56 protein-coding genes (2 of these 56 running past the window's edge) are annotated in these 57,430 nt (G+C 58.3%); 20 read left to right on the forward strand and 36 right to left on the reverse strand.

Annotated elements, in window-relative coordinates; translation table 11 throughout:
* Positions 1 to 1,764: the 3' portion of a CocE/NonD family hydrolase gene (locus GPM19_RS03650; RefSeq protein WP_160417511.1), read on the forward strand. Its footprint begins 279 nt before the window's first position; 1,764 of the gene's 2,043 nt are visible here — the last part of the coding sequence; its start codon lies beyond the left edge, outside the window; the stop codon is at positions 1,762 to 1,764.
* A gap of 232 nt (positions 1,765 to 1,996) precedes the next feature.
* Here GPM19_RS03650 and GPM19_RS03655 read toward each other — a convergent pair whose 3' ends face one another.
* Both GPM19_RS03655 and GPM19_RS03660 read right to left on the reverse strand, forming a co-directional pair.
* Positions 1,997 to 2,200, reverse strand: a complete 204-nt coding sequence (locus GPM19_RS03655; protein ID WP_160417512.1) for a hypothetical protein — start codon at positions 2,198 to 2,200, stop codon at positions 1,997 to 1,999.
* Positions 2,201 to 2,243: 43 nt separating this feature from the next.
* Positions 2,244 to 2,474 (reverse strand): con-10 family general stress protein, encoded by a 231-nt coding sequence (locus GPM19_RS03660; RefSeq protein ID WP_160417513.1) that lies wholly within the window; start codon positions 2,472 to 2,474, stop codon positions 2,244 to 2,246.
* Positions 2,475 to 3,238: 764 nt separating this feature from the next.
* Here GPM19_RS03660 and GPM19_RS03665 point away from each other — a divergent pair.
* From GPM19_RS03665 to GPM19_RS03700, 8 genes are read left to right on the forward strand one after another with little or no spacing between them, the layout of a single operon-like run.
* Complete coding sequence (locus GPM19_RS03665; RefSeq protein WP_160417514.1) at positions 3,239 to 4,279, forward strand: aminoglycoside phosphotransferase family protein; 1,041 nt, start codon at positions 3,239 to 3,241, stop codon at positions 4,277 to 4,279.
* Positions 4,280 to 4,284: 5 nt separating this feature from the next.
* Positions 4,285 to 5,493, forward strand: a complete 1,209-nt coding sequence (locus GPM19_RS03670; protein ID WP_160417653.1) for an ABC transporter substrate-binding protein — start codon at positions 4,285 to 4,287, stop codon at positions 5,491 to 5,493.
* A gap of 45 nt (positions 5,494 to 5,538) precedes the next feature.
* A complete protein-coding gene (locus GPM19_RS03675; protein ID WP_202114670.1) occupies positions 5,539 to 7,221 on the forward strand; it encodes an ABC transporter permease in 1,683 nt (560 codons plus the stop codon).
* Positions 7,218 to 7,841 (forward strand): ATP-binding cassette domain-containing protein, encoded by a 624-nt coding sequence (locus tag GPM19_RS03680; protein ID WP_160417515.1) that lies wholly within the window; start codon positions 7,218 to 7,220, stop codon positions 7,839 to 7,841. The genes GPM19_RS03675 and GPM19_RS03680 overlap by 4 nt, the downstream gene beginning before the upstream one ends.
* The gene (locus GPM19_RS03685) at positions 7,831 to 8,523 is read left to right on the forward strand and encodes a TIGR04283 family arsenosugar biosynthesis glycosyltransferase (protein ID WP_264766788.1); all 693 of its coding nucleotides are present in this window, start codon (positions 7,831 to 7,833) and stop codon (positions 8,521 to 8,523) included. Before GPM19_RS03680 ends, GPM19_RS03685 begins: the two co-directional genes overlap by 11 nt.
* Positions 8,513 to 9,127 (forward strand): TIGR04282 family arsenosugar biosynthesis glycosyltransferase, encoded by a 615-nt coding sequence (locus tag GPM19_RS03690; RefSeq protein WP_160417516.1) that lies wholly within the window; start codon positions 8,513 to 8,515, stop codon positions 9,125 to 9,127. Before GPM19_RS03685 ends, GPM19_RS03690 begins: the two co-directional genes overlap by 11 nt.
* Before the next feature lie 53 nt (positions 9,128 to 9,180).
* Complete coding sequence (locus tag GPM19_RS03695) at positions 9,181 to 11,334, forward strand: dihydrolipoyl dehydrogenase family protein (RefSeq protein WP_160417517.1); 2,154 nt, start codon at positions 9,181 to 9,183, stop codon at positions 11,332 to 11,334.
* Complete coding sequence (locus GPM19_RS03700) at positions 11,331 to 12,458, forward strand: FAD-dependent oxidoreductase (protein ID WP_319928089.1); 1,128 nt, start codon at positions 11,331 to 11,333, stop codon at positions 12,456 to 12,458. Before GPM19_RS03695 ends, GPM19_RS03700 begins: the two co-directional genes overlap by 4 nt.
* Here the strand turns inward: GPM19_RS03700 and GPM19_RS03705 are convergent.
* The 3 genes from GPM19_RS03705 to GPM19_RS03715 are packed head-to-tail and all read right to left on the reverse strand — an operon-like array spanning position 12,442 to position 13,847.
* A complete protein-coding gene (locus tag GPM19_RS03705; RefSeq protein ID WP_371829347.1) occupies positions 12,442 to 12,903 on the reverse strand; it encodes an META domain-containing protein in 462 nt (153 codons plus the stop codon). The two genes, GPM19_RS03700 and GPM19_RS03705, sit on opposite strands and share 17 nt — an antisense overlap.
* Before the next feature lie 29 nt (positions 12,904 to 12,932).
* On the reverse strand, positions 12,933 to 13,373 hold the full coding sequence (gloA, locus tag GPM19_RS03710; protein WP_160417518.1) for a lactoylglutathione lyase: 441 nt from the start codon (positions 13,371 to 13,373) through the stop codon (positions 12,933 to 12,935).
* 15 nt (positions 13,374 to 13,388) lie between these two features.
* A complete protein-coding gene (locus GPM19_RS03715; protein WP_160417519.1) occupies positions 13,389 to 13,847 on the reverse strand; it encodes a DUF411 domain-containing protein in 459 nt (152 codons plus the stop codon).
* A 76-nt stretch (positions 13,848 to 13,923) separates the two neighbouring features.
* On the opposite strand from GPM19_RS03715, the gene GPM19_RS03720 reads away from it, so the two are divergent.
* Positions 13,924 to 14,991 carry a metal-dependent hydrolase gene (locus tag GPM19_RS03720; RefSeq protein WP_160417520.1) on the forward strand — a complete coding sequence of 356 codons (1,068 nt, stop codon included), beginning with the start codon at positions 13,924 to 13,926 and terminating at the stop codon, positions 14,989 to 14,991.
* Between the two features lie 139 nt (positions 14,992 to 15,130).
* On the opposite strand, the gene GPM19_RS03725 is transcribed toward GPM19_RS03720, so the two are convergent.
* The 9 genes from GPM19_RS03725 to rho all read right to left on the reverse strand — a co-directional run bounded on the left by GPM19_RS03725 (position 15,131) and on the right by rho (position 22,534).
* Positions 15,131 to 15,709, reverse strand: a complete 579-nt coding sequence (locus tag GPM19_RS03725) for a superoxide dismutase (RefSeq protein ID WP_114485945.1) — start codon at positions 15,707 to 15,709, stop codon at positions 15,131 to 15,133.
* 154 nt (positions 15,710 to 15,863) lie between these two features.
* Positions 15,864 to 16,619 (reverse strand): MliC family protein, encoded by a 756-nt coding sequence (locus GPM19_RS03730; RefSeq protein WP_227842116.1) that lies wholly within the window; start codon positions 16,617 to 16,619, stop codon positions 15,864 to 15,866.
* Positions 16,620 to 16,684: 65 nt separating this feature from the next.
* Complete coding sequence (locus GPM19_RS03735) at positions 16,685 to 17,197, reverse strand: DUF3087 family protein (protein WP_160417521.1); 513 nt, start codon at positions 17,195 to 17,197, stop codon at positions 16,685 to 16,687.
* A gap of 80 nt (positions 17,198 to 17,277) precedes the next feature.
* Positions 17,278 to 18,351, reverse strand: coding sequence for a 3-deoxy-7-phosphoheptulonate synthase (locus GPM19_RS03740; protein WP_160417522.1), 1,074 nt, complete (start codon positions 18,349 to 18,351; stop codon positions 17,278 to 17,280).
* Positions 18,352 to 18,460: 109 nt separating this feature from the next.
* Positions 18,461 to 18,598: a hypothetical protein gene (locus tag GPM19_RS03745; protein ID WP_160417523.1), complete on the reverse strand. Its 138-nt coding sequence runs from the start codon at positions 18,596 to 18,598 to the stop codon at positions 18,461 to 18,463.
* Between the two features lie 93 nt (positions 18,599 to 18,691).
* A complete protein-coding gene (locus GPM19_RS15515; RefSeq protein ID WP_264766789.1) occupies positions 18,692 to 18,820 on the reverse strand; it encodes a hypothetical protein in 129 nt (42 codons plus the stop codon).
* A gap of 119 nt (positions 18,821 to 18,939) precedes the next feature.
* Positions 18,940 to 19,680 (reverse strand): NAD(P)H-flavin reductase, encoded by a 741-nt coding sequence (locus tag GPM19_RS03750; RefSeq protein WP_160417524.1) that lies wholly within the window; start codon positions 19,678 to 19,680, stop codon positions 18,940 to 18,942.
* Positions 19,681 to 19,752: 72 nt separating this feature from the next.
* On the reverse strand, positions 19,753 to 21,243 hold the full coding sequence (ubiD, locus tag GPM19_RS03755; protein WP_160417525.1) for a 4-hydroxy-3-polyprenylbenzoate decarboxylase: 1,491 nt from the start codon (positions 21,241 to 21,243) through the stop codon (positions 19,753 to 19,755).
* Between the two features lie 31 nt (positions 21,244 to 21,274).
* Complete coding sequence (rho, locus tag GPM19_RS03760; protein WP_160417526.1) at positions 21,275 to 22,534, reverse strand: transcription termination factor Rho; 1,260 nt, start codon at positions 22,532 to 22,534, stop codon at positions 21,275 to 21,277.
* Positions 22,535 to 22,608: 74 nt separating this feature from the next.
* On the opposite strand from rho, the gene GPM19_RS03765 reads away from it, so the two are divergent.
* Both GPM19_RS03765 and ppx read left to right on the forward strand, forming a co-directional pair.
* Positions 22,609 to 22,968 carry a hypothetical protein gene (locus GPM19_RS03765; protein ID WP_160417527.1) on the forward strand — a complete coding sequence of 120 codons (360 nt, stop codon included), beginning with the start codon at positions 22,609 to 22,611 and terminating at the stop codon, positions 22,966 to 22,968.
* A 3-nt stretch (positions 22,969 to 22,971) separates the two neighbouring features.
* Positions 22,972 to 24,516 carry an exopolyphosphatase gene (ppx, locus tag GPM19_RS03770; RefSeq protein WP_160417528.1) on the forward strand — a complete coding sequence of 515 codons (1,545 nt, stop codon included), beginning with the start codon at positions 22,972 to 22,974 and terminating at the stop codon, positions 24,514 to 24,516.
* Here ppx and tilS read toward each other — a convergent pair.
* From tilS to rpsB, 18 genes are all read right to left on the reverse strand, one after another.
* A complete protein-coding gene (gene tilS, locus GPM19_RS03775) occupies positions 24,503 to 25,798 on the reverse strand; it encodes a tRNA lysidine(34) synthetase TilS (protein ID WP_227842117.1) in 1,296 nt (431 codons plus the stop codon). The genes ppx and tilS overlap by 14 nt on opposite strands.
* Positions 25,799 to 25,818: 20 nt before the next feature.
* The gene (gene accA, locus GPM19_RS03780) at positions 25,819 to 26,772 is read right to left on the reverse strand and encodes an acetyl-CoA carboxylase carboxyl transferase subunit alpha (protein ID WP_160417529.1); all 954 of its coding nucleotides are present in this window, start codon (positions 26,770 to 26,772) and stop codon (positions 25,819 to 25,821) included.
* Positions 26,773 to 26,905: 133 nt separating this feature from the next.
* Positions 26,906 to 30,406, reverse strand: coding sequence for a DNA polymerase III subunit alpha (gene dnaE / locus GPM19_RS03785; protein ID WP_160417530.1), 3,501 nt, complete (start codon positions 30,404 to 30,406; stop codon positions 26,906 to 26,908).
* Positions 30,407 to 30,443: 37 nt separating this feature from the next.
* Positions 30,444 to 31,061 (reverse strand): ribonuclease HII, encoded by a 618-nt coding sequence (gene rnhB / locus GPM19_RS03790; RefSeq protein ID WP_160417531.1) that lies wholly within the window; start codon positions 31,059 to 31,061, stop codon positions 30,444 to 30,446.
* Entirely contained in the window at positions 31,045 to 32,226 is a 1,182-nt protein-coding gene (gene lpxB, locus GPM19_RS03795; protein WP_160417532.1) for a lipid-A-disaccharide synthase, read from the reverse strand. The genes rnhB and lpxB overlap by 17 nt, the downstream gene beginning before the upstream one ends.
* Before the next feature lie 13 nt (positions 32,227 to 32,239).
* Positions 32,240 to 33,007 carry an acyl-ACP--UDP-N-acetylglucosamine O-acyltransferase gene (gene lpxA / locus GPM19_RS03800; protein ID WP_160417533.1) on the reverse strand — a complete coding sequence of 256 codons (768 nt, stop codon included), beginning with the start codon at positions 33,005 to 33,007 and terminating at the stop codon, positions 32,240 to 32,242.
* Positions 33,004 to 33,447 carry a 3-hydroxyacyl-ACP dehydratase FabZ gene (fabZ, locus tag GPM19_RS03805; RefSeq protein WP_160417534.1) on the reverse strand — a complete coding sequence of 148 codons (444 nt, stop codon included), beginning with the start codon at positions 33,445 to 33,447 and terminating at the stop codon, positions 33,004 to 33,006. The genes lpxA and fabZ overlap by 4 nt, the downstream gene beginning before the upstream one ends.
* Positions 33,448 to 33,583: 136 nt before the next feature.
* Entirely contained in the window at positions 33,584 to 34,621 is a 1,038-nt protein-coding gene (gene lpxD, locus GPM19_RS03810) for a UDP-3-O-(3-hydroxymyristoyl)glucosamine N-acyltransferase (protein ID WP_160417535.1), read from the reverse strand.
* Between the two features lie 72 nt (positions 34,622 to 34,693).
* The gene (locus GPM19_RS03815) at positions 34,694 to 35,194 is read right to left on the reverse strand and encodes an OmpH/Skp family outer membrane protein (RefSeq protein WP_160417536.1); all 501 of its coding nucleotides are present in this window, start codon (positions 35,192 to 35,194) and stop codon (positions 34,694 to 34,696) included.
* A gap of 28 nt (positions 35,195 to 35,222) precedes the next feature.
* On the reverse strand, positions 35,223 to 37,568 hold the full coding sequence (bamA, locus tag GPM19_RS03820) for an outer membrane protein assembly factor BamA (protein WP_202114671.1): 2,346 nt from the start codon (positions 37,566 to 37,568) through the stop codon (positions 35,223 to 35,225).
* A 221-nt stretch (positions 37,569 to 37,789) separates the two neighbouring features.
* Positions 37,790 to 39,148: a sigma E protease regulator RseP gene (rseP, locus tag GPM19_RS03825; RefSeq protein ID WP_160417537.1), complete on the reverse strand. Its 1,359-nt coding sequence runs from the start codon at positions 39,146 to 39,148 to the stop codon at positions 37,790 to 37,792.
* A 37-nt stretch (positions 39,149 to 39,185) separates the two neighbouring features.
* A complete protein-coding gene (ispC, locus tag GPM19_RS03830; RefSeq protein ID WP_371829348.1) occupies positions 39,186 to 40,379 on the reverse strand; it encodes a 1-deoxy-D-xylulose-5-phosphate reductoisomerase in 1,194 nt (397 codons plus the stop codon).
* Entirely contained in the window at positions 40,379 to 41,182 is an 804-nt protein-coding gene (locus GPM19_RS03835; protein ID WP_160417539.1) for a phosphatidate cytidylyltransferase, read from the reverse strand. Before GPM19_RS03835 ends, ispC begins: the two co-directional genes overlap by 1 nt.
* Complete coding sequence (uppS, locus tag GPM19_RS03840; protein ID WP_160417540.1) at positions 41,175 to 41,963, reverse strand: polyprenyl diphosphate synthase; 789 nt, start codon at positions 41,961 to 41,963, stop codon at positions 41,175 to 41,177. The genes GPM19_RS03835 and uppS overlap by 8 nt, the downstream gene beginning before the upstream one ends.
* 104 nt (positions 41,964 to 42,067) lie before the next feature.
* The gene (gene frr, locus GPM19_RS03845) at positions 42,068 to 42,625 is read right to left on the reverse strand and encodes a ribosome recycling factor (protein WP_160417541.1); all 558 of its coding nucleotides are present in this window, start codon (positions 42,623 to 42,625) and stop codon (positions 42,068 to 42,070) included.
* 4 nt (positions 42,626 to 42,629) lie between these two features.
* Positions 42,630 to 43,400 (reverse strand): UMP kinase, encoded by a 771-nt coding sequence (gene pyrH, locus GPM19_RS03850; protein ID WP_160417542.1) that lies wholly within the window; start codon positions 43,398 to 43,400, stop codon positions 42,630 to 42,632.
* Positions 43,401 to 43,526: 126 nt separating this feature from the next.
* Positions 43,527 to 44,396 carry a translation elongation factor Ts gene (tsf, locus tag GPM19_RS03855; RefSeq protein WP_160417543.1) on the reverse strand — a complete coding sequence of 290 codons (870 nt, stop codon included), beginning with the start codon at positions 44,394 to 44,396 and terminating at the stop codon, positions 43,527 to 43,529.
* A 253-nt stretch (positions 44,397 to 44,649) separates the two neighbouring features.
* A complete protein-coding gene (gene rpsB, locus GPM19_RS03860) occupies positions 44,650 to 45,408 on the reverse strand; it encodes a 30S ribosomal protein S2 (RefSeq protein ID WP_160417544.1) in 759 nt (252 codons plus the stop codon).
* Between the two features lie 307 nt (positions 45,409 to 45,715).
* On the opposite strand from rpsB, the gene map reads away from it, so the two are divergent.
* From map to GPM19_RS03895, 7 genes are all read left to right on the forward strand, one after another.
* Positions 45,716 to 46,507 carry a type I methionyl aminopeptidase gene (map, locus tag GPM19_RS03865; protein ID WP_160417545.1) on the forward strand — a complete coding sequence of 264 codons (792 nt, stop codon included), beginning with the start codon at positions 45,716 to 45,718 and terminating at the stop codon, positions 46,505 to 46,507.
* Entirely contained in the window at positions 46,507 to 49,182 is a 2,676-nt protein-coding gene (locus GPM19_RS03870) for a [protein-PII] uridylyltransferase (RefSeq protein WP_160417546.1), read from the forward strand. The genes map and GPM19_RS03870 overlap by 1 nt, the downstream gene beginning before the upstream one ends.
* A 95-nt stretch (positions 49,183 to 49,277) precedes the next feature.
* Positions 49,278 to 50,477 carry a succinyldiaminopimelate transaminase gene (gene dapC, locus GPM19_RS03875; RefSeq protein ID WP_160417547.1) on the forward strand — a complete coding sequence of 400 codons (1,200 nt, stop codon included), beginning with the start codon at positions 49,278 to 49,280 and terminating at the stop codon, positions 50,475 to 50,477.
* On the forward strand, positions 50,478 to 50,822 hold the full coding sequence (locus GPM19_RS03880; RefSeq protein ID WP_160417548.1) for a Spx/MgsR family RNA polymerase-binding regulatory protein: 345 nt from the start codon (positions 50,478 to 50,480) through the stop codon (positions 50,820 to 50,822). It begins immediately after the preceding gene.
* 137 nt (positions 50,823 to 50,959) lie between these two features.
* A complete protein-coding gene (gene dapD, locus GPM19_RS03885) occupies positions 50,960 to 51,985 on the forward strand; it encodes a 2,3,4,5-tetrahydropyridine-2,6-dicarboxylate N-succinyltransferase (protein WP_160417549.1) in 1,026 nt (341 codons plus the stop codon).
* On the forward strand, positions 51,972 to 53,147 hold the full coding sequence (gene dapE / locus GPM19_RS03890; protein WP_160417550.1) for a succinyl-diaminopimelate desuccinylase: 1,176 nt from the start codon (positions 51,972 to 51,974) through the stop codon (positions 53,145 to 53,147). Before dapD ends, dapE begins: the two co-directional genes overlap by 14 nt.
* Entirely contained in the window at positions 53,144 to 53,533 is a 390-nt protein-coding gene (locus GPM19_RS03895) for a hypothetical protein (protein WP_160417551.1), read from the forward strand. Before dapE ends, GPM19_RS03895 begins: the two co-directional genes overlap by 4 nt.
* 74 nt (positions 53,534 to 53,607) lie before the next feature.
* On the opposite strand, the gene GPM19_RS15585 is transcribed toward GPM19_RS03895, so the two are convergent.
* A complete protein-coding gene (locus GPM19_RS15585; RefSeq protein WP_160417552.1) occupies positions 53,608 to 54,168 on the reverse strand; it encodes a cold-shock protein in 561 nt (186 codons plus the stop codon).
* 112 nt (positions 54,169 to 54,280) lie between these two features.
* Here GPM19_RS15585 and GPM19_RS03905 point away from each other — a divergent pair, with 112 nt between their 5' ends.
* Complete coding sequence (locus GPM19_RS03905; protein WP_160417553.1) at positions 54,281 to 54,544, forward strand: SlyX family protein; 264 nt, start codon at positions 54,281 to 54,283, stop codon at positions 54,542 to 54,544.
* Positions 54,545 to 54,593: 49 nt separating this feature from the next.
* Here the strand turns inward: GPM19_RS03905 and ald are convergent, their stop codons facing one another.
* The 3 genes from ald to mutM all read right to left on the reverse strand — a co-directional run.
* A complete protein-coding gene (gene ald, locus GPM19_RS03910; RefSeq protein WP_160417554.1) occupies positions 54,594 to 55,709 on the reverse strand; it encodes an alanine dehydrogenase in 1,116 nt (371 codons plus the stop codon).
* A gap of 192 nt (positions 55,710 to 55,901) precedes the next feature.
* Positions 55,902 to 57,092 (reverse strand): class I SAM-dependent rRNA methyltransferase, encoded by a 1,191-nt coding sequence (locus GPM19_RS03915; RefSeq protein WP_160417555.1) that lies wholly within the window; start codon positions 57,090 to 57,092, stop codon positions 55,902 to 55,904.
* Between the two features lie 31 nt (positions 57,093 to 57,123).
* Positions 57,124 to 57,430, reverse strand: partial view of a bifunctional DNA-formamidopyrimidine glycosylase/DNA-(apurinic or apyrimidinic site) lyase gene (gene mutM / locus GPM19_RS03920; protein ID WP_160417556.1) — the end only. The gene runs 521 nt beyond the window's last position; the window shows 307 of its 828 coding nt (coding positions 522-828); its start codon lies off the right edge, out of view — the gene reads right to left on this strand; the stop codon is at positions 57,124 to 57,126.

The following is a 57,430-nucleotide window of genomic DNA, read 5'->3' on the forward strand; positions in this document are numbered from 1 at the left end:
TATACCCAGCAGGAAAGAGAAGATGGGGTGGATGCGATCGCCTGGCTCGCCCAGCAGCCTTGGTGCGATGGAAATGTGGGAATGATGGGCATTTCCTGGGGCGGTTTCAATAGTTTGCAAGTAGCGGCGAAACAACCCCCTGAGTTAAAAGCGATCATCAGTCTATGCTCCAGTGACGATCTATATGCGGATAACATGCATTACATGGGAGGCTGTCTTCTCGGCGATAACTTATCCGAAGCGACGGTCATGTTCGCTTTCAACTCTCTCCCACCCGACCCGCATATCGTCGGAGACCGGTGGCGCGACATGTGGTTCGAGCGGATGGAATCCAGCGGTTTATGGCTTGAATCCTGGCTGAAAAATCAGCGGCGTAATGATTATTGGTCGAGCGCCTCCCTTTGTGAGCATTACGATGCCATTCAGTGCCCGGTATATGCCATTGGTGGTTGGGCCGACGGCTTCACCAATACCGTCTTGCGCTTGCTTGAACATCTGCAAGTGCCCCGCAAAGGACTTATTGGCCCCTGGGGACACAAATACCCTCACCAAGGAATACCCGGTCCGGCTATTGGTTTTCTCCAGGAAGCGTTGAGATGGTGGGACTATTGGCTGAAGGGAAAAGAGAACGGCATCATGGAGGAGCCACCGCTACGTGCCTGGTTGCAGGATAGTATTCCTCCCGATACGTCATATGAAGAACGTCCAGGCAGGTGGATTAGTGAGCCCGGCTGGCCCTCGACTAATATTCACGAGACGAACTACACCTTGGGGGACGCTACCCTGACACGCTGTGAAAGCCACGTCGCCCTTGGAAAAGAAGGTCCACAAGAAAAAATACTGACGGTGCAATCCCCATTGAGCGTAGGACTATTTGCCGGAAAATGGTGTTCTTATGCTGCTACCCCTGATTTACCGGGCGATCAGCGGGAAGAAGATGGGGGCGCGCTTGTCTTCAGTAGTGCACCTCTTGAAGAACCCCTCGAAATATTCGGTATGCCATCGCTGACGCTGGAACTTTCCGCGGACAAACCACAAGGTATGGTGGCGGTTCGTCTTTCCGATGTCGCGCCCAGCGGAACAGCCACCCGCGTCACCTATGGGCTGCTCAATTTATCGCACCGTGACAGCGACTCCGACCCTCAACCGATGACACCGCATCACCGCTATCGCGTCAACGTTTCCTTGAATGGAATAGCCCAACGTTTCCCGGTAGGGCATCAACTAAGAGTGTCAGTCTCCACCTCTTATTGGCCCTTGGCATGGCTTCCTCCCGAACAGGTCAAACTTAATATTTATCCTGAAAGCAGCACCTTAACGTTACCCATACGGCCTCCAAGAAAAGAGGACGAATCCTTGGTGGAATTCGCTGAACCGGAAGGCGGGCAGCCGCTTGCCACCACGACTCTGCAATCGAGCGAGCATAACTGGTTGTTACATCGTGACCTTGCTACCAAAACGTCCACCTTGGAAGTGGTCAATGACCAGGGTAATTTTCGTATCGATGATATAGGCACGGAAATTCATCGTAGCACCCGCGAATGGTACTCCACGGAGGACGACAACTTCAGCTCAGCGCGGGGTGAAACCTATACAGAGAGAGTCTTTTGGCGTGAAGATTGGAATGCGGAAGTCTATACCCGTACGATATTAAGCTGTACGAGCGAAAATTTTTATATTCATGCCCAACTTGATGCTTATGAAGACGATTATAGGGTTTTTTCTAAAAACTGGGAGAAAGTAATTCCCCGTGACAACATCTAGAAAACGACAACAGCAGAAGGTAGCACTAAGAAAGCTGTCAGAGAAAACATACTCTCTGACAGCTGCGTCTACCCTGATACTCTTCTGATCTCTCGCTTTCCTTAGCGAGCATCTTCCTTGAATTATCATTCCTTTACTCTGCAACCCCATCCTGGGATTTTATTCCTTTATTACCGAACTTCCTAGACGGCCTGCCATCCATGGCACTCATTTATTGGTAACTTAAAATGTATTAAAGCCTATCCTTTACCAATCTTTTCGCTTCTTGTGCGATATTGGCATAATCCTTTGCCACCTTGGTAAAGAACTCGTGATTTTCCTGATCAGACTCTATTTGTGCATCAGAGGCATACTGTTCGCTAAGTTCCGCCCCTTGCAAGGCATGATATAGCGTACTGATCAAATCGAAATCTTTGTCTTTTACAGGACTGGCCATGCATTACCTCCTCTGTAAGATACGAGACGTCAAGCAGACAGCATCAGTGCTGTCCGCCGCTCTTCTGGCCGCCTTTTTTACCTGCTTCAGAAGCCTTTATGGGGTCATTGGCGAAGTTGCCACCGCTATGCTGACCGCCTTTCTTACCCGCTTCGGAAGCCTTTTTAGGGTCATTGGCGAAATTGCCGCCGCTATGCTGACCACCTTTCTGGCCTGCTTCAGAAGCTTTCTCGGGATCATTGGCGAAATTGCCAGGATTGTTTTGCTGTGCCATTTCGAACCTCCTTAGAGTTTAGAGTTATGCCATTAATAGCTATGTCACTAACTCCTCTTGCTCTTCCTTTCATAGCTTCGGCAACCCAGCTTCTACTAACGTCTATTTTTGAACTAGCAGTATAAACATAGGTAGCCAGCTAGACAGCTTCAAACTTATTATTGTTAACCAAAGTAAGCAAATGTTCAAACTAATAGTAAAATATTATATTTTTATTGATCAAGGTTAATCGGACATTTCCAGCACTTTCCTAGGCTACTGAATAACAAATAAAAATCTCATCATTTTTCCGTCTTATAAAACATAAAAAACAACCTACGTTAAAAATTCTAATAAATAGCAGAAAAACATACGCTTAAAAATAAAATAAAATTTATTTACTAAAGTAACATTCACGAATGCATTGACCACACATTTAAGCATCAGAACCACTTAATACTTAAAGATAATAACGAAAGGTATAATCCGTGAGCATGAGCCAACGTCACCTTCCATGCGATCAAGAGAAGGCCAAAAGCAGAAGGAATGGTGTCCCTGGCGAGTCTCGCCTCACTGTCAAGAAGGCGCTACCCGGCACCCAAAAATTATTTTTGACGAAATTTTCCTGTCCCGGCAGTGTAAGGTCTTGCCATGCAGCGACACCCAAGTATGCCAAGCCTTTTCCGGCACAAGGGTCTGCAAGAAAGATTTTCTAAACCAAATTTTTCAAGCAGCCTTTCTTGAAGACTCAAGACAGCCGCTTTTCACGGACAACAGACGTTTCTATGCCGACACTTTCAGAGACACGCCTCAATGCGCTGGCGGCCGAGCTGCACCAGGCGGGCATTGCGTTCCATAATCTTGACCCCATGCCCGACACCGGCCTGGCCCATGACCACATATGGATTTCCCGCGAAGGTGCCGACTGGGTGGCACGCCTGCCCAAGCAGAGCCAGATGAACCTGCCCCCCCAGGCCAATCTCGACTATCAAGCGGCCTGTTATCAGCGTACCAGCCAGGGTGAGCATACCCCGCATTTTCATGGAATGCTTGCACCCAGTGAGTCGCTGCCGCGTGGGGCGCTGTTGGTGGAAGCCATCGATGGACGCTTGGCGCGTTTGCCGCAAGACCTTGCATTGATTGCCAAGGCATTGGCGAGCCTGCACAGTCTTCCACTTCCTCCCCAAGCGCAGCGTATGCCGTTGCTCGCGCCCGCCGACCCTTGGGGCGCCATGCGCAATGAAGTGGAAGTTCAAGCAAGATGGCTGGAATCGGCCTGTCTTCCCCGCGAGGTTATCCGGGCAATCCAGGCCGAACTTGCCGCCCTGCCGAAAGGCCTCGAGGAGGCCAGCCCCTCGCTGATAAGCTTCGATACCCATCCCGGGAATTTTCTGGTGACTCCGGATAACCGAGCCATCCTGGTAGACTTGGAAAAATGTCGCTATGGCCTGCCGGGTATCGATCTGGCCCATACCAGCCTTTATACCTCGACCACCTGGGATATCACCAACCGCGCCATACTGGATAGCGAGCAGGTGCTGGCTTTTTATCGAGGCTGGCAAGCGGCCATGCCTGAAAGCGTCAGCGCCGAGACGCTTCTGGCTTGTCGTCGCGCCACCTGGCTGTGGTCATTGACCTGGTGTGCCAAATGGCGAGCTAGCCATCTGGAAACCCGCGACGCTCGCCAACGCGGCGAGGATTGGTCATCCGAATTGAGCGACGACAACTTGATTACCCATGTACGTGATCGGGTCGATCATTACTTGTCACAAGACGCCATCGTTCACGTGCAAAATGAATTTGAACAATTGAAAGGAACCTTGTGATGTCCATGCCTACCTTGCCGTTTGCAGCCCTTGCCTTGCTGTTCGCCCTGCCCGTGCATAGCGCAAGTGCCGCCGACCCCAGCGACTGGAACGCCGTGCTTGAACAAGCGCAAGGCCAGACCGTCTACTGGAATGCCTGGGGTGGCGACACCCATACCAATCGCTATATCGAGTGGGTCACCGAGCAAATGCAGCGTGAACATGATGTCGATGTACGTCACGTGAAACTCAATGACACCAGCCGCGCCGTCTCGCGCGTACTGGCGGAAAAGCAGGCGGGCAATGACGCTGACGGCAGCGTGGATCTCATCTGGATCAATGGCGAAAATTTCGCCGCCATGCGTGAGAACGACTTGCTGTACGGGCCTTTTGCGGAATCGCTACCCAACTTCGCGCTGACCAACGCCGATGCAAACCCCGAGGTAATCACCGACTTCACCTTGCCCACGCAGGGCTATGAGTCGCCCTGGGGAAAGGCCCAGATCACGTTTTATTACGACAGCGAGCGTATCGAGACACCGCCTACCGACATGGCCGAACTCCTCGACTGGGCTGAAGCCAACCCTGGTGAATTCACTTACCCACGCATTCCCGACTTCACCGGCAGCACCTTTCTCAAACAGGCATTGATCGAACTCAGTGATAATCCCGAAGCCCTCTATGCGCCAATGGAAGAGAGCGATTTCGAGGCCGTCACCGCACCGCTCTGGGCTTATCTGGATGCGTTGCACCCACACCTCTGGCGCAGTGGCCGTGCCTTTCCCGATGCCGGGCCCACCCTGCGTACCTTGATGAGCAATGGTGAGCTGTCACTGGCGTTTACCTTTTATCCTTCCGAACCCGCTGCCGCCGTTGCCGGTTATGAGCTGCCCGAAAGCACGCGCAGTTATGTGCTTGAAGGAGGCACGCTGGGCAATGTGCATTTCGTCGCCATTCCCTACAACTCGCCACACAAGGCAGGTGCCATGCTGCTGGCTAACTTCCTGCTTTCGCCTGAAGCTCAAGCCCATAAACAGGACATCGATGTATGGGGAGACCGCACCGTCCTCGACATGAGCACCCTGGACGCGAGTGAGCGCGAACGCTTCGCCATCGATGAGAGCAACCCTGCCATGCTGGCGCCGGAGGCATTGGCCAACACCTTGCCCGAGCCACACCCAAGCTGGATGACCGCCCTGCAGGAAGCCTGGCAAGAGCGCTATGTGGGCAATTGAGAGTTGCCCCATAAACACATTCCATAACGCCGGTCGGATGCCTTCATGCTGGTAAGGCTCGCCCCCGCCATTACCATGGCGTTGCTGGTCGGCCCGGTAATGGCGGGGCTCGCCATGATGCTGCTTCCCGCCTTCGGTTATCTACCGGTGCTCGGCGGCGAGACCCTGAGCCTGGCGCCATGGCGTGAACTCTTCGCCCAGCCGGGGCTGGGGCGCTCGGTGTGGGTGAGTTTCTCCACCGGGCTTGTCACCACAACTGTGTCATTGAGTATCGTGGTGCTGTTTCTAGCCGCCGCCAGCGGCTCACGGCTGGACCGTGCGATTCGGCGCCTGGTATCGCCGTTACTATCTATTCCCCACGCCGCCACGGCGTTTGGGCTGGCATTTTTGATCGCGCCTTCAGGGCTGATTTCACGCTTTATCTCGCCGGCGCTGACCGGCTGGGAGCGTCCGCCGGATTTATTGATCGTCAACGATGCCTGGGGATTGACGCTCATGGCAGGGCTCGTCCTGAAAGAGATACCCTTTCTGCTGCTGATGAGCCTGGCCGCCCTGCCTCAACTGAACCCGGCGCAGCGCGTCATGATGGCCCGCTCGCTGGGCTATCGACCCACGATTGCCTGGTTCAAGGCGGTGTTGCCGGCGCTTTATCCGCTGATTCGCCTACCGGTCTATGCGGTGATCGCCTATGCGTCCTCGGTTGTCGATATGGCGATGATTCTGGGGCCGACCCTGCCCTCCACGCTCAGCGTATCGGTCTTGCAATGGTTTCATGACCCGGACTTGACCCGCCGCTTCATGGCCTCGGCAGGGGCGGTGCTGCAATTGGGCGTCACCATCGCCGCCCTGGCGACCTGGTGGGGGCTGGAAACCCTGGCTCGCCGCTCGATGCAGCACTGGATCGAGCGTGGCAACCGCAGGGGCGGCGAGCTCCCCCTGCGCATTGCAGGCCGTGGGTTGATTCTGCTGACCACGCTGACCGCCTTTGCCGCGATCGGCGGCCTGGCTCTGTTCTCCTTTGCCGGCTTCTGGCGCTTTCCCGAGGCATTGCCGCAAGATTTTGTGGTTGTGCATTGGTTGCGTGCCTTGCCGTCCTTGCAATCCCCCCTGTTCACGACGGCGGCCATTGCCTGCGCTTCCACCTTGCTCGCCCTGGTGCTGGTACTCGCCACGCTGGAAAATGAATACCGGCGACAGATCCCGCCTTCACGCGCCCTGTGGCTACTTTATCTGCCGTTGATCGTGCCTCAGGTCGCCTTTCTGTTCGGGTTGGTGGTGGCGGCGGAAAGCCTGGGGATACGCCCGCAGCTAGGGCTGGTGGTGGCCGGACATTTACTCTTCGTTCTGCCCTACCTTTACCTATCGCTTGCCGAAGCCTACCGGCGTCTCGATCCGCGCTGGTTTCAGCTTTCGCGCACCCTGGGCGTTTCCCGACTGCGCACCTTCTTTCAAGTGCGCCTACCGTTGCTGCTGGCCCCGATTCTCACCGCCGTGGCCGTGGGGCTCGCCATAAGCATCGGCCAGTATCTGCCTACACAACTACTCGGCGGCGGGCGTGTCACGACGATTACCACCGAGGCGGTGTCGCTCGCCTCAGGCGGCAACCGTCGCTTGATCGGCGTCTGGGCATTGGTGCAGGCTGTGCTCCCGTTAATCGGCTTCATGCTGGCAATCGGCTTGCCTCGATTGCTGTGGGCCAACCGAAGCGGCATGCGAGGTGCGCCTTGAACGATTCGTTGATCTTGAAACAGGTACGCATCCAGCTGGAAAACCGCTGTCTGGTCGCCGTGGATCAAATCATTTCTCCTGGCGAGGTATTCACCGTGATGGGCCCTTCCGGCTCGGGAAAGTCCACGCTTCTGGCTTATGTGGCAGGCTTCCTGTCGCCCACCTTTCAAGCCGAAGGGGAAGTATGGCTGGGAAATCGCAACATCACCCATTTACCGGCGGAGTCTCGCGGGGTGGGGCTGCTGTTTCAGGACCCACTGTTATTCCCGCACTTGAGCGTGGCCGGTAACCTGGGATTCGGCCTGCCGCAACGTACACCGAACAAGGCCGAGTGCATTGAGCAGGCGCTTGAACAGATCAACCTGAGCGGCTTCGGCAATCGCGACCCGGCCACCCTTTCCGGGGGCCAGAAGTCGCGTGTCGCCTTGATGCGCCTGCTGCTTTCCAAACCCTGCGCGGTACTGCTGGATGAACCTTTTTCCAAGCTGGATACCACCCTGCGTAGGGAAATGCGCGACTTGGTATTCAGCCAGCTGCGCGAAGCGAGCCTGCCCAGCCTGTTGGTCACCCATGATCAGGAAGACGCCCAGGCAGCGGGAGGGTCACTGATTGAACTCTGAACATCACCTGAGCATCGTGATGCCCGTCTTGAACGAGGCAGGCACGCTCGCTGCGACACTCGAAGCGCTTATTCCGCTACGACACGGCGGCGTGGAAGTCATCGTGGTGGATGGTGGCAGTCAAGATGCCACCCTCACCCTCGCCCGTCCGCTTGCCGATCAGGTGCTGGAAGGCCCGGTTGGCCGCGCGCGGCAGATGAACCTCGGGGCTTATGCAGCCAGCGGTGAGTGGTTGCTGTTTCTGCACGCCGATACACGCCTGCCTGAAGACGCCCTGCCCGCGATTTCCCGGGCATTGGGCGGCAATCGAGTGTGGGGGCGATTCGATATTCATTTGAGCGGTGCCAGTTCCATGCTGCCCATGATCAGCGCCATGATGAACCGGCGTTCGCGGCTCACCGGGATTGCCACCGGCGACCAGGCGATGTTCATGACCCGAAATGCCTTTGAGCGGGTCGGCGGGTTTCTCGACCAGCCGCTGATGGAGGATATCGAGATATCACGCAAGCTCAAGCGGCTTTCAAGACCCGCCTGCCTGGGGCAGAAAGTCACCAGTGCCGGAAGGCGCTGGGATAAGCATGGCGCCTGGAAGACCATTTTACTGATGTGGCGGCTACGTTACCGCTACTGGCGGGGTGAGACCGCCGAGCGTCTGGCAGAGGAGTACCGTCATGCACGCTGACATTCAGTTGGGTATTCTGGCCAAGGCGCCACTGCCCGGCCAGGCAAAGACGCGTTTGATTCCAGGCGTGGGGGCGCAACGAGCCGCCCGGATTCATGCCGACCTGGTGCGACATAGCGTGGCCACCGCCTGTCAGGCGTTTGCAGGCTCTCAAATCACCCTCTGGACGGCGCTGGATCACGCTCATCCCTTGTTCATCGAGCTTCAAGCGCACTATGCCGTAAGCCTGGCGCCCCAGCCGGAAGGCGATTTGGGTGCGCGGATGTTGCATGCGCTAAGCCGCGCGCCAGGGCCGACATTGTTGATGGGCAGCGATTGCCCGCTGATTAGCCCTGCGCTGCTGCGGCACTGTAGCCAAGCACTCGCCGACCATGACGTAGTGATATTGCCTGCCGAAGACGGCGGTTATGGGTTGATCGGCATGACCCACCCCCAGCCGGAGCTGTTCAGGGAAATCGCCTGGGGAAGCGCTCAGGTCATGGCGATGACTCACCAACGCATCCAGCAACTGGGGCTGTCGCTTGCCTGCCCGGCTACCCTCTGGGACATTGATCACCCTGAAGACTGGGCGCGCTGGCAAGCACTTAACGTATCGCTGCTGTAAGGTTTGCGTGTTTCCAACGACCTAGCTATTCATTCCTCCTACGAGATACGCCCGTGACGAGACAACGCCTGTTCATTGCCGCCCTGGTGGCGCTTGCCATCGCTGCCTTCTTTCTGACCGGCCTCGATGAATTTTTCACCCTGGCCAACCTCCAGGCGTATCAAGCTCAGTTTCAACAGCTGTTCGTGCAGCACCCCTGGCAGGTCGGCGGGGGCTTCTTTGCGATTTACGTGGTGATGGCCACGCTTTCGCTGCCCGGCGCCACCCTGCTGACGCTGTTGGGCGGCGCCTTGTTCGGCCTGGGCTGGGGGCTCTTGATCATTTCCTTCGCCAGCACCATCGGGGCGACGCTCGCCTTTCTGTTGTCACGGTTTCTGTTTCGCAAGCTTATCGAGCAGCGCTTTCCTCGCCAGTTGGAAACGGTCAATCGCGGTATCCAGCGCGATGGCGCCCTTTACCTTTTCTCCTTGCGCCTGGTACCGGTGTTTCCCTTTTTCATCATCAACCTGGTGATGGGCCTGACGCGAATCAAGACCGTCACCTTCTACTGGGTGAGCCAAGTCGGCATGCTGCCGGGCACCTTGGTCTATGTAAATGCCGGGGGACAGCTGGGCGAACTGGAATCCCTGGGCGGGGTACTGTCGCCGTCGCTCTTGGCTTCTTTTGCTTTGCTTGCGGTGTTCCCCTGGGTCGCCCGGCGCCTGGTGCTGCTGGTTCAGCGGCGCAAGATGTATCGGGGGTTCACTCGGCCCAAGCACTTTGACTACGACATCCTGGTGATCGGCGCGGGCTCCGCCGGCCTGGTGGCAAGCTATATCGCCAGTGCGGTCAAGGCCAAGGTCGCGCTGGTCGAACGCGACAAGATGGGCGGCGACTGTCTGAATACCGGCTGTGTGCCTTCCAAGGCGCTGATACGCGCCGCGCGTAGCGCCCATGAGGTTCGCAATGCCCATCGCTTCGGCATCAAGACCCAGCAACCCGAGGTCGATTTTGCGGCGGTCATGGGCCATGTGCATGAAGCCGTTGCCAACGTCGCCCCTCACGACAGCGTAGAGCGCTATACCGGGCTTGGGGTGGATGTCATTCAGGACAGCGCCACCCTGGTTTCGCCCTGGGAAGTTCAGGTCGGCGACAAGATTCTCAACGCCCGGCATATCGTCCTGGCCACCGGCGCCCGGCCGAAGGTGCCGCACCTGCCGGGAATAGAGCAGATCGACGTGCTCACCTCGGAAAACCTCTGGTCACTGACGACGTTGCCCGAGCGTCTGGTGGTGCTTGGCGGGGGCGCTATCGGCTGCGAATTGAGCCAGAGCTTCGCACGCCTGGGTAGCCGGGTCAGCCTGGTGGAGGGCGCAGATCAACTGCTCGGCGGCGAAGACAGCGAGGTCGGCGAACACGTCACCCAGGTACTCGGCAGCGAAGGAATCGATGTGCTTACCCAGGCAAAGGCACTGGAAGTGATTGCCACCGATGAAGGCCACGCTTTGGTGATCGAACATGACGGAAAGCGTCGTACACTGCCTTTCGACCGGCTGCTGGTCAGCGTGGGGCGCCAGGCCAATACCCAAGGGCTGGGATTGGAGGCGCTGGGCATCAGTGCTTCTGAGTCAGGCACGCTGGAGCTGAATAACCGCCTGCAGACCCGCATGCCCAATATCTGGGCCTGCGGTGATCTCGCCGGGCCTTACCAGCTGACGCATGCCGCCGCTCATCAGGCTTGGCACGCCACGGTCAATGCGCTGTTCGGCGAACTCAAGAGCTTTGCCGTGGATTATCGCTTCATGCCGGCGGTTGTCTATGTGCAACCGGAAGTCGCCCGGGTGGGGCTCAACGAAAAGCAGGCCAAGGCCAAAGGCATTGATTATGAGCTCACTCATTACGCCATGAAAGAAAGCGACCGGGCCATCGCCGAAGGCGCGACGCAAGGCTTTATCAAGGTACTGACGGTGCCCGGGCGTGATCGCATTCTGGGCGCGACCATCGTGGCCGAAAATGCCGGAGAATGGCTGGGGGAATTCACCCTGGCCATGAAGCACGGCCTGGGGTTGAACAAGTTATTGGGCACCATTCACCCCTACCCCACCCTGGGCGAAGCCGCCAAGGCAACGGCCGGGGTATGGAAGAACGCCCACAAACCCGAGCGCTTGTTGCGCCTGCTAAAGCGCTACTTTGCCTGGCGGCGCAAGGATGATGAGGTGTCTTCGTGAAGAAACTGGTGCTGGTCGGTGCCGGACACGCCCATGCCTTCGTGCTGGAAGCTTTCGCCGAACGCCCGGATGCGGGCATTGAGCTGACGCTGATCAGCGATCGCCCCAAGGCCGCCTATTCCGGTTGTGTACCCGCCTGGCTGGCCGGGGAATGCTCCCTGGAAGAAGCGCAGATCGATATCGCCGCTTTATGCGAGCGGGCCGGTGCCCGCTTGATTGTGGAGCCCGCGGTGGCGGTCGACGGTGCAAACCGCCATGTAACATTGGCTGGCGGTGAGAAAATCAGTTTTGATATCGCCTCTCTCAATGTCGGCTCGACCCTTGAAAGACCAGCGCAGCAAAGCGATTCCCCGCCGTACCTTCTGGCCATGCGCCCCTTGAATGAGCTTCAACGGCGCTGGCAAGACTTGCTGGAAACAGTACAGGCCTGGCCGGGTGGGACCGAGCGCCGCGTGCTTGGGGTGGGTGGCGGTGCGGCGGGATGCGAAACCCTGATGAGCGTCCTGACACAACTCAGGTCACAGCGCCCGGATATCATCTGGCGCGGCACCTTGATGAGTGCGGGAAAGCAGCCACTGCCCGAGGCGGGCCGCTTGCCGCGCGCGCTGGTGAGGCGCGCGCTCAAGCAAGCGGGTGTGACCTGGCAAGGAAACTCACGGGGAGAAGCGCTCGTTAAAGGCGCAGTACGCGATCACCAGGGGCGGCAACATCCGGCGGATATCGTGCTCTGGGCCACTGGTGCGGTCGGCCATGGCTGGCTTGTCGCAAGTGACTTACCGCTGGATAAAAAAGGCTTCATCAAGGTAGAAAACACCCTGACAGTAAGCGGCATGCCTCAGCTGTTTGCCGCCGGGGACTGCACGGCCTTCGACCCGCCGTTGCCCAATGCCGGCGTCTATGCGGTACGCATGGGGCCACCTCTGGCTGAAAACCTGCGCCACGCCTGCCATGGCCAGGCACTCAAGCCCTGGCAACCACCCAGGCGCGTACTCGCCTTGATCGGTACCGGCGATGGCCGAGCCATTGCCAGCCGCGGTTTTATCGGATTTTCCGGGCGCTGGGTGTGGCGCTGGAAAAAACGCATCGATGCGCGCTTTATCGCCCGCTTCAACCGGCCTTTCTGAAACCGCCCAGCACCCGGCTGTCGGGGCCGAAGAACACCAGGCGGTCATGGTCGATCAGGTAGCGATAGGCCGTTTCCAGCATATTGGTGACTCGCTGTGCATCTTCCAGCTGTGGGCAGGCCATACGCGTGGTGGCCAATTCGCTCACTTCGATACGCTGGTTGTCGCCCAATGCCACTTCGCCGCTGAAGCGGTTGCAGCCATCGTGGCCGCTCAGCTTGCCGTTGGCCTCGATACGAAAGTACGGCGTTTCCGGCATGGAAAGTCGCTCATTCGTGCCTACCAGGAGCAGATTCCAGCGCTGCTCCACCACCGGGCCAAAAAGCCCTTGCGATGACGGCTCATCCAGGCGTTGGGTATCCGGGGTACTGCTGCAACCCACAAGCCCCAAAATCACCGCCGCCAGGACTGCCAGCGGGGCGATACGGTATGCGCTTTTCATCATCAATATCTCGCTTAACAAGTGCCGGCCTGTTACCAGGTACCGGTCTTTTCCATGGACACCCAAGGCTCCCGGGGAGCAAGGGCATCGCCTTTTTGCAGCAGTTCGATGGAGATGCCATCGGGGCTTTTGACGAACGCCATATGCCCATCATGCGGCGGGCGATTGATGGTCACACCATTATCCAGCAGGTGCTGGCATAAGGCGTAGATATCCTCGACACGATAAGCCAGGTGACCGAAATTGCGCCCACCCGTATAGGTTTCCGGGTCCCAATTGTAGGTCAGTTCGATCTCGGGAGCCTGATGCTCCTCGGAGCTGGCTTGATCGTCGGGGGCCGCCAGAAACACCAGCGTGAAACGGCCTTTTTCACTTTCCTTGCGGCGCACTTCCTTGAGACCCAACAGATCGCAGTAAAAATGCAGTGAGGCGTCCAGGTCACTGACACGCAGCATGCTATGCAGGTATTGCATAGTGACTCTCCTTGCTCAGTGGGTATATTCGCGGAAGATTTCCGGGGTCCGGTCATCGCGAGTAAAGCTCAGCACCGCATAGTCATCCACACGGCCAGTTTCCATACCCGGGGTGCCGTGCGGCATACCCGGCACGCTCAGCCCGGCGATATCCGGGCGCTGTTCCAGCAGTTGCTTGATATCCGCTGCCGGCACATGGCCTTCGATCACATAACCTTCGACCATGGCGGTGTGACAGGAAGCCAATTCCGGGGCGACGCCCTGTTCTATCTTGATCGAGCGCATATCGGGCTCTTTGTGATGCGCCACCTCGAAACCATTGTCTTGCAAATGTTCCACCCAGGCGCCGCAACAGCCGCAATTGGGGTCGCTGTGCACTTCGATGACAGGGTCGGCAAAGGCCGGTGAAGCCCCCGCGAACACCGCCAGCAGACAAGCACCGGATAACAGCTTGTTTATACGAGAATGTGACATGGCGACGACCTTTTGAATAAAACGGTATAGTTAAATGATTCCCCATCTTAGCTGTGATTGCTGATAGGAGAAAGCCGTGGATACCTTGACTCAGGCGGCACTCGGGGCCGCGGTCGGCGGTACCTTGCTGGGTAAGCGTCTGGGACGCAAGGCCGTCGTGATCGGGGCATTGCTGGGCACCCTGCCCGATCTGGATATAGCGTTGGATTACGGCGATGCCGTGAGCAACATGACCGAGCATCGTGGCTTCACTCATTCGCTGTGGGTCCTCACCCTGCTGGGCACACTTCTGGCGCTTCTGGCCGCGCGTTTCGCCCCGGCCCGCGATATCTCACTGACGCGCTGGTGGTGGTTTTTTATCCTGGGGCTTGCTACCCATCCGCTGCTCGACGCTTTGACCACCTACGGCACCCAATTGTTCTGGCCTTCGGCCACACCACCGGTGGCCTGGCCGACCATTTTTATCATCGACCCTCTTTACAGCCTTCCCCTTCTGCTCGGGTTCGGTGTGGCGCTAGTCGGTCATCGGGTGCAGCGTGCCTGTGCCTGGGGGCTGGCTATCTCTTGCTTTTACTTGCTGCTGGCGACAGGTGCCAAGCAATGGGTGGAATACCGCCTGGCGCCGGTACTCGCTGAGCATGGGCTGCAGCAAGCTCCCCGTTTGGTTCAACCCACGCCCTTCAATATCCTGTTGTGGCGAGTCACGATCATTGCCCAGGATGAGCATCATGAAAGCCTGATCAGCGTGTTCGATGGCGACCATCAGCCGTACCTGGCGCGATTTCATCGCGGCGCCCAACTTGAGCCGCTCGCCCTGGGAACGCGGCATGGGCAACGTCTAGACTGGTTTGCCGGACCCTTCCTGCGCTACGCCACGGAGCTGATCGATGAACAGCTCACCTTGGTGGCCACGGACATCCGTCTGGGCTTTCCCGGTTTCTATCCGTTCAGCTTTACCTTAGCGAGACGTGATGAGAGGCGCTGGCAGGCACTGGAAGCACCCAGATTGGTGGACACATCACGCGACATGCAACTGGAGGTCTTGGTGCGGCTCGCCCGCCGCGCTTTGGGCCGCCCCACAGCGCTATGCCCGGGCGATTTTGTCGAACCGCGTTGGCATATCGAGCCTGACCGCAGTTGTTGAGCAGGAACAGCCGTTGAGCAGGAACAGTTAGTGACCAGAAACACAAAACCCCGCTTTCGCGGGGTTTTCACGGCTTGGGGCAGCGTATTCGATTGAGCTGCATTCAAGCGGTGTCGTGTTAGCGGGCTTGCGTTACGTCTCAGGCAAAGTTCTGAGCGACGAAGTCCCAGTTAAGCACGTTCCAGACATTTTCCAGGTACTTGGGCCGGGCGTTACGGTAATCGATGTAATAAGCATGCTCCCACACATCGATAGTCATGATTGGCGTCTGACCGTGAGCAATGGGGGTGTCGGCGTTGCTGGTGTTGACGATATCGACACCGCCATCGGCGGTCTTGATCAGCCAGGTCCAACCGGAACCGAAGTTACCCGCCGCATTGGCATTGAAGGTCTTCTTGAATTCCTCGAAGGAGCCGAACTTGGCATTGATGGCATCGGCCAGAGCGCCTGTCGGCTCACCGCCGCCGTTGGGCGACAGGCAATGCCAGTAAAAAGTGTGGTTCCACACCTGTGCCGCCTGGTTGAACAGGCCACCCGAGGAGGCGTTGATGATCTCTTCCAGAGATTTCTTGGCGTCGTCGGTGCCTTCGGTCAACTCATTGAGTTTGTTGACATAAGTCTGGTGATGTTTGCCATAATGATATTCGAGCGTCTCGGCGGAGATATGCGGCTCGAGAGCATTTTTTTCATACGGCAGGGCAGGCAATTCAAACGCCATGGGTGAAGCTCCTTATAGGGATTTTTTTCATTTGCTATCTTGCCCCCATCTCACTTGAATCTCGAAAGTGGACGGGCAAGCGTCACGGCTTGACGCGCCACTCAACCTAACGACTTTGAGCCTTTCGCGCAAGTCCCTGCCTATGCAAGAAAAACTAGCTGCCGGGGGCGATCCCCTGGCCGCAGCCACTATATTGAGTGCCCTCGAAGGTTAATGTCACCCTGGCGGGAAAGGGTTTTCCACTCATGCCGTCAAAGCAGGCACCGGCTTCCAGGCGCAGACGAAACGGCTGGTCGGGCCGGGTACTTTCCAGGACCACTCGCCCGTTTTCATTGTCCATGACGCTAACGCGATAGGCACGGGTTGCCTCGTGAGTCGCGTAATCCAGCACCAATGACAGCGTCGGAGTGTCATGCGCCAGTTCCACCCACCAACCCGGCTCGTTGCCTTGCCCACGAAACATCACTCCAGGGTGGTCGCTACGCGTGAAGGCGTCGCGTTGTGTGGTCAACCGACATTGCAGCTGGCCACGCGGGGTTTCCACCTGTGCCCGCTCGCCCCGATTCCAGAAGCTGATATCACCCGCCTGATAACGTGCGCCACTGGCCACCACGGCCGCCGGCAGTTGCCAGGCACCGTGCAATGACCATAACCGAAGCTCGTCGCTGCCTGTGGTGGCGGTAACCAAATGCTGATTGGCCGGCTGACACTGCCAGGCGGAAAATTGCTCGGCACCACCGGCAAAAAAAGACGAGGGCAACAAAGGCGCGGCATTGAAGGAAGTACCGGCCGAGCCGGAGGCCTTATTCGACGGAGCTGTGGGGGCTGTACTCGCCGCCGGGGCGACACAGCCACTCAGTAACACGAACAAGGCGGCGGGCAAGCATGCGGAAAAGTAGGCAAAAGGCAAAATCGATACTCCACATCGGGGCGACAAAATAGTCCAAGCGAAAAACAGCCTGGGCGAAACGGGGCTCAGCCACGCTTGAAGGCTTGGAGATCCAACGGATCAAAGCCATTGACCTTATCGGGAAGCCCTTTTTCTTCCCGCTTCAGACGTACCTGCATCTTTTCGGCAAGTCGCTCGGAGTCATCATCCGGCGTACGGCCGTTGAGTTCGGCCAGCTGCGCCATGCCCTGATGATAAAAAGTCAGTAGATCCAGCGCGGTGGTGTTGCCTTCTTCAACTGCCTTGCGCAAACCCGGCAGGTAGCCGCTGATCTGGCCTAGATGATGTTTAAGCTGCCAGACGTAGCGTACTTCTTTCATCCATGGCCGATCCTTAAGTACGGTGAACGTTGCACCGGTGGCAAGCAGTCCCAGCAATACCCCTAGCGCGTTCAGCCACAGGCTGCTACCGAACGTGGCCACCAATAATTGGGAAAATACCAAGCCCAGTACGATTAGCTGCCCAGCCATCGCCAGACTGATCAAGCGTCCCTTGCGCCGGTAGGTTTCCGGGTCATGCTCTTCCAAGTAAAACGCCATACGGAGTCTCTCTACTATATCAAAAGTCCCTCATGATACGGCGCAGGCGGTGCTAAACAAAGCACCGAGATGGGTATTGCTCAGCCCAGCCGCTCGGCGGCTTGTTTCAGCAGGCGCTCGGTCGTTTCCCAGCCCAGGCAGGCATCGGTCACCGAAACACCGTAACGCATGGCGCCCGGCTTGAGCGGTTGCTTGCCTTCATGCAAATGGCTTTCCAGCATCAAGGCAGCGATATGCGGATTGCCCGCCTGACGTTGGGCTAATACATCCAGCATGACTTCCACCTGGCGGCGATGGTCCTTGCGCGCATTGGCATGGCTGCAATCCACCATCAGGCGCGGGTTGAGCCCGGCCTTGCGCAGCGCTCGCGTGGCAGCCGCCACATGGTCGCTCTGATAGTTGGGCTCACCGTGGCCACCGCGCAGTACCAGATGCGTATGAGGGTTACCCGCGCTTTGCTGAACCGTGGGGCGACCATTGGCCTCCAGGGCGAAACGCTGATGAGGATGCTTTGCCGCCATCATGGCATCAAGCGCCACTTGCACATCGCCACTGGTGGCGTTCTTGAAGCCTACCGCGGCAGGCAAATCGCTTGCCAGTTCACGATGCAATTGTGATTCCGTGGTGCGCGCGCCAATCGCCACCCAACTCAACAGGTCTTCGAGGTAAGGGGCAAGCATCGGCTGAAGAAGTTCCGTGGCGACCGGCAAGCCACGTTCCGCCACGTCATGCATCAATTGGCGGGAAAGCGTCAGGCCATGCGCCATGTCACCACTTCCATCGAGATGTGGGTCGTAGGCCAGCCCCTTCCAGCCCACGGTGGTGCGCGGCTTCTCTACGTAAACCCGCATTACCGGCAATAGCGTATCCGCCACTTCTTCGCTCAACACAGCCAGGCGGTCGGCATATTCCAGTGCTGCCCTGGGATTATCGATGGAGCAAGGACCAACCACTACCAGCATGCGATCATCACTGCCGTCGAGAATTGCATTGACCGCGCCGCGCTGCTGCTGGATACGCGCTTCGAGTGCCGGAGAAAGATCGATGGATGCGCGCAGCTGAGCGGGCGTGGGCAAGTAATTCACTGAGGCTGGGGTATCCCTGGACAAGAGCGTTTCGGTGACGGCAAGAGCTTGGCTTGCGGGGGCGTTCATTATCAATTCTCCATGGTTAAAAAATAAAAAAGCCCCGGTCGGGGTTGCCGACCGGGGCTTTCTTGTTTTCGGCAGGCGACCCTTGAAGGGTGTGCCTGTCGACGCGACGCTAGGCGTCGGCCATGGGCACACCGTAGCTAAACCAATACCAGAAATAGGCCTGAGCGGACGCTTTCTTCAACACAGCACCCTTGTCGGCAAAGGCCGACATGCTAGCTGTGTCGAGAGAAAAACGTGTCACAATCATGAGAGCTTCCTGTCTTGGATTAACCGGGGTGAGCCGGGTCATATGTCATTCGATGAATCAATCCTGCCTGTCGGATTCACGGATGGCAACCCTTCAGCCGGTAAATACTTGTACCCAGCCGATGGTCGCCGGCAATGCCGCCATGCTGACCAATACAATCAAGCCGAGAATGATCGACGGCAATCCTGAGGGATCCTTGAAGTTTTCGTCATGATGAGCCATTGAAGCTTCCTTATCTATTATGTATTACGGCCTGAGCCATATGCCATGTTGTCGGGGGTAAAGCGACACGGTCAACAGACAAGTTTAACCAATCGAGCTTCATTCAGCGAGAACGTGATTCAGGCCTTGCGCGGTGCGTAGGCGAATACATCGGAAAACACGCGATCGGCCTCCAGCGCTTTTTCTTCCAGAACGTCGAGGCAGGCATACACCATCGGCGGCGAGCCGGAAAGGTAGACATCCCACCCTTGGAGATCGTCGATCTCTTGCGCCAGCACCCTGTCGATACGCCCTAGATGATGCCAACTGGCATTATCCGCGGGCAACGCCGCTTCCAGCGGACTTTCGGTGACGGCATGAAAACTGACCTGGGACAGCGTCCGAGCCCATTCACTGGCGAGCTGCTCATGATAGAGGTCGCGCCATTCGCGTACCGCCCACCATAGCGAGATTTTGCGTTCAGGCTGATGATGCACTGCCGCTTCAATGATCGCCTTCATTTGGGCGAAACCGGTACCCGCGGCAATCAGTAGCAGAGGGCGCTGGCTTTCCAGGTCCAGCACGCTCTTGCCACCGGGCAGGCGCACATTGAGCCGGTTGGCCACTTGCAGCAATTCACGCAGCCGGGCGGAATTCTCACGCTCAGGCCAGTGCTGGATATGCAGCTCTATCACACCATCACCGCGCTCGGCGCTGGCGATCGAAAACGGGACCCAGGTGTCCTCGTCCAGCTGTAACTCCAGGTACTGCCCCGGCGCATGCTGCATGGCTTCGGGTCGACCTTGCAGGGTCACCCCGAGCACGTCGGGGCTAAGATCTTCAACGGCGGTAACCTGGCAGGTCAGTATCCTTGCGCTCATAGCGTCTCTTACAGTTTTTTAGGGGAGAGAAAAATGGTTTGATGTCATAAAAGAAAATAGCCGCCAAGAACGTCAATGACGCGCCCTGGGCAAGGGGATATCGATTCCCAACTCATCCCAGCGACTGTCGACACGCGCCTTGACCGCCTCATCCATCACGATGGGAGTCCCCCACTCACGCTGAGTTTCTCCGGGCCATTTGTTGGTGGCATCCAATCCCATCTTTGACCCTAACCCGGAGACCGGAGAAGCGAAATCGAGGTAATCGATGGGTGTGTTCTCCACCAGGACGGTATCGCGAGCAGGATCCATTCGCGTGGTGATCGCCCAGATCACATCCTGCCAATCGCGGGCATTGACATCATCATCGAGTACCACCACGAATTTGGTATACATGAACTGGCGCAGAAAGCTCCAGACGCCCATCATCACCCGCTTGGCATGGCCGGGGTACTGCTTTTTGATGGTCACCACCGCCATGCGGTAGGAGCAACCTTCCGGAGGCAGATAGAAATCGACGATTTCCGGGAACTGCTTGCACAGTATCGGCACGAAGACTTCATTGAGTGCCACACCCAGAATCGCCGGCTCATCCGGCGGCCGGCCGGTGTAGGTTGAATGATAGATGGCGTCACGACGCATGGTCATGCGGGTGACAGTAAATACCGGAAAATGATCGACTTCATTGTAATAGCCGGTGTGATCGCCAAACGGCCCCTCCGCCGCCATGTCGTCAGGGTAGATAAAGCCTTCCAGAATAATTTCCGCCGATGCCGGCACGTCCAGGTCAACATGACCGCCTTTGACCAACTCGGTCCGCGAGCCTCTCAGAAGGCCTGCAAACGCGTATTCGGAGAGCGTATCGGGTACCGGTGTCACCGCGCCAAGAATCGTTGCCGGATCGGCGCCCAGCGCCACCGCCACCGGAAATGGCTCGCCGGGATGGGCCTTCTGAAATTCGAGAAAATCCAGCGCGCCGCCCCGATGCGACAACCAGCGCATGATCAGGCGGTTTCTGCCGATTTTCTGCTGTCGGTAGATGCCCAGGTTCTGGCGCGTTTTATGCGGCCCCCGGGTGATCACCAACGGCCAGGTGATGAGAGGTGCCGCATCACCCGGCCAGCAGTGCTGGATGGGTAAACGGCCGAGATCCACTTCATCATCTTCGTAGACCACGTCCTGCACGGGCGCTCGACGTACGTTCTTCGGCCCCATGCTGAGCACCTGCTTGAAGATCGGCAGCTTGTCCCAGGCGTCCTTCAAGCCCTTGGGTGGGTCGGGTTCTTTCAAGAAGGCGAGCAACTTGCCCACTTCACGCAGCGCCTCCACTGAATCCTGCCCCATGCCCAAGGCTACTCGCCTGGGGGTCCCGAAGAGATTGCCCAGCAACGGCATCTCATAACCCTTGACGTTCTCGAATAACAGCGCAGGACCACCGGCACGCAAGGTGCGGTCACATATCTCGGTAATTTCCAGATAAGGGTCGACTTCGACAGTGACACGTTTCAATTCACCAGCGGCCTCGAGAGCGGTGATGAACTCACGTAAATCCTTGTACTTCACGGCAGGCCTCTCTGGGTCATAGCTGACGCGATCAGCGACGTTTCATGGCTTCGAAGAATTCCAGGTTGGTCTTGGTATCCTTCAAGCGGTCAATCAGGAATTCGGTAGCCGCCGTATCTTCCATCGGATTGAGCAGCTTGCGCAGAATCCACATGCGCTGCATTTCGTCTTCCGAGGCCAGCAGGTCTTCGCGGCGTGTACCGCTGCGGCGAATGTTCATTGCCGGGAACACCCGTCTTTCCGCCAGCTTGCGATCAAGGTGAGCTTCCATGTTGCCGGTGCCCTTGAATTCCTCGAAGATCACTTCGTCCATCTTCGAACCGGTATCCACCAGTGCCGTGGCGATGATCGTCAGGCTGCCGCCTTCCTCAATGTTGCGTGCCGCACCGAAGAAGCGCTTGGGCTTTTCCAGGGCATGGGCATCGACACCGCCGGTAAGCACCTTGCCGGAGCTGGGCACCACGGTGTTATAGGCCCGCGCCAGGCGAGTGATGGAATCCAGCAGGATTACCACGTCTTTCTTGTGCTCGACCAGACGTTTGGCCTTCTCGATCACCATCTCGGCAACCTGGACGTGACGCGCCGGCGGTTCGTCGAAGGTAGAGGCCACCACTTCCCCGCGCACGGTACGCGACATTTCGGTGACTTCTTCCGGGCGCTCATCGATCAACAGCACGATCAGATGACATTCCGGGCTATTGCGGGTGATCGAGGTGGCGATATTCTGCAGCATCAGGGTCTTGCCCGCCTTGGGCGGCGACACCAGCAGGCCGCGTTGGCCTTTGCCGATCGGTGCGGTGAGATCGATGATGCGTGCGGTCAGATCTTCGGTAGAACCGTTGCCGATTTCCATCACCATCCGTTCATCGGGGAACAGCGGCGTCAGGTTCTCGAACAGGATCTTGTGCTTGGCGTTTTCCGGGCGGTCAAAATTAATCTGACTGACCTTGAGCAGAGCGAAATAGCGTTCACCCTCTTTTGGCGGTCGAATCTTGCCGGAAATGCAGTCGCCCTTGCGTAGATTGAATCGGCGAATTTGCGACGGGGAGACATAGATGTCATCCGGGCCGGCCAGATAGGAGCTATCCGCACTGCGCAGGAAGCCGAAGCCATCCTGGAGGATTTCCAGCACACCGTCGCCATAGATGTCCTCGCCACTTTTGGCATGCTTCTTGAGGATGGCGAAGATGATGTCCTGTTTACGCGAACGGGCCAGATTGTCGATACCCATCTCGCGAGCGATATCCAGCAGCTCGGGAACGGGTTTTTGCTTGAGTTCTGTGAGATTCATCGGTGTGTTGAAAGTTGCTCATGGAAGCTGGCGCAAGGCGCCGGAATAGACGGGAGGCGAGGAGAAAACGCCGCGTGATGCGTTCAGACCCGAAAAAGACAGGTGCTCGTTATGAAAGGGACGTTGACCAAACCAGATATTTTTCTAGGCTCAATCGAGAGTGCGAGCACATGTTGACTGATCAGCACTGGGATAATGGCTGGATCAGCGGGCTATCTGACGACTTGGGAATCTGGCTGCCATGTGAAATCGAAGATCGGGAAGACTCAAGTAAGAACCGCGAGTATAGACCGCAGGTAAAAACCGAGAGTTCATCGGATCAGGCCAGTGACCCGATGTTAGTCAAGCCTTGCAGGAAACGCAAGCCTCGGTATCAAGAGGAATTGACAACACCCGAACTCGCCCGCAACCTTGCCATAGCCAACCAAGGATAGCCCATGCTCCAGGACACCTCGTTTTCCACCGAGAGCTCTTTTTCTGCCGAGGGCACATCGGACGCCCCAAGCCGCTTAGCCGCCATAGACTTGGGCTCCAACAGTTTTCACCTGCTGGTAGCCAATTATCAACATGAGCGGCTTCAGGTGGTCGCCCGTGAAGGCGAAAAAGTGCAACTCGCCGCCGGACTGGATGAACAGGGTTTTCTTGGGGAGGACGCCATCCAGCGCGCCCTTGACTGCCTGGGCCGTTTCGCCCCCTTTCTGGAAGACATTCCCCCGGCGAACTTGCGTATCGTAGGCACTAATGCCCTGCGTGATGCCGCCAACAGCCAGGCATTCATTGAACGCGCCGAAACCCAGCTGGGGCATTCGATCGAGATCATTGCCGGTCGCGAAGAGGCACGCCTGATCTATCTCGGCGCCGCCCATGCCCTGGCGGAAAACGGCCGCCGTTTGATCGTGGATATCGGCGGCGGCTCCACTGAATTCATCATCGGCGAGCAGTTCGAGCCCAAGGCGCTGGAAAGCTTGCGCATGGGCTGCGTGACCTTTTCACGACGCTTCTTCCCTGAAGGCGAACTCAATGCAAAGTGCTTGCGGCGTGCCGAACTCGCCGCCCTTTCCGAGCTCGCCAATATCCAACGTCCTTATCAGCGTTTGGGCTGGGAGGACCCGGTCGGCTCCAGCGGCACCATCAAGGCCGTCGCCAGCGTATTGAACGCCTATGGCGACAGTCAGCAAGAGGGTTTGATCACCCGCGAAGGCCTGCACAAGCTGCGTGAGCGGCTACTCAAGCACAAACATCTGGACAAGGTCGCTCTCGAGGGACTCAAGCCCGACCGTGCCCGGGTGTTTCCCGCCGGGGTGGCAATTTTATGCGCCATTTTCGAAGCCTTTTCACTCAAGCAAATGCGCTTTTCCGATGGCGCCTTACGAGAAGGCGTGCTGTACGACATGGCCGGGCGCCGCAATGCGGAAGATTCACGGCTTAAAAGCCTGGAGACCCTGAAACGTTGCTATGGCGTGGATAGCCGCCAAGCGGATAACGTCACGACAACGGCACACTTATTGTTTGAAGCCGTGCAGGAAACCTGGAAGCTGAATGAACACCAGGGACGTTACCTGGCCTGGGCCTGCCAGGTGCATGAAATCGGCCTGGCGATCTCGCATAGCCAGTTTCATCGCCATGGGGCCTATTTACTCGAGCATTCGGACCTGGCGGGCTTTTCCCGCCCGGAACAGCAACTGCTGGCATTTCTGGTGCGCGCTCACCGGCGCAAGTTTCCGCTCAAGGAGTGGCAGGCATTGCCCAAATCGCTGCAACCCAGCTACGCAAGGCTGGCTCGCCTGCTGCGCCTGGCGGTGCTACTCAACCACTCTCGCCCGGAACAACCCTCCACGCCACCGGCAGTTACACTCAAGGGTGACGTCATGCATCTTGCCCTACCGGAAACGGAGGAGCCCACCCTGCTGCTCACCGACCTGGAGCAGGAACAAAGCTACATGGAAGGCGCAGGGTTTGCGCTGTCGCTCAAGCAGGCCTGAAGCCCCAGCCCGCCGCCTGAGCGATGACCTCGCCCGGCGGGCGCAGCACCGCAACACAGACCCCCTGAAAAGTCACTATCAACAGGCGCTTGCGCTCCCAGGGCGGAAGCTCAGTTTCCTGAAGCAAGCGCTTGAGATCGCGTCGGCCACGTCCGGGCATCGTCAGTACCTCTCCCCCGCGACGCAGCCTGACCTCAAACGTCGTTTCACGAAGCGCTGGGGCATAAAGCGAGTGTTCACAAAATGAGGGCTCGGGAGCTTCATGCGCGACTAACGCCAGCGTCCCCAAGGGAGTGGCCAGTCGGGAGCGCCCATCCCAACCGGCCTGCCATCCTGCCGGCAAGGCTTGCAGCGGGGCTGATAGATACAGTCTCCCCTTCCAGACCCGTGCTTCTCCTTGCTCCCAGGCGACACGGGGCTGAGCGTCATGGCGCGCCTCAAGCTGTTCGAGCAAGGTGTCCATGCGTGCGCGTGGCGGCGTGGCGAGCCCCAGCTGCTGGCAGGCGTAACGTATCAGCAGACGCTGCCTTGCCCTGGAAAGCGTCAACAAACTGGCCAGCATCAAGTGTGACGGTTCGCCTCCCGCCGCCTGAAGATCCATTTCAGCCAATTCATCGAGCAAGTCATCCGCCTCACTTGCCTGCTTGGCCGTCTGAGCCAGACTGCTCACCGCCTGCGGCCAATGCCGCTCCAGGCGCGGCAAAATCATATGGCGAAGAAAATTGCGAGACAGGCGCGTATCTTGGTTAGTCGGGTCTTCCATCCAGGCAAGCAATTCGATCTCGGCTTCGGCCTTTAGCCGTGCCCGGCTGATGGCAAGCCAAGGGCGCACCAGCCGGGCATCACCCCACTGGCGGACAGCGGGCATTGCCGCCAAGCCCCGTACCCCGCTGCCGCGCAGAGCGGCCAGCAGAAAGGTTTCCGCCTGATCGGTCTGGTGCTGAGCCAACAGCAAGGTGTCACCGGTTCTCACACGCCGTGAAAAAGCGCCATAGCGGGCTTTGCGAGCAGCGTCCTCAACCCCTTGCCCGGCGGATTCCACCCGCACATGCTCGACGTAAAGCGGCACCCCCAGCCGCGAACACAGACGCCGACAATGAACCTCGAACTCAGCCGCCGCCGCCTGAAGACCGTGATTGACGTGGAGGGCATACAAGGGCCGTGCATGACGATGGCAGGCATGTGCCGCCAAGGTCAAAAGCAGCGAGGAATCCAGGCCGCCGGAAAGCGCCACCCAGACAACACGCCCCGGCACGCTGTCGGCCAGGGCATCATCAATCAAGGCATTGATTACATCCGGCCTCAGACCGGCGCTCCGTAGCTCATCAAACGCTCATAGCGGCGTTTGAGTAGCGCTTCGGTGTCCATGGTTTCAAGGCGATCGAGGCTTGCCAACAGCGCTTCCTTGACCCTTGCCGCGGTATCTATCGGGTGCCAATGAGCACCACCCAAGGGCTCCTTGATCAAGGCATCGACAAAGCCCAGCTCTTTCAAGCGTTCAGCAGTGATCCCCATGGCCTGTGCCGCCTCCGAGGCCTTCTCGGCGCTTTTCCACAGGATCGAGGCGCAGCCTTCCGGCGAGATCACCGAATAGGTCGAATACTGCAGCATGTGTAATTCATCACATACCCCGATGGCCAGAGCGCCGCCGGAGCCGCCCTCCCCGACTACGGTGGAAATGATCGGGGTCTTGAGCCGCGACATCACCGCCAAGTTATAAGCGATGGCTTCCGACTGACCACGTTCTTCGGCATCGATACCCGGGTAGGCACCCGGAGTGTCGATAAAGGTCAGTACCGGCATCTTGAAGCGTTCCGCCATTTCCATCAGACGGCAGGCCTTGCGATAGCCCTCAGGTCGCGGCATACCGAAGTTGCGGCGCACTTTTTCTTTCACGTCCCGGCCTTTCTGATGGCCGATCACCATCACCGGCTTGTCGTCCAGTCGCGCAACGCCGCCCACGATCGCCGCATCGTCGCCGAAGTGACGATCGCCATGCAGCTCGTCGAAATCGGTGAACACAAGGTCCAGATAATCGAGGGTGTAAGGGCGCTGGGGGTGGCGCGATATCTGCGAAACCTGCCAAGGGCTAAGATCCTTGAAAATGGAATCGGTCAGCTTGCGGCTTTTTTCTTCCAGACGCGCCACTTCGTCGGAAAGATTGATCTGGCTGTCGGAGTTGACGAGGCGCAACTCTTCGATCTTCGCCTGCAACTCGGCAATGGGCTGTTCAAAATCAAGATAATTGGGGTTCATCGACTAGACCTTGTGAAACGAGCATTCAATGACGGCATTATCGCACCCTGACCCTGCCACGCAAGGAAAGGCAAAATCAGGCATGTTTGCCGACGTGACGATAAGCTGAAGCGATACGGTACAGCAGCAATGATCATCGGTAGCGCAGCTGCACCCCGGTCTGGCCTTGGACCTCACGCAATATCAGCAGCAGGTCATCGCTGGGAGCCACCTTCCACTCTTCGGCCAGTTCCAGCCAACCGCTGGCCTCATGGTTACGGTATTTCAGCCGCACCGGCAATCCCTGGGCATCGCGATGCGGGGTCAGATAATCGCGCAGGCTGTCCACCAGGCGTCCGTTGACCCTGCCGCCATCCAGCGCTACTTCCACTGCCTGGGCATAGCGTTTGCGCGCTTCGAGCATCGGGGTCACGTCCTTGCTGCGCAGGCGCAAGCCACCGGAGTAGTCATCGCTCGACACCTCGCCTTCGACGATCAATACCTGATCGGCGTCGATATAGCCGCGTAATTGCTCGAAAAGCTCGCCGAACAGCGACACTTCAATTCGTCCGGTGCGGTCGTCCAGGGTAAGAAACGCCATGGTGTCGCCACGCTTGGACTTCATGGTGCGCATGCCCACCACCAAGCCGGCGACCCGCTGGGACTCACGCGATGGCTTGAGATCGGAAATACGGGTCGAGACGAAGCGCGCAAGCTCCTTCTCGTATTCATCGATGGGGTGACCGGTCAGGTACAGCCCCAGAGTGACTTTTTCCCCGGAAAGGCGCTCGCGGTCCGTCCATTCTCGGGCATTCAGGTAATTGGCGTAAACGTCCGTGTCGTCCTGCTCCACGAAGGCCTCACCGAACATGTCGACCATGCCCCGGTTCTGGTTGCTATGGTTCTGTGCCGCTGCCTTGAGCGCATCTTCCAATGCCGCCGCCAGCACTGCACGGTTGGGACCGAGATTGTCCAGTGCGCCGGAGCGAATCAGTGCCTCCAGGGTGCGCTTGGTCAGACGTTTGGGGTCGATCCGGCGGCAGAAGTCGAACAGGTCGGTAAAGGCACCCCCGGTCTCGCGCGCTTGCACGATGGCATCGATCGGCCCTTCACCCACCCCGCGAATGGCGCCCAGGCCGTAAACCACGCGCTTGTCTTTATCCACGGTGAACTTGTAACCACCCACGTTGACATCCGGCGGTGTCACGGTGAGTTTGAGCTGACGACATTCCTCGATCAACGGCACGACTTTGTCGAGGTTGTCCATTTCCGTGGACATCACCGCCGCCATGAACGGGCCGGGGTAATGCGCCTTGAGCCAGGCGGTCTGGTAAGACACCAGGGCGTAGGCCGCCGAGTGCGACTTGTTGAAACCGTAACCGGCGAATTTTTCCACCAGGTCGAAGATGTTGCCCGCCAGTTCCTTGTCGATGCCATGGTCAGCGCAGCCTTCCATGAAACCGGCACGCTGTTTGGCCATCTCCTCGGGTTTTTTCTTGCCCATGGCCCGGCGCAGCATATCGGCCTGCCCCAGGGAATAACCGGCCATCACCTGAGCGATCTGCATCACCTGTTCCTGATACAGGATGATGCCGTAGGTCGGTTCCAGCACCGGTTTCAACAGGGCGTGCTGGTAATCCGGGTGTGGATAAGACACTTCCGCGCGGCCGTGCTTACGGTTGATGAAATCGTCCACCATCCCGGATTGCAGCGGGCCGGGGCGAAACAGGGCGACAAGGGCGATCATGTCTTCCAGCGAGTCCGGCAGCAGGCGCTTGATCAGCTCCTTCATGCCGCGGGATTCCAGCTGGAACACCGCCGTGGTCTCGGCGCGCTTGAGCATCTCGAAGGTCGGCGAATCATCCAGCGGAATGCTGTCGATATCCAGCGGGCCCCTGCCTTCAACGGCACGCACCTTGTCGACCATTTCCAGCGCCCAATCGATGATCGTCAGGGTGCGCAGGCCCAGGAAGTCGAACTTGACCAGCCCGGCTTCCTCGATATCGTTCTTATCGAACTGCACCATCAAGCCGCCGCCGTCCTCGTCGCACAGCAGCGGCGCGAAGTCGGTGAGCTTGGTGGGGGCGATCACCACGCCGCCGGCGTGCTTGCCGGTACCGCGGGTCACCCCTTCGAGCTTCTGGGCCATTTCCCAGATTTCATGGGCGTCTTCGTCGGCATCGAGAAATTCCTTGAGCGCCGGCTCAGCCTCGATGGCCTTGCCCAGGGTCATGCCCACTTCGAACGGAATCAGCTTGGAGAGCTTGTCGCCCAGCAGATAAGGCTTGCCCTGAGCCCGAGCCACATCGCGCACCACCGCCTTGGCCGCCATGGTGCCGAAGGTGACGATCTGCGAGACGGCATCGCGCCCGTAACGCTCGGCGACATACTCGATGACCTTGTCGCGCTTTTCCATGCAGAAATCCACATCGAAATCGGGCATGGAGACACGCTCAGGGTTCAGGAAGCGCTCGAACAGCAGGTCGTAGCCGATAGGATCGAGATCGGTGATCTTCTGGGCATAGGCCACCAACGAGCCGGCACCGGAGCCACGCCCCGGCCCGACCGGCACGTCGTTGTCCTTGGCCCACTGGATAAAGTCCATCACGATCAGGAAGTAACCAGGGAACCCCATCTGGATGATGATATCCAGCTCGAAATCCAGCCGCTTGCGGTAACGGGCATCGATTTCGGCATATTCCTCGCTATCTCTGGGATAGCGCTCGGCGGGAAACAGAAAATCCAGTCGCTGGTTCAGGCCGTCGTGGGAGACCTTGCGAAAGAACTCATCCTGGGTCAGGCCCTCGGGAATCTCGAATTCCGGCAGGAATATCTCGCCTAGGCGTACATCGACGTTGCAGCGCTGGGCGATCATCACGCTGTTTTCCAGCGCCTCGGGAATATCGGCGAACAGCTCAGCCATTTCCGCCGGGCTCTTGAGGTACTGTTCTTCGGTATAGCGCTGTTCGCGCCGGGGGTCGTCCAAGGCCCGGCCTTCACCGATGGAAACCCGAGTCTCGTGAGCCCAGAAGTCGTCGCGCTCAAGAAAACGCACATCGTTGGTAGCCACCACCGGCGTGCCGGTGGCCAGGGCCAGCTTGACGCTTTCATGCACACAGGCTTCTTCCATCGAGCGCCCGGTACGTACCAGCTCCAGATAGAAGCGCTCGGGAAATGCCACTTGCCACTCCGCCAGCAGCGCTTCGGCTTCCGCATAGTGATCCGAGAGCAGGTGACGGCCGATTTCGCCATCGCGGCCGCCGGACAGCGCAATCAAGCCTGCGCTTTTCGCCAGCACCCATTGCCTGTCGAGAATCGCCTTGCCATGCCGTTGACCTTCCATCCAGCCCTGGGAGATCAATTCGGTGAGGTTACGGTAGCCGGTCTCGTCCATCGCCAACAGTGTCAGACGATAGGGGTGCAGGGGGTCATGGGCATTGGCAAGCCACAGATCCGAACCGATGATCGGCTTGAGCCCGGCGCCCTGGGCACCCTTGTAGAATTTTACCAGACCGAACAGGTTGGCTTCATCGGTAAGGGCCAGGGCCGGCATGCTGCGTTCGGCGGTGGTCTTGATCAGCGACTTGAGCCTAAGCAAGCCATCCACCAGGGAGTATTCACTGTGCAAACGCAGATGAACAAAAGGAACCGTCATGGGCAACTCGGCAAAAAACAGGAAAAGAAAAGCAGCGCTAGAGCAGCGCTAGTTGCCGCTGTACCGGGGCAAAGCTGCGGCGATGTTCGGGTAAGGGGCCATGGGCTTGTAGCGCCGCCAGATGCTCGGGCGTGGAATAGCCTTTATGGCGAGCGAAGCCATATTCGGGATGGCGTGTATCCAGTGCCACCATTTGAGCATCCCTTGCCACCTTGGCCAGGATTGAGGCGGCGGCAATCGCCATGTGGCGTGAATCGCCCTTAATAACCGCCTGGCCAGGAAGCGCATGGCCGGGCAGTTTATTGCCATCCACCAGCAAATATTCCGCTGCCGGCGTCAGTGCATCGATGGCACGCCGCATGGCCAGGTGAGTCGCGTGGTAAATATTGAGAGCATCCACCTCTTCAGGCGATGCTTGTGCAACGGCAAACGCCAAGGCGCGAGCACGAATCTCTCGGTCCAATGCTTCACGCCGAGGTGCGACAAGCACCTTGGAATCCGCCAGGCCTACGATAGGGTCATCAGGGTCGAGGATCACCGCGGCGGCCACCACCGCTCCCACCAGCGGGCCACGGCCGACTTCATCCACCCCGGCCAACCAGCGTCCGGAATAGTCGATTACCAGGGGCTCGAAGCGCTCATTGGATGAAGTCATCGGCCACCTCCGTCAGCGGGCGCTTGGCCACCAGAGCATCAATCGCCTCGGCGGCGCGTGCACTGGCATTGCGCTGCAAGCCGGCATGCAACTCGGCAAAACGTGTTTCCAGGGCGGCGCGGCCATCCGGATCATCAAGCATTCTGTTCATTTTCCGGGTAATCGCCGTGCTCGTGGCTTGCTCTTGTATCAGTTCAGGCACCAAGGTTTCCCGAGCGATCAGGTTGGGCAAGGAGATCCATTCACTCTTGACCAGACGACTTAGCAGCCAGTACGACGCTGGCGCCAGCTTGTAGGCCACCAGCATGGGGCGATGGCAAAGCATGGCTTCCAGGGCGGCGGTGCCCGAGGTCAACAACACGACATCCGAGGCCACCATGGCTTCGCGGGCCTGACCATCGAGCAAGCGAACCGCCGCGTTCAGTGTCGGGTACCGGGACAGCAGCGCTTCAAGCTCTTGATAGCGAGCAGGCGTTGCGGCAGGAATCACCACTTGCAGGCCTGGGCGGGTCTGGCAGAGCTGTTCGGCGGCTTCCAGAAAGGTCGCGCCCAAAAAACGAACTTCATTGGCGCGCGAACCGGGAAGCAATGCCAATACCGGCTGATCCTGCGCCAGACCCAGCGCTTCGCGCGCCTGAGAGCGGTCATTTTCCAGCGGCAGTTCATCGGCCAAAGGATGCCCGACAAAGACCACCGGTACCTGATGCCGTCGGTAAAAGGCGGCTTCGAACGGCAGTAACGTCAGCATCGCATCCACCGACTTGGCGATGCCCTTGACCCTGCCCTGGCGCCAGGCCCATACCGTCGGGCTGACATAATGGGCAGTGGGAACACCCGCCTCGCGCAGTTGATGTTCCAGCCCCAGGTTAAAATCGGGCGCATCGATACCGATCATGACATCCGGCTGCCAGGCCAAGGCATCCGCCTTGAGAGCCCGTCGTACCTTGATCAGGCCGGGAAGGTGCTTGAGCACTTCGACAAGCCCCATGATCGACAGCGTTTCAAGGGGAAAGCGGCTGTCAATGCCTTGGGCCAGCATGCGCGGACCGCCAATACCGCGAAACTCGATATGGGGATGACGTGCCTTGAGTTCACGCATCAAGCCGCCGCCCAAAATATCGCCGGAAAGTTCGCCTGCCACTAGGTAGACACGCTTGATCGTCATAGAGGTGCCCTGTTCAGCGGACAATGCCGCGCGTCGAGACCTGGATGGAGTCAGCGAATGTCTGGGTCTCGGCCAAGCTGAAGCGCGAGCGAATTTCAGCTAACCCCTGTTCCACAGTAAGCCCTTGGCGATAGATTAGCTTGTAGGACTCACCCAGTGCCTGGATAGCCTCACGGGAAAAACCACGCCGCTTGAGCCCCACTAGGTTCAAACCATGGGTTTTTGCCGGGTTGCCGTTGACCATTACATAGGCGGGGGTGTCCTTGGTGATGATGGAACCCCCACCGGCCATGGCATGCGTTCCGAAATGACAGAACTGATGCACCGCTGCCAGTCCGCCGAGAATCGCAAAATCGCCGACCGTGACATGGCCAGCCAGGGTCACCTGGTTGGCCAGTATGCAATCGCTGCCGATAACACAGTCATGGCCGACGTGTACGTAAGCCATGAACAGATTACGCGAACCGATGGTGGTTTCACCGCGATCCTGGACGGTGCCCCGATGCAGGGTTGCACACTCGCGAATGACGTTGTCATCACCCATGACCAGACGGGTGGGCTCCCCGGCATACTTCTTGTCCTGGCAGTCTTCGCCTACCGAGGCAAACTGGAAAATACGGGTACGTTCACCCAGTGTGGTCGGCCCCTTGATGACCACATGGGGACCGATGTGTGAGCCGGCACCGATCGTCACATCCGGGCCGATCACGCTGAACGGCCCTACTTCGACGTCATCGGCCAACCGGGCGGCGGGGTCGACCAGAGCAGTAGGATGAATCAAGCCACCTTCCTCTCGGCGCAGATGATTTCAGCTTCACAGGCCAACTCGCCATCGACGGTCGCACGGCAGGCAAACTTCCAGATGCCACGTTTGCCGCGAATCACGTTAGCTTCGAGAACCAACTGATCTCCCGGCATGACAGGACGTTTGAAGCGCACCTTGTCGCTTCCCACCAGATAATAGACATAACCATCGGCAGGACGCTTGTTGACGGTCTTGAAGCCAAGGATGCCGCACACTTGCGCCAATGCTTCGAGCACCAGCACACCGGGCATGATCGGATGGTGCGGGAAATGGCCGTTGAAAAACGGCTCATTGATACTCACATTCTTGTAACCAACGATGGTTTCGCCTACGACAAGCTGCGTTACCCGGTCCACTAACAAAAACGGATAACGGTGAGGCAGGTATTCGCGGATCTCGTTGATGTCCATAACCATCGTAGCAACCTCTGAAATGACAAGATGCCTGGCCAGCTGCCAGGCGAGTGCCGGCAGCCCTGCCGGCAAAATGGCGGGGATTATAGCGCGCCTCCCCCTCGCTTCAATACGCAAAACCCGCCGGACGACAGTGCTTTCATGGGGTGCGAGTACGTTTTTCCAATCGCGACAAGCGCTTGGCAATGTCATCCAACTGCTTGAAACGCACTGCGTTCTTGCGCCATTGAGCGTTGTTCATGGAACCGGTTCCCGACGAGTACACGCCTGGTTCATGAATCGAATTGGTCACCAGACTCATGCCGGTGACCTGAACGCCATCGCAAATCGTAAGATGCCCGGAAAGCCCCACACCGCCGCCCAGCATGCAATGCCTGCCGACTTGGGTTGAACCGGCAATGCCCACGCAACCCGCCAGTGCACTGTGCTCACCGATACGCACATTGTGAGCAATCTGCACCTGACTGTCGATCTTGACATCGTCGCCGATCACGGTATCTCCCAGCGCACCCCGATCGATACTCGAGCAGCTGCCGACTTCCACGTCGTCTCCCAGCACCACGCCCCCCAGCTGAGCGATCTTGTGCCATCGGGCGCCGTCATGAGCAAAGCCGAAGCCATCGCCGCCGATCACGCATCCGCTGTGCAGAATCACACGCTTACCGATAACTACGCCATGGCACACCGTGACGTTAGGATAGAGGCGCGTTTCCTCTCCAATCATGGTGTCGGCTCCCACCACACTGCCTGAACCGATCACCACCTTGGCTTCCAATACCACTCCGGCCTCGACCACGGCATGCGGTCCGATACACACCTCAGCCCCTAGCGTGACGTCTTCGGCCACGATGGCGGAAGGATGAACTCCAGGGCGATCACGTGCGGGAACCGGGTCGAACAGCTGGGAGAGTTTGGCATAGCCCAGATAAGGATTTTCCATTTCCAGGCGAGGTACCGGGCAGGTCTTGCCATGTTCGGGGTGCAGCAGCACAGCGGCTGCTCGTGTACTAGGCAAGTCCTTGAGGTAGGCGCGGTTGGCCACAAAGGCCACTTCATCCGGCTCGGCATCCTTGAGAGTTGCCAAGCCACGAATGGCTTGCCCGCCATCACCCACCAGGGTGGCGTCAAGATGTCGGGCGATGTCAGCCAGGGTCAGTTGGTCGAGAACGTGCGTCATGGGAGCCTGGGAAGCTGGAGGGGCGCTTTGGAAGCCGCCCCTTACGATGGACAGGATCGGGATGGACCCGTATCAATTCAGAGAATCGAATATCTGGGTGACTTCATCGGTCAGGTTGGGCAGGTCGATGGCCGAATGCAGCACACCTTGGGGCTCCACCAGCACATCGATGGAGTGGCGCTCGATGACTTGCTCCACGGCCTGCTCCAGCCGAGTCTCCGCGCTTTCCAGAAACTGTTGTTCGGAGCGTTGCTGGGCCTGCATGACCTCTTGGCGCAACTGTTCGAAACGCCCACCTTTTTGCTGCAGTTCTTCGATCAATGCCTGACGTTCGGCCTGAGGCATGATCTCACCCTCGTTCTGCAGACGTTGCTGGAGTTGTTGCAACTCGTTGCCCAGCGACTGTGCTTCACGCTGCTGAGCACCGATCTCGCTCTCCAGCTGGCTCACCGACTGCTGAGCTGACTGGGTGTTCATCAACGCCGCTCGCCAGTCCAGCACGGCCACTTCTGCAGCATGGGCCGGTACTATCATGGCGCCTAACAAGCATATGGCTGCGGTCAGTTTGCGCATCGGTCTTTCTCCTTGTATCGAGGCTCGATCAGAACGACTGACCCAGCGAGAACTGGAAGAATTGGGTATCGTCGTCACTTTCTTCGTTCAGGGGCTCCGCTACACTGAAGGTCAACGGGCCCACCGGCGTCAGCCATGAAAGTCCCACCCCCACGCTATAGCGAAGATCGCCCATATCCACTCCGGAACTGCAACGCTGCCGAGCGGCATCTTCTTCCAGAACATCGTAACAAGACGTCAAAAAAGTATTACCGGCATCGAAGAACAGCGATGTCTGTATCGAACGTCGGTCTTCAATGAACGGCATAGGGAACAGCACTTCAGCACTGCCCTCCACTACCACGTTACCGCCCATGGTGCGGTCACGTCCGCCTTCCCGAGCCGGTGTGGTCGGCTGCCCCAGGGTATTGGAGGTAAAACCGCGCACCGACCCCAGGCCACCGGAATAGAAATTTTCATAAAAGGGATAAGGGTCGTTGCTGCCCAGCGTATCGGCATAGCCCAAATTGCCACTGAACTTCAGCGACCAGTCATCGCCCAGTGGGTAAAGCTTCTGGGCGCGAGCACGCAACTTGACGTACTCGGCATCACTTCCCGGTACGCCGGTTTCCAGAGAGAGACGCTGATAGCTACCCGCTGTGGGCATTATCCCGCGGTTGAGATTATTGCGTGTCCAGCTGGCGGTGAGCTTGAGGCTTTGGGCATCGGGGTCCTGATCTTCCACGTAGCGACGAATTTCCGAGGCCGTATCGGTATAGGTCTTGATCGAAAGATCTTCCACGCTGGCGCCGAAATTCAGCCGTGACAGCTCACTGGTCGGATAGCCGAAATTGATACCCGCGCCATAAGCATCGGTGGAATAAGTGGAGATATCCGAATCGGCGTAATCGGTTTCGCGATAGAAAAGATTATAGCCTCGCGAAATGCCGTCGATGGTCCAGTAAGGATCGGTGAAACCGAAGTTGACGCTGGTGAAGGTATCACTGCGTTGAGCGCCGATGTTGACCTGATTGCCGGTGCCCAGGAAGTTGTTCTGGGCCAGCGCCGCGCCATAGATCACGCCGGCGCTTTGTGAAAAGCCGACACTTGCCGAAACCGAGCCGGAGGGCTGTTCTTCGACGTTGTAAGCCACGTCCAGCATGTCCGGCTCACCCGGCACAGGGCGGGTTTCCACTTCCACCTGGCTGAAAAACCCCAGACGTTGGAGACGTTGGCGTGACTGAGTGATCGATTCGGTGGAAGCCGGCGCGCCTTCCATCTGAATCATTTCACGGCGTAACACCTCATCTTGGGTGGTGGTGTTGCCGGAGAATTCTATACGCCTGACATAAGCGCGCCGACCGGCTTCCACTGCCATCACCAGATCGACCGTTTTACCGTCATCGGCAAGCTCGGGAATGCCTTCCACCTCGGCAAAGGCAAAACCGTCCGCGCCCAGCCGGGCACGCAATGCTTCCGCTGAAGCATTGACATCGCGACGCGAGAAGATTTCTCCACGCTCCACTTCGAGTAATTCGCGCGCCTCACGCTCGCTGATTTCCATGTCGCCGACAAAACGAATGTCACCAACACGGTACTGATTACCCTCATCGACATTGATGGTAATGAAGATGTCCGATTTATCGGGGCTGATCGAGACCTGAGTCGAAGTCACCTCGAAATTGACATAGCCACGATCCAGGTAATAGGAGCGCAGCCGCTCGATGTCACCGGCAAGCGCAGCCCGTGAATATTCGTCGCTCGAGAACCAGCCAAATAGAAGGCCCGGCTGATCTTCAAGCTCGAATACGTCACGTAAGGTCTGATCGTCGAAGGCCTCGTTGCCCACGATATTGATCTGACGAATCGTGGCTACCGCGCCTTCGTTGATGTTGATATTGACCTGAACTCGGCCTTCGTCAACCTCTTCAACTTCGGTTTCGATGTTTGCGCTATAGCGTCCCTGGGATTGATAGAGACCTTCAAGCTCACGCTGGATCTCTTCCAAGGTGGAAAGCTGCAGCACCTGGCCGGCGGCCAAGCCGGATTCTCTTAACCCTTCACGCAGGTCATCTTCGGAGAGCTGTTTATTGCCGGTGATATTAAGCCGTGCAATTGTGGGTCGCTCAACCACTTGGATGATCAACACATCGCCTTCGCGGGCAAGCGTCACGTCTTCAAACAGGCCGGTGGCAAAAAGATTGCGCGTTGCCTCGGCCAGTTCACGTTCGTCGACACGGTCGCGTGCACTCACCGGGAAGGCATTGAACACCGATGCAGCCGAAACCCGCTGCAATCCTTCAACACGAATATCTGAAACATCAAAGGGTTGTGCCTGTACGCTACCAGCGCTAGCCAGCACCAATGCCGCTATTCCAAAGGTCTTTATTTTCATGCAGTCAGTTCGCTCGCGTTGGTCTGCCCACCTTGTTCAGACAGGCACCATATACATTTGTGCGGGCAGCTGACAAGGCAGAAGCTGCTCGCGCGCGTCATCGTCACAGACTCAGTCTTCCCTGCTTCGGGTCATGACAGGCTGGTTCATGAAACACTTGCTCATGAAAAACTGAATCATCGCAGGCGTAGCCATCCCAGGCATCGTCATTGCTCGCCTGGTTACCACAAACGCATCAGGTCGAAGTAAAGCGCCATCAGCATCAAGCTACCCACCAGAGCCAGGCCAATACGTAGCCCGATCGCCTGCACCTGTTCGGATACGGGACGTCCGCGTACCGCTTCAATGAAATAATAAAGTAAATGGCCGCCATCCAGTACCGGGATGGGCAAGAGGTTCAACACCCCAAGGCTAATCGAAAGATAAGCCAAGAAGGTGATGAAAGCTTCCACCCCCGTACGCGCCGAGTCCCCAGCCACCTGGGCGATGGTAATCGGTCCTGAAAGATTGGAAGGTGAAATCAGGCCCACCAGCATCTTGCGAATGGCGCCCAGGGTCAACAATGTCATCTCGCCGGTACGCGAAAAGGCCTGGCCGACCGCTTCGACCGGTCCATAGCGTATTTCACGCCGGTACTCCTCCGGCCAGCTCACCGGTTCAACACCCGCGCCGATGTAGCCGATTTCCACCCCAGTTTCCAGCGTGGTGCGACCGGGGGTGAGCGTCATACTCTGGCGCTGGCCATCACGTTCAATCTCCAGCGATAGCGACTCACCGGGGTTACCGCGTACGATATTGACGAATTGCATCCAGTCATCCACCGGCTCGCCATTGACCGCTTTGATTCTATCGCCCGGCCGCAAGCCGGCTTCAGCGGCCGCTTCCCCGTCTAGCACTTGGCCAAGTACCGGCGGAAACTCCGGCTGCCAGGGCGTAATACCCAGGGTCGAGAGCGGCTGCGGCGGGTCCTGGCGCACCAGGTAGTCGTCTACCGGCAGCCGATAATCGCGCGCACTCTGATCGATATCCTGACGGGCCTGGAGAACAAGCTCACCACTTTCGCCGATAGCAGACACCAGTTTGAGGTTGATTTCCCCCCAAGAGCTGACTTTCTCACCTTGTACGGCGGTTATTTCGTGGCCGCTTTGCAACCCGGCGTGAGCGGCGGGTGATTCCGGCTCCACGGCCCCAATCACGGGGGACACCGTGGTGGTACCCACCACGAACAATGCCCAGTACGCCACGATGGCCAGCAGGAAATTGGCCAGAGGACCTGCAAAAACGATGGCGATGCGTTGCCAGACGTTCTTACGGTTAAAGGCCTGATCAAGCTGGTTTTCAGGCACCGGTGCTTCGCGTTCATCCAGCATCTTGACGTAGCCACCCAGTGGAATGGCAGCTATCACGAACTCGGTGCCATGCCGGTCATAGCGCGACCACAGCGGCTTACCGAAGCCTATGGAAAAGCGCAAGACCTTGACACCACAACGTCGCGCCACCCAGAAGTGGCCATATTCGTGGAAGGTCACCAACAAGCCCAGCACCACGATGACGGCAAGAATGTTTTGAATCAGGCCCACATTTGGCTCCTCACAGGCATGTTTTTCCTCAGGTCGTTCACGTTTTTACGTCGAGCAGTTGCTGGGCGAGGTGGCGTGCCTGCCGGTTTGCCTCAAGTATGCCTTCCAGCGTATCCGCAGAGGCCACCGTTTGGCGATCCAGGACGCGGGCTACCACCTCGCCGATCCCGGTAAAGCTCAGTCGGCCTTCAAGAAAAGCCTCGACCGCGACTTCGTTGGCAGCATTGAGAATCGCCGGTGCAGTACCCCCGGCCTTCATCGCCTCACGAGCGAGACGTAGACACGGAAAAGTGTCTTCATCCGGCACATCAAAATCCAGTCGGGCCACAGCGAACAAATCCAGTGGTTTTACCCCGGCATCGATACGCTCGGGCCAAGCCAACCCATAGGCAATTGGAGTGCGCATGTCCGGGTTGCCCATCTGGGCGATGACCGAGCCGTCATGATAGGCCACCATGGAGTGAATCACGCTTTGCGGATGGACCACGACCTGAATTTGCTCCGGCGAAGCATCGAACAGCCAACAGGCTTCGATCAACTCCAGCCCCTTATTCATCAAGGTGGCACTATCCACTGAAATCTTTCTGCCCATCGCCCAGTTAGGGTGGGCACAGGCCTGTTCAGGGGTCACCCGAGCAATTTGCTCGGCACTCCAACCACGAAACGGTCCACCGGAAGCGGTCAGCAACAGCTGGGAGACACCGTGGCGAACCAATCCATCCCGATGCTCGATAGGTAGACACTGGTAGATGGCATTATGTTCGGAATCAATCGGCAATAGCGTGGCACCGGAGCGCGTCACGGCCTCCATGAACAGTGCACCACTCATTACCAATGCTTCCTTATTGGCCAGCAGCACCCGCTTGCCGGCCTCCACTGCTGCCAAGGTAGGCAGCAACCCGGCAGCACCGACAATCGCTGCCATCACGATGGTGGCCTCATCGTCCCGGGCAACATCGATCAAGGCCTGAGTTCCGGCACGCACTTGGGTGGCAAGCCCAGCATCCGCCAATCGCTGGCGCAGCCAAGCTGCATCGGCTTCGGTTGCTAATACCGCGATATCCGGCGTATATAGTCGGCACTGTTCGAACAACGCCTCGCGCGAGCGGTGAGCGGTGAGCGCATGGACCCGGTAACGTTCGGGATGACGGCTGATCACATCCAGGGTACTGGTACCGATGGACCCCGTGGCGCCCATCACGGTAACGGCCTGTCTTCCTTGCGGTTGCATCATGGGGAAAGGGCCGTCAGGTAACATAGAGCAAACAAGGGAATCGCGGCAGTCAGGCTATCGATACGGTCGAGTACGCCACCGTGACCCGGAAGGAGATTGCTGGAATCCTTGAGCCCGCGATGGCGTTTAAGCATGCTTTCCAGCAGATCACCCAGTACCGAGACCAGCGTCACCAGAGCGGTGATTATCACCAACACCAGCGTACTGGCCATACCGAACCCCTGCCAGACGGCAAACCCCACCGCCAGAAGAAACGTTACCAGCATGCCGCCGAAGACGCCCTCCCAGGATTTCCCCGGGCTTACCCGTGGCGCCAACTTGTGTTTACCATAGGCACGGCCGGAGAAATAAGCCCCGATATCCGCGCCCCACACCAACAGCAGCACGAACAACAGCCACACTCCGCTGTCACGCAGCACATTAAACCCTACCCAGGCAGGCAGCAGCACCCACAACCCCATCAACAAGCGCCGCGGTACTGACTGCCACTGAGCCTTCGCCTCGGGATAGCGCGCTACCCAGTAAAGCGTTACCAACCAACCCAGGGCGGCAAGCCACAAAGGCCAAATGGCGAGTGCTGCATCAAGTATCCACATCAGCCCCATCAGCGCGATCATCAACCCCACCCAACCAAGCCGCTGTGGAGTCTCTTCGATACCGGCCAGGCGTGTCCATTCCCAGCCCGCCAACAATACGATGAATGCCGTGAACAGAGCGAAGGCAGCGCCCTCGAGGCCAAATAGCCCGGCCAGCATCAAGGGTGCCAGCCAGGCGGCGGTAATGATTCGCTGTTTAAGCACCTTGCGCCTCGATCTGTTCGTCCGTCATGCCAAAACGTCGCTGACGCCGGCAATAATCTACCAGCGCCGCATCAAAGGATTCAGCATTGAAATCCGGCCACAGCTGGGGCGTGAAGTACAGTTCGGCATACGCCAGCTGCCACAGCATGAAGTTCGACACTCGCTGCTCACCGCTGGTGCGAATACACAGATCCACGGGAGGAATGTGATGGGTCGACAAGGATGACGCCATCAACTGTTCGTCGATGGCTTCCGGCGCCAATTCCCCGGCAGCGACACGCTGTGCAAGCTGACGCGCCGCCGCTGCGATATCCCATTGACCGCCGTAGTTGGCAGCAATCACCAAGTGCATGCCGGCATTATCGGCAGTCAATGTCTCGGCGCGCTCGATCTGCTTCTGGATGGCATGCGAAAATCCGTGCCGGTCACCAATGATGGAAAGCCGAATATCGCGCTCATGAAGTTTCTTCACTTCACGCTTGAGTGCAATCAGAAACAGTTCCATCAGAGCGTTGACTTCGGTTGCTGGACGCTTCCAATTTTCACTGGAAAAGGCAAACAGGCTCAGCGTTTCAATTTGCCGTTCGACGGCTCGGCGCACCACCGTTCTGACCGATTCGACACCGGCGCGATGGCCGCGCACGCCGGAAAGGCCACGGCCTTTCGCCCAGCGATTATTACCATCCATGATAATGGCGACATGACCGGGTAAGCCGCCCTGATCACAAGCAAGGGAAAGGGCGCCGCCGGGCTGCTCGTCGGAAAGTTGCGATGGCGTCATGGGTTCTCGCATCCAGGTGGATCGTTGACTCAAAGCTTGAACTCTCACTCAAACTCAAAAGCATGGCGGGTGACACCAAGCCACCCGCCGGATAGTCAGAACAGTTATACCTGCATCAGGTCGTGTTCCTTGGCCTCCAGCATCTTGTCGATTTCGGCAATATACTTATCGGTCAGTTTCTGAATGGCATCTTCGCCTTGGTGCTGCTCGTCTTCGCTGATTTCCTTATCCTTGAGCAAGGCCTTGAAATCGCCATTGGCATCGCGACGTATATTACGCACGGCAACACGCGCATGTTCAGCTTCACTGCGCGCCTGCTTGATGTAGCCCTTGCGCGTTTCCTCGGTCAGCATCGGCATGGGCACTCGAATCACAGTACCGGCGCTGGCAGGGTTCAAACCCAAGTCGGAGGTCATGATAGCCTTCTCGATCTTGGGCACCATACCTTGCTCCCACGGCACCACAGCAAGCGTACGGGCATCTTCAACGTTGACCGAGGCCACTTGATTGAGCGGCACCTGGCTACCGTAATAATCCACCGTGACCGTATCCAGAATGCTCGGGTGAGCGCGACCGGTACGAATCTTGTTGAAGTTGCCATGCAGCGCTTCAACGCTTTTCTTCATGCGGGCTTCCGCATCTTTCTTGATCTCGTTGATCACAATATTATCCTCTGTCTATCAGCGTGCCTTCCTTGCCCCCGACTACCAGGTTCAGCAGAGCACCAGACTTGTTCATGTCGAATACCCGCACCGGCATATCATGGTCACGTACCAGGCAGATAGCGGTCAAATCCATGATCCCCAGTTTCTGATCCAGGGCATCATCATAGGATAGCTTTTCGTATTTGATGGCATCGGCATGTTTGACCGGGTCCTTGTCGTAGACCCCATCAACCTTGGTGGCCTTGATCACAACATCTGCGTCAATTTCGATACCCCGCAGGCAGGCAGCGGAATCGGTGGTGAAGAAGGGATTACCCGTGCCGGCGGAAAACAGCACCACATCACCCGAGGTCAGGTAACGAATTGCCGTGCGGCGATCGTAATGTTCCACCACACCACTCATGGGAATCGCCGACATCACTCTGGAGCGAATATTGGAACGCTCCAGTGCATCGCGCATGGCCAGCGCATTCATTACCGTGGCCAGCATGCCCATATGGTCACCGGTGACCCTGTCCATTCCCGCAGCATTCAAGGCCGCGCCACGAAACAGGTTGCCACCCCCGATCACGATACCTACCTGAACACCTATTCCAACCAACTGGCCGATTTCCAGCGCCAAGCGGTCGAGTACCTTGGGGTCGATCCCGAAATCGTGCTCACCCATCAACGCCTCACCGGAAAGTTTGAGCAAGATACGCTTGTATTTTGACTTGGAACTTGCCGGTTTGGCATTGGGGGTGGGGAAAGTTTCCTGGGCATCAAGGGTCATGGCATGTCTCCTGAAGTGTGCCTGAGAGCAGGCGGGCGGGGCAGCCCGGCACCGGAACGGGCAAGGGCCGGATACACGAAGGCGTGCGCTCGCGCGCACGCCATTGTTACATTGGAACCTCAGACCTCAGCGACGGCCGGCCTGTTCCATGACTTCCTTGGCGAAGTCGACTTCTTCCTTCTCGATGCCCTCGCCCACTTCAAAGCGAGTAAAGTCGAGCACTTCACCACCCGCCGCCTTGACGTACTCGGCCACGGACTGGTTGGGATCCTTGACGAACGGCTGTTCGGTCAGGCTGTTCTCGGCCAGGTACTTCTTCAGACGGCCTTGCACCATCTTCTCGGCGATCTGCTCCGGCTTACCGGCCATATCAGGCTGCCCCAGAATGATGGCCTTTTCTTGATCCAGCTGTTCCTGGGGCATCTGCTCCGGATGTGCAACCGCCGGGTTGATGGCTGCCACGTGCATGGCAACGTCCTTGGCCACTTCCGAAGTACCACCCTTGAGCACAGTCAAGACGCCGATGCGACCGCCATGGACGTATTCGCCCACGATGCCGCCCTCGCCCGCTTCGACGACCACGGCACGACGCACACCGATGTTCTCACCAATCTTCTGCACCAGCTGCTCGCGTGCAGTTTCAAGCGCGCCTTCCATGACCGCGGCCACATCTTCGCTCTTGGCATCGAAGAAGGCACTGGCGATCTTGGCGGTGAACGCCTTGAAGTTGTCGTCGCGGGCGACGAAATCGGTTTCCGAGTTGATCTCGACCATCACACCGTAGGAGTTGTCGTCGGCCACTTTAGTGACCACGGCGCCTTCGGCGGCGGTACGGCCCGCTTTCTTGGCGGCCTTGAGACCGGAGCTTTTACGCAGGTTTTCGATCGCGACGTCGATATCACCCTCGGTTTCGGTAAGTGCCTTCTTGCACTCCATCATGCCGAGTCCGGTACGTTCGCGTAGTTCCTTGACCTGAGAGGCGCTGATAGCTGCCATGGGATTTCACCTCTGAATGGTTCTATCTGACTGAGAATTTAAAAGCTGAGAGCTTGAAAGCAACACTAAGTCCTCCAAAGCAAGACCCCGCAAGACCCCGCCACGCAGAGCTGAGCACTGCCCTGCCGGTACCGAAGCACCGGACTGAATACGTCCCACCACGGCATTCACCGCAATTGGGGAAAAAAGGGGGCCATTGCCCCCTTTTTCTGGCACGACGCTTAACAGAGCCGCACCGACAAACGCTTGGCCGTTATTCCGCCGCTGCGTCTTTTTCCGGACTTTCAGTGCTTACGGCTTCTTCGCTCACTTCGACGAATTCGTCCGGGCGACCTTCCTTGGCACGTGCGCAGGCATCAGCGATGCCCTTGACGTAGATCTGGATGGCGCGGATGGAGTCATCGTTACCCGGGATCACGTAGTCAACACCATCGGGGTTGGAGTTGGTATCCACTACCCCAATCACCGGGATGCCCAGCTTGTTGGCTTCGTTGATCGCGATGCGCTCGTGGTCGACGTCGATCACGAACAGGGCATCCGGCAAGCCGCCCATGTTCTTGATGCCGCCTACGGAGCGCTCGAGCTTGTCCTGCTCACGCGTGGCCATCAACACTTCTTTCTTGGTCAACTTCTCGAAAGTACCATCTTCATGCATGGTTTCCAGGTCGCGCAGGCGCTTGATGGAAACACGGATGGTCTTGTAGTTGGTCAGCATGCCGCCGAGCCAACGATGGTTGACGAAAGGTTGGCCGACGCGGTTGGCTTCTTCCTTGATGATCTTGCTGGCGCTGCGCTTGGTACCCACGAACAAGATCTTGTTGTTGGTGGCTGCCATCTTCTCGACCACATCAATCGCATCATTGAGCGCCGGCAAGGTATGCTCAAGGTTGATGATATGGATTTTGTTGCGCGCACCGAAGATGAATTTACTCATCTTCGGGTTCCAGTATTTGGTCTGGTGACCGAAGTGAGCGCCTGCTTTGAGCAGGTCACGCATATTGACGTGTGCCATGGATGACTCCTTAGACTTTACGGGTTAGGCCTCCACGCACCCCATGGATCCGACCACGCGACCAATTCAGCCGCAGCGGCACCCGGGACCATGTGTCGGTGCATGTGTGTTTTCAAGGCGTTACTATCATTTACTACCGTGATTAACGCTTTCAGCATCGCAACGGCGGCCAGGCTTGCTCAGCAGGCATGGTGCAGGATGACGATTGCAGGAAAGCGCGCGGCTTTATACCATAGATCCTTGCCAAGATGAAGCCGCCTGCTGTTTACGGCGTGTTCCCCAAAGCGACTTCCCACATCGAGACGCCATGAACGTTCCCATCAAGACGCCTTCAGAAATCGAGAAAATGCGCGAAGCCGGTCGCCAGGCAGCCAGCGTACTGGAAATGATCACTCCTCATGTCGAGGCCGGGGTAAGCACCGGCAGACTCGACCAGCTGTGTTACGACTATATCGTCAATGAGCTCGGCTCGACGCCCGCACCGCTCAATTACCATGGTTTTCCCAAGTCGATCTGCACCTCGATCAACCACGTGGTCTGCCATGGCATTCCCGATGACGCCAAGAAGCTCAAGAAAGGCGATGTCATGAACATCGACATCACCGTGAAGACCGCCGACGGCTACCATGGCGATTCGAGCATGATGTTCATCGTCGGAGAAAACATTCAGGGTGAGCGCCTGTGTCGCATTACCCAGGAGTGTCTTTACAAGAGCATCGCCTTGATCAAGCCGGGCGTGCGCCTCTCCGAACTGGCCCGCGTCATCCAGGCCCATGCCGAAGCCAACGGCTATTCGGTGGTGCGTGACTTCTGCGGCCATGGCATCGGCGCCGACTTTCACGAAGAACCCCAGTTTCTCCACTATGACGGCTATGCCCCGGAAGCCGACATTGCCCTTGCTGCCGGCATGTGTTTTACCATCGAGCCGATGATCAACGTCGGCGAGTATAAAACCAAGGTATTGCGTGATGGTTGGACCGCCGTGACCAAGGATCGCAGCCTGTCCGCTCAATGGGAGCACACCCTGCTGGTCACCGAAACCGGGGTGGAAGTGCTCACCGCGCGAGGCGAGGAAGACCTCGGCTTTCTCGACCGCTAATGCTACTTCATCATTACCATTTCATCCCCGATACCTCGCTGTTCGATGTCCAGCGCTTTCACAATGAACTCGCCGGCAGCCGCTCGCCCATCGCGCCGTTCAAGGCAGCGTTGCGACAGATTCAGGCGCGCCTGGATGAGCGCTTTCACGCCGGCGCCGACATTCGGGATCTCGTCCATGGACGCGCCTGGTGCCTTGACCGCCTGCTGGCACTCGCCTGGGAACAACATAGTTGGCCGGATAACGGCATCGCTCTGCTCGCAGTGGGAGGCTACGGACGTGGCGAACTGCACCCCCACTCGGATGTGGATCTCTTGTTTTTGCTGGAGTTTGACGACGATAGGGCCTACCGCGAACCCCTGACTGCCTTTATCACCTTTCTATGGGATATCGGCCTGGAAATCGGCCACAGCGTCCGCTCGCTCACCGATTGCGAACGCGAGGCCGAAGCCGATGTGACGGTGATCACCAACCTGCTCGAATCGCGCCTGATAACCGGCCCCGAGCGGCTGCGTAACGCCATGCGCGAACGCTTGAGCAGCGAGCACCTCTGGCCGGCGGATCGTTTCTTTGAAGCCAAATGGCAGGAGCAGATTGCACGACATCACCGCTACAATAACTCCGAATACCACTTGGAACCCAACATCAAGAGTTCGCCCGGCGGGCTACGCGACATCCAGATGATCGGCTGGGTGGCCAAGCGTCATTTCGGTACCGAACGCTATGAAGACATTGTCGCCAACGGCTTCATGAACGATGCCGAACTGCGTATTCTGAGCCAGGGGCAGGCCTTTCTGTGGCAGGTGCGCTATGCCCTGCACATGCTCACCGACCGCGCGGAAGACCGCCTGCTGTTCGACCACCAGCGCACCATTGCGCAGCTGTTCGGCTTTCGCGACACGCCCGAGCGCCTGGCCGTCGAACAGTTCATGAAGCGCTATTATCGTCATGTCACGGCATTGGCCGGACTCAACGATATGCTATTGCAGCACTTCGATGAGGTGATATTGCGTGGTACCCAGGCGCTGTCCACGGTCAAGCTCAACGCTCGCTTTGAAACCAAGGGGGGCTACATTCAGGCGCGCAGGCGCAGCCTGTTTCGTGATCACCCCGAGGCCATGCTGGAGCTGTTTTTGCTGATGGCCAAGCACCCCGAAATCGAGGGCGTGCGTGCCGATACCATTCGCTTGATCCGCGACCACCGCCATCAGATCGATGACCACTATCGCGATGAACCCCGCCATCAACGCCTGTTCATGGCGCTGTTACGTTCGGGAGGCAACGTTCCGCGGCAACTGCGTCGCATGAACCGTTACGGCATTCTCGGCAAGTACCTGCCGGAGTTCGGCCGCGCGGTGGGGCTAATGCAACACGACCTGTTTCACATCTATACCGTGGATGCCCACACCCTGCGCCTGTTGAAATTCATTCAGGGCTTTCGTAACCTCGAGGCGCGTGAAGAGTTTCCGGTCGCCGTTGCATTGATTCCGCAGCTTCCCCGGCTGGAGCTTCTGTGGATCGCCGGGCTGTTTCACGATATCGGCAAGGGACGCGGCGGCGACCACTCCTTGATCGGCGCGGTTGACGTCGAGCACTTTTGTATCCGCCACCATGTTCCCCAACACGACACCCGCCTGGTGCGCTGGCTGGTGGAATACCATCTGCTGATGTCGATGACCGCTCAGAAACGCGACATTACCGACCCGGACGTGATACGTGACTTTGCACGAATCGTGCGCAACGAAATGCGGCTGGACTATCTGTACGTACTCACCGTGGCTGATATCAATGCCACCAACCCCACGCTGTGGAACGGTTGGCGGGCCTCGTTATTGCGTCAGCTGTATACCGAAACCAAGCGTGCCTTGCGCCGCGGCCTCAACAACCCGCCCGATCGCGATGACTGGGTGCGTGAAACGCGCAATGAAGCCCGTTCACTGCTGATCAGCATCGGCGTCGACAGCACGCATATCGATCACCTCTGGGATTCATTGGGCGAAGATTACTTTCTTCAGTACGCCCCCAGTGAAATCGTTTGGCAAACGCAGGGCATTCTTGCCCATGGCGACTCCCAACTACCCTTGATATTGATCAGCGCACCGACCGATGACATGGCCGAAGGTGGTACCAAGGTGTTTATTTACACGCGTTCGGTGGAAGATCTTTTTGCCGCGACCGCTGCCGCCATGGAACAGCTGGGTCTGTCGATCCATGACGCCCGAATCGCCACGTCACGCAACGACTGGACGCTCAATACCTTCATTGTGCTGGATCACCAGGGACAGGCGATACGCGACCCCGAACGCATCGAGGAAATGCGTAGCCATCTGGTGGAGGAACTCGACGACCCGGAGGATTATCCCCAGATCGTCACTCGTCATACACCGCGCCAGCTCAAGCATTTCAAGGTGCCCACGGAAGTACTGATCGAGCAGGACCCGGCCAACGACCGTACCCTGCTGGAGCTTACCGCCCCTGACCGCCCGGGGTTGCTGGCGCGGGTGGGGCAGATTTTCATGGAGCAGGACATCGCCCTTTCCGCCGCCAAGATCGCCACTCTGGGGGAACGAGTGGAAGACGTTTTCTTCATTACCACTAAGGCTGGAAGCCCCCTTCTCGACCTTGAGCGCCAGGAGAAACTACGCGCTCGCCTGATCGACGTGTTAGACGTGTAAAGGGCACCCACCCCGGTTAGGTTTGAGACCGACCCGGGGCTTGCCTATAATCGACGGTCTGTTCGCCACCTATTACTCAACAGCCGGTAAGCCCCATGAACCCAGATCTCGACGCCTTGCATCCGTATCCGTTTGAAAAGTTGGCGGCGCTGAAGGCAGGCTTGAGCCCGCCGCCGGGACTGCCGCACATTCCCCTGACCATCGGCGAGCCTCAGCATGCCCCTTTCAGCGGGGCGCTTCAGACACTCGTCGCCTATCAGCACGAAATGGGCCGCTACCCGGCCACCGCTGGGCTGCCCGAGCTGCGCCAAGCGATTGCCGACTGGACTGTGCGTCGCTTTGCGCTGGCCGGCCTGGACAGCGAACGCCAGGTGCTGCCGGTCAATGGCACCCGGGAGGGAATCTTTGCCTTCATCCAGGCGGCACTCGACCGCACCCGACCGGCAAAGGTGGCCATGCCCAATCCCTTCTATCAGATATATGAAGGCGCCACTCTGCTTGCCGGCGGCGAGCCGCTATACCTCGACTGCACCGAACGCAACCACTTTCGCCCGGACTTCAGCGCAATTTCCGCGGATACCTGGCGCGAGGTACAGATGGTATTTCTCTGTTCGCCGGGCAACCCCACCGGGGCGGTCACACCGCTGGAAGATTTCAAGAAACTGATCGAGCTTGCCGACGAGTACAACTTCATCATCGCCTCGGACGAGTGCTATTCGGAGCTTTACCTGGATGAAGCGGCGCCACCCCCCGGCCTGCTCCAGGCCTGTGCCGAGCTTGGTCGCCACGAATACCAGCGCTGCCTGGTGTTTCATTCTCTGTCCAAGCGCTCCAACCTGCCGGGGCTGCGCTCCGGGTTCGTTGCGGGGGATGCCGCTCTCATTACGCCATTCAAGCGTTACCGCACCTACCATGGTTGCGCCATGTCGCTGCCCTTGCAGCGTGCCTCCATCAGCGCCTGGCAGGACGAAATTCATGTGCGCGCCAACCGTGACGCTTATCGGGAAAAGTTTGCTGCCGTCACTAGCATCCTTTCGCCAGTACTGGATTTCCCCACTCCCGTGGCGGGTTTCTATCTCTGGCCCGCGGTACCCGACGGTGACGACGAAGCCTTCACTCGGCGCCTATTCGAGCGGGCCCATGTCAGCGTACTGCCGGGGTCTTACATGGGCCGGGCTGGCGTGACAGGCATCAATCCCGGCGAGGGGCGCCTGCGACTGGCACTGGTGGCCGAACTGGAACCGACGGTACAGGCCGCCCAACGTATTCGTGATCTGCTGGAAGGAAAGCTTTAAATGCTGACGCTCTACATGATCAAGAACTGTGACACCTGCCGCAAAGCGCTCAAGGCACTGGATAGCCGAGGCATCCCGTTCAACACCCATGATCTGCGTGAAGATGGCCTTTCCGCGGCGTTACTCGAACATATCCTGCACCGTGTGCCCCTGGTGAATGTGCTCAACAAACGCAGCAAGACTTGGCGCGACCTGCCTCAGGCGGACAAGGACAGACTTGACTCCAACGCCGCCCGCCAACTGATCATGCGATACCCCACGCTGCTCAAGCGCCCTTTGCTGGAAAACGCTGACGAAATTCGCGTGGGGTATCGCGAGGGTGACTATGACGATCTAAAGGGCTGAATATCGGTTTTCATCCCTCGGGATAGTCACGTTATTCACGATACCTTTTTCTTCACTGACCATTTTTTTCACTACCCATTGCGAGTTTGAAGCCAACCTTTAGGCTCCGACCACATCTTGAACAAGGACATCACCTCATGCTGAGCTTTGCGCTTGGAATCGGCACCCAGAACACTCAGGGCGACTGGCTGGAAATTTACTACCCCACTCCCTTGCTCAACCCCGACGCCAGCCTGGTCGCTGCGGCCAGGCAGGTGCTCGACGCGCCGGAAGGCAATGCTTCCGTGAGCTTCTTGCCGGAACATTGCACCGCCCTGGCAAAGGCGCTGGAAGCCGCCGGCCACAGTATACAGGCCGAACTTGCCGAAGCCCTGGCACATAGCCAGCGCCCCTTGGTGGCCATGTTCCTCGATACCGACTTGCCGCCGCAGAGTGCGCCGGAGGTCTACCTCAAGCTGCACCTGCTCTCGCATCGTCTGGTCAAGCCTCACGATCTTGACCTGACCGGCATGTTCGGCTTGCTGCGCAACATCGCCTGGTCCAACGAAGGCCCCATCGACATCGAAGAGCTTCCCATGCGTCGCCTCAAGGCGCGTCTCGCCGGGCGTTCGCTTTCGGTGGACTGCGTCGACAAGTTCCCCAAGATGACCGACTACGTGGTACCCACCGGCATCCGTATCGGCGATACCAGCCGGGTACGCCTGGGCGCTTACCTAGGCGAAGGCACCACGGTGATGCACGAAGGGTTCGTCAACTTCAATGCCGGTGCTGAAGGACCGGGCATGATCGAAGGCCGCATTTCGGCAGGCGTCATGGTGGGTAAAGGCTCGGATCTGGGCGGCGGCTGCTCCACCATGGGCACGCTTTCCGGCGGCGGCAATATGATTATTTCCGTAGGGGAAGGCTGCTTGATCGGCGCCAACGCCGGCATCGGGATTCCGTTGGGCGATCGCTGCACCGTGGAAGCCGGGCTTTACATTACCGCCGGCGCCAAGGTCACGCTGCTCGACGACCAGGGCCAAGAGGTCGAGACCGTTGCCGCACGCACTCTAGCCGGACAACCGGACCTGCTGCTGCGTCGCAACTCCCAGAATGGCCGCATCGAATGCTTGACCAACAAAAGTGCCGTGGCGCTCAACGAGGCACTGCATGCCCATAACTGAGCCTCAAGGCCTATCACCGACGCTGGCGCTGGCGTTCGACCTGATGCGCCGACCTTCGGTAACCCCCGATGACGAAGGCTGCCAGGCGCTGATGATCGAACGCCTGGAGCGGATCGGCTTTCACGTGGAACATCTACCGTTTGGTGACGTGGATAACTTCTGGGCGGTACGCGGCCATCACGGCCCGGTTCTGGCCTTTGCCGGGCATACCGATGTGGTGCCCAGCGGGCCGCACACCAATTGGGAATTTCCCCCTTTCATTCCCTGCATCGACGACCAGGGCATGCTCTGCGGACGCGGCGCGGCGGACATGAAAGGCAGCCTGGCCGCCATGCTCACCGCCGTGGAACGCTTTGTTGCCGAACACCCGGATCATGACGGCCGGATTGCCTTCCTGATCACCTCGGATGAAGAAGGCCCGGCGATGGATGGTACCCGGGCGGTGGTCGAGCACCTGCGCGAAGCCCACGAACGCCTGGATTACTGCATCGTGGGGGAACCTTCCTCCACGGCAGTGCTGGGGGATGTGATCAAGAACGGTCGACGCGGCTCCTTAGGCGGCGTTCTCCACTTGACCGGGGTGCAGGGTCATGTGGCCTATCCGCATCTGGCACGCAACCCCATTCATCAGGCCATGCCGGCACTCGACGCCCTAGTCACCGAGCACTGGGACGCGGGCAATGATTTCTTCCCCGCCACCAGCTTCCAGATCTCCAATTTCCGTTCGGGCACCGGTGCCACCAATGTAATTCCCGGTGAAGTGGAGGTTGTGTTCAACTTACGTTTTTCCACGGAAGTGACCCATACCCAACTGCGTGAACGCACCGAGGCGATTCTGGATCGTTTCGGGCTCAGCTATCACATCGACTGGACACTCAATGGCGAGCCCTTCCTGACCGCCGAGGGCGAGTTGGTGGATGCCGTTCTCGGCGGAGTGAAAGAAGCCCTCGGCCGACGACCAGTCCTTTCCACCAGTGGTGGCACCTCCGATGGCCGTTTCATTGCCACTCTGGGCGCCCAGGTGGTGGAAGTCGGCCCTCTCAACGCTACCATCCACAAGGTCAACGAACGCGTTCTCGCGAGCGACCTGGATGACTTGAGCCGGGTATACGAAGCGACCCTGCGCCATCTATTTATTCCATCAGCCAGCGTGACGCCATGATGCAACGTTATCCGGATATCGAGATCTACCTCGCCCAAGCATCATTGCCGGCGCTGAATTGCTGGCTGGAGCAGACAATGGATGCCCCACCACTGAGCCCTGCAGGCAGAGGCCAGTGGAAGACTCAAGGTACCTACCAAGGCCAGCGCATTCCCGTCTTGCTGGTGGAAAAAGCCGCCGAAGGCTTTGCCAGCCTGTGGTTCGATAGCGGCGAGACGCCCTGGATCACCGACCAGGACTGCGCCCAGCAGGCCGCCGAGCAACTGGCGGTGGAAGTGCGCTGCTCGTTAGGCGGCTGGCACCCGGGTGACGATCCGGATCGTTTCTGGCAGGTACTGCCTGACGGCCGGGAAGGGCCCATCGAATGGCCCGACTCAGGCCGCTAAGCCAAAAACAAACGGCCCCGCTTAGCGGGGCCGTTTGCAACTGCTTCGATCAAGATGACACTGCCAGCAAAAATTCACTCGATAATACTGACATCGTCCGCTTGAAGGCCGCGTTCATTATGAATCACCTGATAACGCACAATCTGACCTTCGGTCAGCATCCGGTTTCCGCGTCCACGAATCGCACGGAAGTGCACAAACACATCATCGCCGTTATCCCGCGTGATGAAACCGTAGCCCTTGTTGGTATTGAACCATTTGACCTCTCCTTCTTCTCGGCCATCGTTGTAATCGATGATATCGACTTCATCATCGTCCTCTTCATCAGCCAGTGTTTCTTGCCTCTGCTGGGCAGGTTCGGGCGCCTCTGCTTGCCCGACTCTTCTTTGGGTGGGCAAGGCCGCAGGCAACGGCGCCAAGGCGGCAGCAGCTAAAGTACCCACAAGTAAAATAACGAAGCTACCCAAAGCCATGGCAAAATAGATACTCGCCACACCACTGACCAGAAACTCGGCAAACACTTGTTTGGTAAGCAACGGGTCGGCCAAGTGGGCAAATCCGGCAAGCAGTAGCGGTGCCGGAGCGGCGAGAAGCAGGCTGATTAATATGCAGCGAAACACAACTTTTAGATTCATGATTAATAAAAGCTCTCTTGTTGTAGCAATAACAGACAAAGGACAATACCCAGTCTATCAGGCCCACGCCCAACAGAACCGGGCATAATATACACAAGGTTGCGATGTTATCATGAGCGAACACTTCTCGCCCGCCGAGCTTGACAATCGTCTTGAAGCACTAGAAAGCCGTATCGCCTACCAGGAGCACTGGCTGGACAGCCTGGATCAGGCCACCGCGCAACAAGAGAGGCGCCTGGCACACCTGGAACAGCTTAGCAGTATGATGAGCGAGCGCCTGCGCGAGCAGCATCAGGCCTTGCAAGACGCGGATACGACAGCGGCACCCAACACCGAGGGATTCAATCCGCAGGATGAGGTGCCGCCGCATTATTGAGCCGTAAATAATAATGTGAGCCGTCGTTAACGACGACAGCGTTGCGTGCCTAGCCGACCACTGAGGCCGGATCGGTGTACTCCAGGCCGAAGGCATCGGCGACCGCCTGATAAGTTACTCGACCATCATGCACGTTCAGCCCTGGCAGGAAATGCGCATCATCGGCCAGAGCCTTCTGCCAGCCCTTGTCGGCCAGGGCGATCACGAAGGGTAACGTGGCATTGGTCAACCCCAGGGTAGAAGTGCGCGCCACCGCCCCCGGCATGTTGGCGACACAATAATGCACGATACCCTCGACGATATAGGTGGGGTCGGCGTGGGTGGTGGGCTTGCTGGTTTCAAAACAGCCGCCCTGGTCGATCGCCACATCCACCAGTACGCTGCCGGGCTGCATGTCAGCAAGCATTTTGCGAGTGATCAGCTTGGGCGCAGCGGCACCGGGGATCAACACTGCCCCGACGATCATATCCGAGTCGCGCACCGCCTCATCCAGCGCATCGGCAGTCGAATAGACGGTCTTGATGCGTCCTTGGTAACGATCATCCAGCACTTCCAGGCGTGCAAGAGATTTATCCAGAATGGTGACGTCCGCCCCCAGCCCCAGCGCCATGCGTGCCGCATTTTCCCCGACCACACCGCCACCGATCACAGTCACCTTGCCCGGCGAGACGCCCGGCACCCCGGGCAACAATACACCGGCACCGCCTTGGGCCTTTTCCAAGCTATGCGCCCCCGCCTGCACAGCCATGCGCCCGGCCACGGTACTCATCGGCGCCAGCAGCGGTAAACCACCGCGGGAATCGGTGACAGTTTCATAGGCGATACAAGTAGCGCCGCTCTCCAGAAGCCCAAGCGTCAACTTTTCTTCCGCAGCCAAGTGCAGGTAAGTGAAAAGCGTCTGCCCGGAACTCAATCGCGCCACTTCTTCCGCCTGCGGCTCCTTGACCTTGAGTATCAGCTCGGCACCTTGCCACAAAGCGTCCACATCCGCTTCTACATGCGCGCCGGCAGCCTGATAGTCGGCATCGGTGAAGCCCGCACCTTCACCGGCGGCGGCCTGAACACTTACCTGATGACCACGTCCGGTCAGCTCACGAACACCGGTGGGGGTCAAGGCAACACGATATTCATGATTCTTGATTTCCTTGGGCACGGCGACTTTCATGAAGGCTCTCCTGATGCATGCAATGCTGTTGGGGATGACATTTCGCCCCTATTACAGCATAGCTCGTCCGCTCACCCATCCCCTTGAGAGTAAAACAAGAAAAACGCCGTTTAAGGCGCTTTCCAGAAGAAAAATCTACTGAAATGCGGAACGACACAATAAAAAACTAGCGTCATTCCACATTCAAGCAACTCAGTCGCGGAATATCCGTACGCCCAATGCCTTGAGGTAAGACGTTTCCGGGATGGCGGGATGTACTGGGTGATCCGGACCCTGATGCCCCTGGAAGATCACCTGACCATGGCGGTCCTGATGGCGCACGGCGCCACGCACCACCTCCATCAGACGCTCGGGCGCCAGGTGCATGGAGCACGAGGCGCTGACCAGCAACCCATCGCGTCCCAACAGGCGAATGGCTTCACGGTTAAGACGCGAATAAGCACGCTCGCCGTTAGGAATATCCTTGCGCTTGCGGATGAATGCCGGCGGATCCAGGATCACCACATCGAATTCCTCACCCTCGGCCTTGAGTGCCGCCAGTACCTCGAAGGCATCGCCTTCGCTGACCGACACCTGCTCGCTTACCCCGTTGAGCGCAGCATTATAAGCCACCTGTTCCAGGGCACTGCTCGAGGCATCGACGCATAGCACTTCAGAGGCGCCATTGACGGCTGCCTGAACGCCCCAGCCACCCACGTAACTGAACACATCCAGCACGCGCTTACCGGCCACCAAGCCGTTGAGCCAGGCACGGTTGGCCCGGTGGTCATAGAACCAGCCGGTTTTCTGACCATCCAGGATCGGGATGGCGAAACGTACGCCGTTTTCCACCAGTAGCACTTCATCCGGAAGGGTGCCCTTGACCACTTCGACCTTGGCCTCCAGCCCTTCCTGGCGGCGCCCCCCGGTATCGTTGCGGAACACGATCACCTCGGGGTCAAGGACTTTTTCCAGCGCATCGACGATTTCGTCAGCCAGGGCCTGCATGCCGGCGGTATTCAGCTGCACAACCACCACATCGCCGAAACGGTCAATGATCAAGCCCGGGAGCAAATCGCCTTCGCCGTGAATCAAGCGATAGAACGGCTCGGCGAACAAGCGTTGACGCAGCCCCAACGCTTGGTTAAAACGATGCACGAAAAGCGAGCGATCCAGGCGCATGGCCGGGTCGCGCGACATCAGGCGTGCACTGATCAGGGAGTGAGGGTTGACGTAAGCGACCCCCATCGGCCTGCCGTTGGACGCTTCGACCAGCGCCGGCTCACCGGCGGCAAAGTTTTTCAGCGGAGTTTCCTGGATATCCACTTCATTGGAGTAGATCCATAGATGACCGGCCTTGAGGCGGCGGTCGGCGTTCTTGTTCAGGCGCAAGCGTTGGGTCACAACAGTCTCCACAATCAATTGGGCCGACAGATCAATGCTGGCAGCCGGGGCAAAACACACTGGCACGTTGGCCTAGCGTCACCCTGATAAGTTCATGTTCACAGCGGGGGCATGGCTGGCCATGGCGACCATAGACATTCAGCCGCTGAGCGAAATAGCCCGGCTCACCCCGACCACTGACAAAATCACGCAAGGTGGTGCCGCCCTGAGTAATCGCCGCAGCCAAAACCTCGCGAGCGGCGTCGGCGAGCCGTTCATAGCGTTCTTGCGAAATCTGCCCGGCGGCTCGGCGGGGGTCGATACCCGCCATGAACAATGCCTCGGAGGCATAGATATTC

Origin of the sequence: Vreelandella zhuhanensis (assembly GCF_009793355.1) — a bacterium.
In the GTDB taxonomy this organism is placed as follows: Bacteria; Pseudomonadota; Gammaproteobacteria; order Pseudomonadales; family Halomonadaceae; genus Vreelandella; species Vreelandella zhuhanensis.

What these genes read in the sequence shown, in the direction of transcription:
- GPM19_RS03705 (WP_371829347.1), bottom strand. Translation starts at nt 12,903, where the DNA reads ATGATGAAAAGCGCATACCGTATCGCCCCGCTGGCAGTCCTGGCGGCG.
- GPM19_RS03750 (WP_160417524.1), bottom strand. Translation starts at nt 19,680, where the DNA reads ATGAGCGCAAGGATACTGACCTGCCAGGTTACCGCCGTTGAAGATCTT.
- GPM19_RS03725 (WP_114485945.1), bottom strand. Translation starts at nt 15,709, where the DNA reads ATGGCGTTTGAATTGCCTGCCCTGCCGTATGAAAAAAATGCTCTCGAG.
- GPM19_RS03675 (WP_202114670.1), top strand. Translation starts at nt 5,539, where the DNA reads ATGCTGGTAAGGCTCGCCCCCGCCATTACCATGGCGTTGCTGGTCGGC.
- rnhB (WP_160417531.1), bottom strand. Translation starts at nt 31,061, where the DNA reads ATGACTTCATCCAATGAGCGCTTCGAGCCCCTGGTAATCGACTATTCC.
- accA (WP_160417529.1), bottom strand. Translation starts at nt 26,772, where the DNA reads ATGAACCCCAATTATCTTGATTTTGAACAGCCCATTGCCGAGTTGCAG.
- ispC (WP_371829348.1), bottom strand. Translation starts at nt 40,379, where the DNA reads ATGCAACCGCAAGGAAGACAGGCCGTTACCGTGATGGGCGCCACGGGG.
- lpxD (WP_160417535.1), bottom strand. Translation starts at nt 34,621, where the DNA reads ATGACGCACGTTCTCGACCAACTGACCCTGGCTGACATCGCCCGACAT.
- pyrH (WP_160417542.1), bottom strand. Translation starts at nt 43,400, where the DNA reads ATGACCCTTGATGCCCAGGAAACTTTCCCCACCCCCAATGCCAAACCG.
- lpxB (WP_160417532.1), bottom strand. Translation starts at nt 32,226, where the DNA reads ATGACGATCAAGCGTGTCTACCTAGTGGCAGGCGAACTTTCCGGCGAT.
- ald (WP_160417554.1), bottom strand. Translation starts at nt 55,709, where the DNA reads ATGAAAGTCGCCGTGCCCAAGGAAATCAAGAATCATGAATATCGTGTT.
- GPM19_RS03870 (WP_160417546.1), top strand. Translation starts at nt 46,507, where the DNA reads ATGCTACTTCATCATTACCATTTCATCCCCGATACCTCGCTGTTCGAT.
- rho (WP_160417526.1), bottom strand. Translation starts at nt 22,534, where the DNA reads ATGAATCTCACAGAACTCAAGCAAAAACCCGTTCCCGAGCTGCTGGAT.
- GPM19_RS03670 (WP_160417653.1), top strand. Translation starts at nt 4,285, where the DNA reads ATGCCTACCTTGCCGTTTGCAGCCCTTGCCTTGCTGTTCGCCCTGCCC.
- GPM19_RS03735 (WP_160417521.1), bottom strand. Translation starts at nt 17,197, where the DNA reads ATGGCGTTTTACTTGGAAGAGCATGACCCGGAAACCTACCGGCGCAAG.
- GPM19_RS03880 (WP_160417548.1), top strand. Translation starts at nt 50,478, where the DNA reads ATGCTGACGCTCTACATGATCAAGAACTGTGACACCTGCCGCAAAGCG.
- GPM19_RS03715 (WP_160417519.1), bottom strand. Translation starts at nt 13,847, where the DNA reads ATGTCACATTCTCGTATAAACAAGCTGTTATCCGGTGCTTGTCTGCTG.
- bamA (WP_202114671.1), bottom strand. Translation starts at nt 37,568, where the DNA reads ATGAAAATAAAGACCTTTGGAATAGCGGCATTGGTGCTGGCTAGCGCT.
- GPM19_RS03660 (WP_160417513.1), bottom strand. Translation starts at nt 2,474, where the DNA reads ATGGCACAGCAAAACAATCCTGGCAATTTCGCCAATGATCCCGAGAAA.
- gloA (WP_160417518.1), bottom strand. Translation starts at nt 13,373, where the DNA reads ATGCAATACCTGCATAGCATGCTGCGTGTCAGTGACCTGGACGCCTCA.
- dapE (WP_160417550.1), top strand. Translation starts at nt 51,972, where the DNA reads ATGCCCATAACTGAGCCTCAAGGCCTATCACCGACGCTGGCGCTGGCG.
- map (WP_160417545.1), top strand. Translation starts at nt 45,716, where the DNA reads ATGAACGTTCCCATCAAGACGCCTTCAGAAATCGAGAAAATGCGCGAA.
- dapD (WP_160417549.1), top strand. Translation starts at nt 50,960, where the DNA reads ATGCTGAGCTTTGCGCTTGGAATCGGCACCCAGAACACTCAGGGCGAC.
- GPM19_RS03740 (WP_160417522.1), bottom strand. Translation starts at nt 18,351, where the DNA reads ATGAACGCCCCCGCAAGCCAAGCTCTTGCCGTCACCGAAACGCTCTTG.
- uppS (WP_160417540.1), bottom strand. Translation starts at nt 41,963, where the DNA reads ATGACGCCATCGCAACTTTCCGACGAGCAGCCCGGCGGCGCCCTTTCC.
- GPM19_RS15515 (WP_264766789.1), bottom strand. Translation starts at nt 18,820, where the DNA reads ATGGCTCATCATGACGAAAACTTCAAGGATCCCTCAGGATTGCCGTCG.
- GPM19_RS03655 (WP_160417512.1), bottom strand. Translation starts at nt 2,200, where the DNA reads ATGGCCAGTCCTGTAAAAGACAAAGATTTCGATTTGATCAGTACGCTA.
- ppx (WP_160417528.1), top strand. Translation starts at nt 22,972, where the DNA reads ATGCTCCAGGACACCTCGTTTTCCACCGAGAGCTCTTTTTCTGCCGAG.
- GPM19_RS03665 (WP_160417514.1), top strand. Translation starts at nt 3,239, where the DNA reads ATGCCGACACTTTCAGAGACACGCCTCAATGCGCTGGCGGCCGAGCTG.
- dapC (WP_160417547.1), top strand. Translation starts at nt 49,278, where the DNA reads ATGAACCCAGATCTCGACGCCTTGCATCCGTATCCGTTTGAAAAGTTG.
- fabZ (WP_160417534.1), bottom strand. Translation starts at nt 33,447, where the DNA reads ATGGTTATGGACATCAACGAGATCCGCGAATACCTGCCTCACCGTTAT.
- GPM19_RS03815 (WP_160417536.1), bottom strand. Translation starts at nt 35,194, where the DNA reads ATGCGCAAACTGACCGCAGCCATATGCTTGTTAGGCGCCATGATAGTA.
- GPM19_RS03745 (WP_160417523.1), bottom strand. Translation starts at nt 18,598, where the DNA reads ATGATTGTGACACGTTTTTCTCTCGACACAGCTAGCATGTCGGCCTTT.
- GPM19_RS03895 (WP_160417551.1), top strand. Translation starts at nt 53,144, where the DNA reads ATGATGCAACGTTATCCGGATATCGAGATCTACCTCGCCCAAGCATCA.
- GPM19_RS03690 (WP_160417516.1), top strand. Translation starts at nt 8,513, where the DNA reads ATGCACGCTGACATTCAGTTGGGTATTCTGGCCAAGGCGCCACTGCCC.
- GPM19_RS03905 (WP_160417553.1), top strand. Translation starts at nt 54,281, where the DNA reads ATGAGCGAACACTTCTCGCCCGCCGAGCTTGACAATCGTCTTGAAGCA.
- rpsB (WP_160417544.1), bottom strand. Translation starts at nt 45,408, where the DNA reads ATGGCACACGTCAATATGCGTGACCTGCTCAAAGCAGGCGCTCACTTC.
- tsf (WP_160417543.1), bottom strand. Translation starts at nt 44,396, where the DNA reads ATGGCAGCTATCAGCGCCTCTCAGGTCAAGGAACTACGCGAACGTACC.
- dnaE (WP_160417530.1), bottom strand. Translation starts at nt 30,406, where the DNA reads ATGACGGTTCCTTTTGTTCATCTGCGTTTGCACAGTGAATACTCCCTG.
- GPM19_RS15585 (WP_160417552.1), bottom strand. Translation starts at nt 54,168, where the DNA reads ATGAATCTAAAAGTTGTGTTTCGCTGCATATTAATCAGCCTGCTTCTC.